Annotated in this window: 53 protein-coding genes and 1 tRNA gene (1 of these 54 cut by a window edge); 32 read left to right on the forward strand and 22 right to left on the reverse strand. The window is 66.6% G+C overall.

Annotated elements, in window-relative coordinates:
* The first annotated feature begins 338 nt into the window (after nt 1–338).
* Together GT355_RS06480 and GT355_RS06485 are read left to right on the forward strand one after the other, a co-directional pair.
* Nucleotides 339–1661, forward strand: a complete 1323-nt coding sequence (locus tag GT355_RS06480) for a right-handed parallel beta-helix repeat-containing protein (RefSeq protein WP_160133847.1) — start codon at nt 339–341, stop codon at nt 1659–1661.
* Nucleotides 1662–1684: 23 nt separating this feature from the next.
* The gene (locus tag GT355_RS06485) at nt 1685–3169 is read left to right on the forward strand and encodes an oligosaccharide flippase family protein (RefSeq protein ID WP_240145739.1); all 1485 of its coding nucleotides are present in this window, start codon (nt 1685–1687) and stop codon (nt 3167–3169) included.
* On the opposite strand, the gene GT355_RS06490 is transcribed toward GT355_RS06485, so the two are convergent.
* Nucleotides 3166–5427: a DUF2206 domain-containing protein gene (locus GT355_RS06490; RefSeq protein ID WP_240145740.1), complete on the reverse strand. Its 2262-nt coding sequence runs from the start codon at nt 5425–5427 to the stop codon at nt 3166–3168. The two genes, GT355_RS06485 and GT355_RS06490, sit on opposite strands and share 4 nt — an antisense overlap.
* Before the next feature lie 406 nt (nt 5428–5833).
* Here GT355_RS06490 and tbsP point away from each other — a divergent pair, with 406 nt between their 5' ends.
* From tbsP to GT355_RS06505, 3 genes are all read left to right on the forward strand, one after another.
* The gene (gene tbsP, locus GT355_RS06495; protein ID WP_160133848.1) at nt 5834–6664 is read left to right on the forward strand and encodes a transcriptional regulator TbsP; all 831 of its coding nucleotides are present in this window, start codon (nt 5834–5836) and stop codon (nt 6662–6664) included.
* Entirely contained in the window at nt 6661–7596 is a 936-nt protein-coding gene (locus tag GT355_RS06500) for an NAD-dependent epimerase/dehydratase family protein (protein ID WP_160133849.1), read from the forward strand. Before tbsP ends, GT355_RS06500 begins: the two co-directional genes overlap by 4 nt.
* Nucleotides 7597–7719: 123 nt before the next feature.
* Nucleotides 7720–8907, forward strand: coding sequence for a low temperature requirement protein A (locus GT355_RS06505; RefSeq protein ID WP_240145741.1), 1188 nt, complete (start codon nt 7720–7722; stop codon nt 8905–8907).
* 91 nt (nt 8908–8998) lie between these two features.
* Here the strand turns inward: GT355_RS06505 and GT355_RS06510 are convergent, their stop codons facing one another.
* Nucleotides 8999–10357: an MFS transporter gene (locus tag GT355_RS06510; RefSeq protein ID WP_240145742.1), complete on the reverse strand. Its 1359-nt coding sequence runs from the start codon at nt 10355–10357 to the stop codon at nt 8999–9001.
* 399 nt (nt 10358–10756) lie between these two features.
* Here GT355_RS06510 and GT355_RS06515 point away from each other — a divergent pair, with 399 nt between their 5' ends.
* The 6 genes from GT355_RS06515 to GT355_RS06540 are packed head-to-tail and all read left to right on the forward strand — an operon-like array spanning nt 10757 to nt 19248.
* On the forward strand, nt 10757–12127 hold the full coding sequence (locus GT355_RS06515) for a diaminobutyrate--2-oxoglutarate transaminase (RefSeq protein ID WP_160134021.1): 1371 nt from the start codon (nt 10757–10759) through the stop codon (nt 12125–12127).
* Nucleotides 12124–13608: a pyridoxal phosphate-dependent decarboxylase family protein gene (locus GT355_RS06520; RefSeq protein WP_160133851.1), complete on the forward strand. Its 1485-nt coding sequence runs from the start codon at nt 12124–12126 to the stop codon at nt 13606–13608. The genes GT355_RS06515 and GT355_RS06520 overlap by 4 nt, the downstream gene beginning before the upstream one ends.
* Complete coding sequence (locus tag GT355_RS06525) at nt 13605–15431, forward strand: IucA/IucC family protein (protein WP_160133852.1); 1827 nt, start codon at nt 13605–13607, stop codon at nt 15429–15431. The genes GT355_RS06520 and GT355_RS06525 overlap by 4 nt, the downstream gene beginning before the upstream one ends.
* Entirely contained in the window at nt 15428–16069 is a 642-nt protein-coding gene (locus GT355_RS06530; RefSeq protein WP_160133853.1) for a GNAT family N-acetyltransferase, read from the forward strand. The genes GT355_RS06525 and GT355_RS06530 overlap by 4 nt, the downstream gene beginning before the upstream one ends.
* Nucleotides 16062–17438 carry a lysine N(6)-hydroxylase/L-ornithine N(5)-oxygenase family protein gene (locus tag GT355_RS06535; RefSeq protein WP_160133854.1) on the forward strand — a complete coding sequence of 459 codons (1377 nt, stop codon included), beginning with the start codon at nt 16062–16064 and terminating at the stop codon, nt 17436–17438. Before GT355_RS06530 ends, GT355_RS06535 begins: the two co-directional genes overlap by 8 nt.
* Before the next feature lies 1 nt (nt 17439).
* A complete protein-coding gene (locus GT355_RS06540) occupies nt 17440–19248 on the forward strand; it encodes an IucA/IucC family protein (RefSeq protein ID WP_160133855.1) in 1809 nt (602 codons plus the stop codon).
* A gap of 185 nt (nt 19249–19433) precedes the next feature.
* Here the strand turns inward: GT355_RS06540 and GT355_RS18455 are convergent, their stop codons facing one another.
* Nucleotides 19434–19559: a hypothetical protein gene (locus GT355_RS18455; RefSeq protein ID WP_275690148.1), complete on the reverse strand. Its 126-nt coding sequence runs from the start codon at nt 19557–19559 to the stop codon at nt 19434–19436.
* Nucleotides 19560–19762: 203 nt separating this feature from the next.
* Between GT355_RS18455 and GT355_RS06545 the strand changes: the two genes are divergently transcribed.
* The gene (locus GT355_RS06545; RefSeq protein WP_160133856.1) at nt 19763–20542 is read left to right on the forward strand and encodes a sulfite exporter TauE/SafE family protein; all 780 of its coding nucleotides are present in this window, start codon (nt 19763–19765) and stop codon (nt 20540–20542) included.
* Nucleotides 20543–20729: 187 nt separating this feature from the next.
* On the opposite strand, the gene GT355_RS06550 is transcribed toward GT355_RS06545, so the two are convergent.
* Entirely contained in the window at nt 20730–20948 is a 219-nt protein-coding gene (locus GT355_RS06550; RefSeq protein ID WP_160133857.1) for a hypothetical protein, read from the reverse strand.
* A gap of 323 nt (nt 20949–21271) precedes the next feature.
* Nucleotides 21272–22528 (reverse strand): cation:proton antiporter, encoded by a 1257-nt coding sequence (locus GT355_RS06555; RefSeq protein ID WP_160133858.1) that lies wholly within the window; start codon nt 22526–22528, stop codon nt 21272–21274.
* Between the two features lie 254 nt (nt 22529–22782).
* Here GT355_RS06555 and GT355_RS06560 point away from each other — a divergent pair, with 254 nt between their 5' ends.
* Together GT355_RS06560 and GT355_RS06565 are read left to right on the forward strand one after the other, a co-directional pair.
* Nucleotides 22783–23067 carry a DUF8113 family protein gene (locus tag GT355_RS06560; RefSeq protein WP_160133859.1) on the forward strand — a complete coding sequence of 95 codons (285 nt, stop codon included), beginning with the start codon at nt 22783–22785 and terminating at the stop codon, nt 23065–23067.
* Nucleotides 23068–23333: 266 nt separating this feature from the next.
* On the forward strand, nt 23334–24152 hold the full coding sequence (locus tag GT355_RS06565; protein WP_160133860.1) for a CPBP family glutamic-type intramembrane protease: 819 nt from the start codon (nt 23334–23336) through the stop codon (nt 24150–24152).
* Between the two features lie 66 nt (nt 24153–24218).
* Here GT355_RS06565 and GT355_RS06570 read toward each other — a convergent pair whose 3' ends face one another.
* Nucleotides 24219–24566, reverse strand: coding sequence for a hypothetical protein (locus GT355_RS06570; protein WP_160133861.1), 348 nt, complete (start codon nt 24564–24566; stop codon nt 24219–24221).
* A 386-nt stretch (nt 24567–24952) separates the two neighbouring features.
* On the opposite strand from GT355_RS06570, the gene GT355_RS06575 reads away from it, so the two are divergent.
* Nucleotides 24953–25105, forward strand: coding sequence for a DUF2080 family transposase-associated protein (locus GT355_RS06575; RefSeq protein ID WP_160133862.1), 153 nt, complete (start codon nt 24953–24955; stop codon nt 25103–25105).
* 3 nt (nt 25106–25108) lie between these two features.
* Nucleotides 25109–26335 (forward strand): RNA-guided endonuclease InsQ/TnpB family protein, encoded by a 1227-nt coding sequence (locus GT355_RS06580; protein ID WP_160133863.1) that lies wholly within the window; start codon nt 25109–25111, stop codon nt 26333–26335.
* Here the strand turns inward: GT355_RS06580 and GT355_RS06585 are convergent.
* Entirely contained in the window at nt 26321–26533 is a 213-nt protein-coding gene (locus GT355_RS06585; protein ID WP_240145743.1) for an ArsR/SmtB family transcription factor, read from the reverse strand. The two genes, GT355_RS06580 and GT355_RS06585, sit on opposite strands and share 15 nt — an antisense overlap.
* 103 nt (nt 26534–26636) lie before the next feature.
* Between GT355_RS06585 and GT355_RS06590 the strand changes: the two genes are divergently transcribed.
* Entirely contained in the window at nt 26637–26789 is a 153-nt protein-coding gene (locus tag GT355_RS06590) for a hypothetical protein (protein WP_158589386.1), read from the forward strand.
* Between the two features lie 128 nt (nt 26790–26917).
* Here GT355_RS06590 and GT355_RS06595 read toward each other — a convergent pair whose 3' ends face one another.
* The 4 genes from GT355_RS06595 to GT355_RS06610 all read right to left on the reverse strand — a co-directional run bounded on the left by GT355_RS06595 (nt 26918) and on the right by GT355_RS06610 (nt 31663).
* Complete coding sequence (locus GT355_RS06595) at nt 26918–27070, reverse strand: hypothetical protein (protein ID WP_160133864.1); 153 nt, start codon at nt 27068–27070, stop codon at nt 26918–26920.
* A 1214-nt stretch (nt 27071–28284) separates the two neighbouring features.
* Nucleotides 28285–28357 (reverse strand) — tRNA-Arg (locus GT355_RS06600).
* Nucleotides 28358–28408: 51 nt separating this feature from the next.
* Nucleotides 28409–28990 carry a 2Fe-2S iron-sulfur cluster-binding protein gene (locus GT355_RS06605; protein WP_160133865.1) on the reverse strand — a complete coding sequence of 194 codons (582 nt, stop codon included), beginning with the start codon at nt 28988–28990 and terminating at the stop codon, nt 28409–28411.
* Nucleotides 28991–29053: 63 nt separating this feature from the next.
* A complete protein-coding gene (locus tag GT355_RS06610; protein WP_160133866.1) occupies nt 29054–31663 on the reverse strand; it encodes a valine--tRNA ligase in 2610 nt (869 codons plus the stop codon).
* A 205-nt stretch (nt 31664–31868) separates the two neighbouring features.
* Here GT355_RS06610 and GT355_RS06615 point away from each other — a divergent pair, with 205 nt between their 5' ends.
* The 7 genes from GT355_RS06615 to GT355_RS06645 all read left to right on the forward strand — a co-directional run bounded on the left by GT355_RS06615 (nt 31869) and on the right by GT355_RS06645 (nt 38790).
* A complete protein-coding gene (locus GT355_RS06615; RefSeq protein WP_160133867.1) occupies nt 31869–32108 on the forward strand; it encodes a hypothetical protein in 240 nt (79 codons plus the stop codon).
* Nucleotides 32109–32190: 82 nt separating this feature from the next.
* Nucleotides 32191–33090, forward strand: a complete 900-nt coding sequence (gene gnd, locus GT355_RS06620) for a phosphogluconate dehydrogenase (NAD(+)-dependent, decarboxylating) (protein WP_160133868.1) — start codon at nt 32191–32193, stop codon at nt 33088–33090.
* Nucleotides 33091–33188: 98 nt separating this feature from the next.
* Complete coding sequence (locus GT355_RS06625) at nt 33189–33932, forward strand: ABC transporter ATP-binding protein (RefSeq protein ID WP_160133869.1); 744 nt, start codon at nt 33189–33191, stop codon at nt 33930–33932.
* Nucleotides 33932–35173: an ABC transporter permease gene (locus tag GT355_RS06630; RefSeq protein WP_160133870.1), complete on the forward strand. Its 1242-nt coding sequence runs from the start codon at nt 33932–33934 to the stop codon at nt 35171–35173. The genes GT355_RS06625 and GT355_RS06630 overlap by 1 nt, the downstream gene beginning before the upstream one ends.
* 61 nt (nt 35174–35234) lie before the next feature.
* Nucleotides 35235–36245 carry a class II fructose-bisphosphate aldolase gene (gene fba, locus GT355_RS06635; protein WP_160133871.1) on the forward strand — a complete coding sequence of 337 codons (1011 nt, stop codon included), beginning with the start codon at nt 35235–35237 and terminating at the stop codon, nt 36243–36245.
* On the forward strand, nt 36242–37762 hold the full coding sequence (locus GT355_RS06640; RefSeq protein ID WP_160133872.1) for an FGGY-family carbohydrate kinase: 1521 nt from the start codon (nt 36242–36244) through the stop codon (nt 37760–37762). The genes fba and GT355_RS06640 overlap by 4 nt, the downstream gene beginning before the upstream one ends.
* Complete coding sequence (locus GT355_RS06645) at nt 37759–38790, forward strand: 2-hydroxyacid dehydrogenase (RefSeq protein WP_160133873.1); 1032 nt, start codon at nt 37759–37761, stop codon at nt 38788–38790. Before GT355_RS06640 ends, GT355_RS06645 begins: the two co-directional genes overlap by 4 nt.
* 33 nt (nt 38791–38823) lie before the next feature.
* Here the strand turns inward: GT355_RS06645 and GT355_RS06650 are convergent, their stop codons facing one another.
* On the reverse strand, nt 38824–39720 hold the full coding sequence (locus GT355_RS06650) for an NAD(P)-dependent oxidoreductase (RefSeq protein ID WP_160133874.1): 897 nt from the start codon (nt 39718–39720) through the stop codon (nt 38824–38826).
* Between the two features lie 237 nt (nt 39721–39957).
* Between GT355_RS06650 and GT355_RS06655 the strand changes: the two genes are divergently transcribed.
* On the forward strand, nt 39958–40374 hold the full coding sequence (locus GT355_RS06655; RefSeq protein ID WP_160133875.1) for a hypothetical protein: 417 nt from the start codon (nt 39958–39960) through the stop codon (nt 40372–40374).
* A gap of 25 nt (nt 40375–40399) precedes the next feature.
* Here the strand turns inward: GT355_RS06655 and GT355_RS06660 are convergent, their stop codons facing one another.
* From GT355_RS06660 to GT355_RS06665, 3 genes are all read right to left on the reverse strand, one after another.
* Nucleotides 40400–40621 carry an antitoxin VapB family protein gene (locus tag GT355_RS06660; protein WP_160133876.1) on the reverse strand — a complete coding sequence of 74 codons (222 nt, stop codon included), beginning with the start codon at nt 40619–40621 and terminating at the stop codon, nt 40400–40402.
* 89 nt (nt 40622–40710) lie between these two features.
* On the reverse strand, nt 40711–41013 hold the full coding sequence (locus tag GT355_RS18540) for a DUF7563 family protein (RefSeq protein WP_420825954.1): 303 nt from the start codon (nt 41011–41013) through the stop codon (nt 40711–40713).
* A 46-nt stretch (nt 41014–41059) separates the two neighbouring features.
* Entirely contained in the window at nt 41060–42187 is a 1128-nt protein-coding gene (locus tag GT355_RS06665) for an NAD(P)/FAD-dependent oxidoreductase (protein WP_160133877.1), read from the reverse strand.
* Between the two features lie 138 nt (nt 42188–42325).
* Here GT355_RS06665 and GT355_RS06670 point away from each other — a divergent pair, with 138 nt between their 5' ends.
* The 7 genes from GT355_RS06670 (at nt 42326) to moaA (ending at nt 50022) form a co-directional block, all read left to right on the forward strand.
* A complete protein-coding gene (locus GT355_RS06670; protein WP_160133878.1) occupies nt 42326–43858 on the forward strand; it encodes an NADH-ubiquinone oxidoreductase-F iron-sulfur binding region domain-containing protein in 1533 nt (510 codons plus the stop codon).
* Between the two features lie 43 nt (nt 43859–43901).
* Nucleotides 43902–44831 carry a 2Fe-2S iron-sulfur cluster-binding protein gene (locus GT355_RS06675; protein ID WP_160133879.1) on the forward strand — a complete coding sequence of 310 codons (930 nt, stop codon included), beginning with the start codon at nt 43902–43904 and terminating at the stop codon, nt 44829–44831.
* A 1-nt stretch (nt 44832) separates the two neighbouring features.
* On the forward strand, nt 44833–47187 hold the full coding sequence (fdhF, locus tag GT355_RS06680; RefSeq protein WP_160133880.1) for a formate dehydrogenase subunit alpha: 2355 nt from the start codon (nt 44833–44835) through the stop codon (nt 47185–47187).
* A gap of 51 nt (nt 47188–47238) precedes the next feature.
* Entirely contained in the window at nt 47239–47568 is a 330-nt protein-coding gene (locus tag GT355_RS06685; RefSeq protein WP_160133881.1) for a hypothetical protein, read from the forward strand.
* A gap of 58 nt (nt 47569–47626) precedes the next feature.
* Complete coding sequence (locus GT355_RS06690) at nt 47627–47905, forward strand: hypothetical protein (RefSeq protein WP_160133882.1); 279 nt, start codon at nt 47627–47629, stop codon at nt 47903–47905.
* Nucleotides 47906–47983: 78 nt separating this feature from the next.
* Entirely contained in the window at nt 47984–48907 is a 924-nt protein-coding gene (locus tag GT355_RS06695; RefSeq protein ID WP_160133883.1) for a WD40/YVTN/BNR-like repeat-containing protein, read from the forward strand.
* Nucleotides 48908–49011: 104 nt separating this feature from the next.
* Nucleotides 49012–50022 carry a GTP 3',8-cyclase MoaA gene (moaA, locus tag GT355_RS06700; protein ID WP_160133884.1) on the forward strand — a complete coding sequence of 337 codons (1011 nt, stop codon included), beginning with the start codon at nt 49012–49014 and terminating at the stop codon, nt 50020–50022.
* Here the strand turns inward: moaA and GT355_RS06705 are convergent.
* From GT355_RS06705 to msrB, 7 genes are all read right to left on the reverse strand, one after another.
* Nucleotides 50012–50653, reverse strand: coding sequence for a molybdenum cofactor guanylyltransferase (locus GT355_RS06705; protein WP_160133885.1), 642 nt, complete (start codon nt 50651–50653; stop codon nt 50012–50014). The genes moaA and GT355_RS06705 overlap by 11 nt on opposite strands.
* Before the next feature lie 46 nt (nt 50654–50699).
* Complete coding sequence (locus GT355_RS06710) at nt 50700–52691, reverse strand: molybdopterin oxidoreductase family protein (RefSeq protein ID WP_160133886.1); 1992 nt, start codon at nt 52689–52691, stop codon at nt 50700–50702.
* A gap of 96 nt (nt 52692–52787) precedes the next feature.
* Complete coding sequence (gene pstB, locus GT355_RS06715) at nt 52788–53669, reverse strand: phosphate ABC transporter ATP-binding protein PstB (protein WP_160133887.1); 882 nt, start codon at nt 53667–53669, stop codon at nt 52788–52790.
* On the reverse strand, nt 53666–55309 hold the full coding sequence (pstA, locus tag GT355_RS06720; RefSeq protein ID WP_160133888.1) for a phosphate ABC transporter permease PstA: 1644 nt from the start codon (nt 55307–55309) through the stop codon (nt 53666–53668). The genes pstB and pstA overlap by 4 nt, the downstream gene beginning before the upstream one ends.
* Complete coding sequence (gene pstC / locus GT355_RS06725; RefSeq protein ID WP_160133889.1) at nt 55306–56358, reverse strand: phosphate ABC transporter permease subunit PstC; 1053 nt, start codon at nt 56356–56358, stop codon at nt 55306–55308. Before pstC ends, pstA begins: the two co-directional genes overlap by 4 nt.
* The gene (locus GT355_RS06730) at nt 56355–57419 is read right to left on the reverse strand and encodes a PstS family phosphate ABC transporter substrate-binding protein (protein ID WP_192927973.1); all 1065 of its coding nucleotides are present in this window, start codon (nt 57417–57419) and stop codon (nt 56355–56357) included. The genes pstC and GT355_RS06730 overlap by 4 nt, the downstream gene beginning before the upstream one ends.
* A gap of 135 nt (nt 57420–57554) precedes the next feature.
* Nucleotides 57555–57671 carry the end of a peptide-methionine (R)-S-oxide reductase MsrB gene (msrB, locus tag GT355_RS06735; protein WP_120072523.1) on the reverse strand. Its footprint extends 303 nt past the window's final position, so only the last 117 of its 420 coding nucleotides appear in the window; its start codon lies beyond the right edge, outside the window; it ends in the stop codon at nt 57555–57557.

Consider the following 57671-nt stretch of genomic DNA (forward strand, 5'->3'; position numbering starts at 1 on the left):
GGCACAACCGATGGAGACATCGAACCAACCGGCAGGACCGTCGTCGTTTGGACCGAAGCACGGGTCTCGCTTTCGTTCCTGAAACACGACTGAGCGGATACACACGCGGAAGGGATGGGCATCGAGCGGCTGGGACGTTCGTCAGCGCCGCTCGGCACACCTCGTTCGACGCGCGATCCTCGTGACGACCGGCGGGTCTCCGTGTTCGCACCGGTCCCACGGACCGGACCAGCCGTCCACATCGTGTCGTCCGAACGGGTTCCGAGAACCGTTCCCGTTCGTTCTATGACCCGTTCAACGGGACAATAGTCAATCAGTCCGGAGAACGATCGTCCGCAATGGCCCAGGAGCGTCTCTCGATCGGACGGCGAACGTTCCTGGCACTCGTCGCCGCGGGCAGCGGTACCGTCGCCGCCTGTTCGTCGCCGAACCAGCCTACCGAACGACTTTCCACGGAGACCCAAATGTCGAACCTCGACCGCGTATACGAGATAACGGAGAACTACCACGTCGGACCGAAACGAGACCGCCCGGAGCCGGGCGATGCCGAGGGAACGATCTGGGAGGCGACCGACCCGGGTCCGGCGGGGGCGACGCGACGGTCGCTCTCCGACGGCGAGCGCTGGATACCGTTGGTCGTCGAACCCGAGTCGCCGAGGGCGACCGGCGAGTATCACCTCACCCCCGACGACGGTTTCGAGGCGATCCAGACCGTGATCGACCGAACGGGCGGGAACGTCGTGATCCGGCTCGCGCCGGGGACGTACGTCGGGCGCGAGCTCACGCTCGAACACGGTGTCATGCTCGTCGGGTCGGGTCGCAACGCGACCACGCTCAAGCTCGAAGACGGGGCGAACACGGACCTCGTGACGACGCCCGACCTCCCCGACCGGAACGTGATGGAGTGTACCCTGCGGGACCTCATGTTCGACGGGAACAGGGGGAACAACGCGACCGGAAACGCGGTGTACGGGGCGTTCTGGAACAGTCGATTCGTCGACTGCAACTTCTACGCCGCACCCGACAACGGCTTCTGGCTCGCCGGGTCGACGGCGAGCACCGACGACAACCAGTTCCGCGGCTGTCAGTTCCTCAACAACGGGGCCGCCGGGCTCCGCGGCGGCGGCAACAAACGGTCCTATCCCTCCGTCGGGGTCGCCCGCGTCGATACCAACTGGTTTGGGTACAACGGGGGACCCGCGATCACCGCTCGAGGGGAGTCCTGGAAGGTCAGCGATTCGAAGTTCTACGCCAACGGGCTGGACGGCGACCCGACGATCGAGTTCGACCGGTGTAGCTACTCGAACGTCACCGGTTGCGACATCCACTCGGACTACCCCGACCACCCGCTCATCCTGGTCTCGGCGTCGAAGGGGGTCGAGAGCATCGGCAACCAGATCAAGAGCAACGACCTCCGGGGGACCTATCGGTCGGCGGTACGGTGTCTCGTCGACGGGAACGACATCGTGGCGCTCCAGATCCACGACAACACGATACAGAGCAACGGTCGCTCGCGGTCGGGGGTCGTCGCACGCAAGGCCGGGCCGGGCTCGTTCGTCGACTGTTCGTTCAGGAACAACACGTTCGTCGGCACCATGACCGGCCAGGCGGTCGGACTCCCGGACAGCTGGCGCACGAACGCGAACGGCGACGCCGGCTGAACCGATTGAATCGGCGCATAGTAATGGCTGAGTGGGGGGAACCCGAAGCCAACAATGGTACCGGAACGCCGGAGGGGCGGATGAGTCAGTCGACGATCGTTCGGTCCTCGTTCGGAACGTTTCTCGCCCGGGTCGCGACCTCCGTCTCCGTGTTCCTCGCGGTCTTCTACCTCGCGACCACCGGCGCGTCGGTGCTCGGGGTGTACTCGCTGTTCATCGCCGTCGTGGAGGTCGTCGGGCTGGTGACCGACGCCGGCCTCTCCGCGGCCGCGAAGAAGCGGATCAGCGAGGGGGTCGAGCGCGACGAGTTCTTCACCGCCGCCCTCCTCACCCGGCTCGGCATCTTCGTCGCCGTCACGGCCGTTCTGGTCGGCTTCAGGGGCGAGATCACCGCCTACATCGGCCACGAGTTCGCGGTGCCGTTCTTGCTGCTGTGTTCGCTCACCTATCTCGTCCAGTCGACGCTCTACGAATCCCTGAGCGGCGAGAAACGGGTCGCCAGAGCCGGGCTGCTGGGGTTCGTCTCCAACGGCGGCCGCCTGGTCGCGTGGATCCCCCTCCTGGCACTGGATTACGGCGTGTTCGGGATCTTCGTTGGGGTCTGGCTCGGACAGGTGTTGGCCGTCGTCGTCGGCGTGGCCATGCTCTCGTTGCGGCTGCGACGACCGGCACGGCGACACTTCGAGAGCCTGTTCCGGTTCGCGAAGTACAGCTGGATGGGGGCGCTCCAGGAGACCTCCTGGATCTGGACGGACACGCTCATCCTCGGTGTCTTCGTCGCCCCCGCGCTCGTCGGGGTCTACGAGCTGAGCTGGCAGATCACCGGCGTCCTGTTCTTCGTCGCGTCGGCGATCAGTTCGGCGCTGTTCCCGAGCATCAGCGAGCTCGCGGCCCGGAACGACTACGACCGGGTCACCGACCTCCTCGAACGATCGCTGGTCTACGTCGGGATCATGTCGATCCCCGGCTTCGTCGGCGGGATCATCTTCGCCGAACCGATACTGGCGATGTTCGGCGACGAGTACCGGGTCGGTGCCACCGTCGTCGTCGTGTTGCTCCTCGCACGCGCGTTCCACAGCTACGAGGTGGTGTTCGGTGAGGCGCTCAACGCGCTCGACCGTCCGGACCTGATGTTCAGAACGAACCTCGTCTTCCTCGTCCTCCTCATCTCGCTCAACGTCGTCGGTATTACCCTGTTCGGGTGGGTCGGCGCGGCGTTCGCCACGACGGCGGCGATGGTGGTCCGGACGGCGCTCTCGTTCTACTTCATCCGGTCGATACTCGCGTTCACGGTTCCGACGCGGGAGATCGGCTTCGAAGTCCTCGCCGCGCTCTTCATGGGGGCGTGTCTCTGGGTGCTCACGCCGGACGCCACGCTCGGGATCCCGACGACCATCCTGTTGGTCGGGACGGGCGCAGCGATCTACGCGCTCACCGTCCTCGCGCTGATAGAACGGGTCCGCGTCGAGGCGTCGGGGCTCGTTTCGAACGTCCGGACGCTTCTCTAGGCGTTCGTCCCGTTCGTTCGGACGTAGTAGACCGACGCATGCTCGTTCTCGTAGACCGGCTCCCGATCGGCGAGGACGTTCCTGTAGAAGGGCGTTCGCTCGACGGAGATGTACGTCGAGTCGCTTCCCGGTTTCATCATGGGTCTGTGACTCACGTAGACGTAGGCGGTCTCGTCGAGCCCCGTCCTGCTCAGCCAGATCGAATCGATCCGTTCGGACGGGACGACCTCACTGACGAGCAGCCCGTCCCGACTCTTGAGGCGGTCGTAGTTGTTGTAGACGGCGACGTCCGTCCCGGTGTCCGCCGTACGTGTCGCGAGCCACCGCGTGGCGTTGACTTCGTCCTGGGTGTAGACCGGCCACCCGGCGCTCTCGTTGTAGTTGATGTTGTAGGACGGTTCCGGTTGATCGGCGACCGCGAAGACGGTGCCCGAACTGAACAGGAAGAGGAGCGCGAGGAACACCGCGAAGAGCCCCTCGACCGGGACAGCGCTCACACGCGCGCGCAGGCCATCGCGTGGAAGCTGTTCGGCGAACCGTGCGAGTCCGGCAACGGCGGTTCTCGCGCCCGTGACGGCGAAGGGTGCGAGAACGAACAGCGCGATCTGGAACGTCCGGTCGAAGCCCATCCCGAACGTGATCAGCGCCGACGCGAAGAGAAAGCCGAACACACCCAGCGAGAACAGCGTGTATTCGGAGGTCCGGGCGGCTTCGCGGTCGGTGGCGAGTGCATAGAGTGCTCCGAGGACGCCGAGGCCGATGAGTGCCACGAGGACGATGTAGAGGAGCCTGTACGTGAGCCAGTAGCCCGACTCGACCCCCATCGTCGCGTAGCCAACGCCGCTGCGGCCGGACTCCGAGACCGGGAACGCGTTGAACGCCTCGCCGGCAGCGGTGACGACGCTCTCGAGGTTCTCGCCGGAACCCGTAGACGAGTACCATATCAGCCAGACGACCCCGAGGAACGTGGTGAGCACTGGTCGGGTGATTCGAGTGACGACCCTGACACCGCTCGTGAGCCGGACGAGATATCGAGCGACCAGACCCAGCCCCAAAAATCCGACGAGCAACAGGCTGACACCGTAGTGGGCGAAGACCACCGATAGAGCGAGCGGGAGCCCGAGCGTCCACCGCTGGAGCGGCGATAGCTGGTCGTCGAGGAAGACGGTGAGCAAGAGGACGACGAAGAGCCCCGCGACGAGCTGTTTGTCGGGCATATCCTTGAAGAACCCGTAGTAGAACACGAGCGCGAACGGCGCGAGCACGGCGACCGAGCGGCCCCGAAACTCGGTTCTCGTAATGTACCAGATACCCACCGGGAGCAGTGAGACCAGGAGAGGATAGACGAGTTTGTAAACCCAGACGAGTTCCATCCCGGTCACCATCGAGTAAACGGCTCCCAGCAGTGTGATCGCCACCAAGGAGCTGTTCGAGTTGCCACCCGCCGTAGTCCAGTAGCCGTCTTGGCGGATCTCCAGAGCCGTGGCGTACTCGAAGTGGATGTCGAAGCCCCAGATATGTCCCGAGACCAGCGTCATCTGCAACAGTACCGTCGCAGTCACCGCCCAGATGGCGTAGGGATAGACCACCGGTGACCCCCGCCACTGGAGGAGTACCAGTGGAACGACCGCGACCGCACACGAGAGGACGACGAGCGACCAGTCGAGGCCCGCCGGGTCGCTGGCGAGGGTCACGAGAACCGCTCCGACCGGAAGGAGCGTCAGCGAGCCGAGCGCGAGCCAATCTCGGAACGACAGCCGGCGTACTACCGACCGGGCCGAACGCTCGCTCTGCTCGGGTCCCCAGTCCAGTATCCGGGAGTGCAGTTGGTCCGAGGCCCCGATGACCGAGAACGTGATCCACTCGAAGACCGCCAACGGCCGCAACGACCACGAGGCACCGCCCCCCACGAGACGAACCGTGACCAGAAAGACCACGAGCGCCGAGACAGCGACGGTCACGCTCGATGCGGAGAGCGGTCGGTCGACGGCGAACGTCGACAGAACGGCGCTGACCAGGATCGAGAGACAGACGACGATGGGGAGGCTCAATCCGACGGCGTAGAGCACGACGCGGCCCGGCGAGCGGTCACTCAGGCCGAGCATCGAGACGAGCAGATAGCCCGGCAGGACCCCGAGCAGAGCACAGCCGAGGACCGGTCGAAACACGGTACTTCCCGGGATGTCGATGCCGAGGACCACGTCCAGGAAGAGATACGAGGTCACAACGACGAACAACGCCAGCTCCGTTCTGTTCACGCGGGTGTCCAACATTTTACATCGGAGATCCGAACTACTCAGCCATAATCAATGAGTGCATAAATCAGTCAATTGCGCCGTTGAAACGTGACCTCGATGTCGAGCCGAACCACGAGCTCAATGAAACGGCCGAAAGAACGCGCGCGAGATCGCCCTCCGTGGACATCACAGGGGACGACGGGCCAGGCTCGTGCCGTGGTCGTCGCTTCGTGGATCGGGGCAGCGCCGGTGACGTCGGGATGGCGACCGTGGGGTTAGATCCGGTCACTCGAACTGGAAGAACGAGCGAATCAACGGACCCGGACCGGAGGGAAGGGGAGTCGCGGCTCGAATCCCGGCGCTAACCACTGATTTCGTTCGACTCAAGCACCGAATAGCTATGATCCGATACGCTATCGGTAGGACCATGGCACTACGCCCGTCAACCGTCGAAACGGCTACCGCCGAGGTCTTCCAGGACGTGCTCGCGGGGTCGTCGGACGGCGTCCTCGCGATCGGGTTGAACGAAACGGCCACGGCCGACCTCCTTCACAGTCTGGACGGGATGACGGATCCTCCGTCGGTTCGGTTGCTCACCTACGAGTCGGTGCTCAAGTGGGTCCGGGAGGACTTCGCGATGGCGAGCATCGCGGCGGAGCTCGTCGCCACGAACACCCTCTCCACACAGATGGCGGAGGGCCCATTCGAGAACGTTCTGCTCGTCACCGACGAGTCCGTCACCGCCATCATCTCGACGAAAGACGACGTCGTCGGGCTCAGCACCGAGAACCTCGACCTCGTCGAGGGCACACGTGCCTACTGGCAGGGACTCTACAAGGAGTCCGGGAGTTTCCCGCTGCGCACGCCGGCGTACTCGGCAGTCGGGGACTCGCTCGCCACCGAGTTCGGTCCCGAACTCGTCGACGATTTCCAGTCGATGCTCGATGCGCTCGGGAGCACCCGCGGTCAGACCCTCGACGAGGTCGTGATCGCCCTCCTCGTCGCGGCCAAGCACGAGGAGCTCCTCTACGACATCTCGAGGTGGGGTGAGAACATCGGCATCGCGAGCAAGGCGACCTTCTCCCGGGAGAAGATGCGGCTCGAAGCGGCCGGACTCATCGCGACCGAAAAAGTGCCCGTGGACGTCGGTCGGCCACGGCTGCGCCTGCTCCTGGGCGACGACCGCCTCCGAACGGAGGACGCCGACGAGTTCGTGACCGTCGTTCGGGACGAACTCCCGGCCAGCGTCGACTCATGAGACCGGCCATCGAGGACCGGACCGTCGTCGTCACCGGCGGGAGCGGGTTCATCGGGAGCCATCTCGTCGAGGCGGTCGCGCCGACCAACGACGTCCGCGTCGTCGACACCGCCGACGGGGAGTCACGTCGTTTTCCGACGAACGTCGACGTCGTCACGGGCGACGTTCGCGATGCAGCCACGCGGGAGGCGGCGCTCGACGGTGCCGACGTCGTCTTTCACGAGGCGGCCATCGCGAGCGTCGAGCGCTCCATCCAGGAACCCGAGGAGAGCCACGCCGTGAACGTCGATGCCACGCTGTCGCTCCTCGAAACGGCTCGCCGAACCGGGACCCGAGTCGTCTTCGCGTCGAGTGCGGCCATCTACGGGGACCCCGACCGGGTGCCGGTCTCGGAGAACGAGTCGAAGACCCCGAACTCGCCGTACGGGCTCGAGAAGCTGGCCGGCGACCACTACTGCCGGCTCTACAACCACCTGTACGACGTCGAGACGGTCGCGCTTCGGTACTTCAACGTCTACGGCCCCCGGCAGTCGGCGGGGTCGTACAGCGGGGTGATCTCGACGTTCGTCTCCCAGACTCGGTCGGGCGGACCGATCACCGTTCAGGGCGACGGCGAACAGACGCGGGACTTCGTCCACGTTCGTGACGTCGTCCGTGCGAACCTGCTGGCCGCGACGACCGACGCCGTCGGGGAGGCGTTCAACGTCGGCACCGGGACAGAGGTGCGTATCGCCACCCTCGCCGAGCACGTCCGGAACGCCATCGACCCCGACATCGAGATCGTCCACACCGACGGGCGTTCCGGCGACGTTCGGGCGAGCTGTGCGGACATCTCGAAGGCCGAAGCCGAACTCGGCTACGAACCGACGCGGGACATCGAAACCGGGATCGGGTCGCTCGTCGAGTGGAACCGACGTCTCACCGTCAACTGAGGGTGAGGGTCGAACACCACAGCGCGAGAACCCCGGACGAACGCCGTTGGGACCGTTCGTTCGTGGTCGGGACCGAACCCGAGGCCACGACAGCGCTATGTGAACACTTGTCCAAGTAGAGGTGTGTTCAGCGAGTGGCTAGAACGGCCCCGGATGCGTGCGAGCGGCGACGTCGAGGAGCGGAGCGCGACGTGGCTCGAACTGTTCTACGACCTCGTGTTCGTGGTGACGGTCGCCGAACTCGTCGGGCTTCTCGGTGCCGGTCGCTCCCCGGCGAACGTGTTCGCGTACGTCGCGTTGTTCATTCCTGTGTGGTGGGGGTGGATCGGTTCGACGTTCTACGCGACCCGTTTCGACACCGACGACCTCGTTCACCGGCTCATGACCGCGATCGAACTCTTCGCGGTGGTCGCGCTCGCGGTCAACGTCCACGGGGCGTTCGGCGAGACCTCCCGTGGATTCGCGCTCGCCTATGCGGCGCTCCGGGGCGTCCTCGTCGTCAAATATCTCGGTGCCAGCCGGGCCATCCCCGAGGCAAGGCCGCTCACGACACGCTACGCGCGTGGCTTCGGTCTCGACGCCGGCCTGTGGTTCGCCTCGGTATTCGTCCCGCCCCCCTACCGCTTCGGTCTGTGGGCGCTCGGGCTCCTGGTCTCGTTCGCCACGCCGATCACCGCGGGGAGCCTCCACGGCGACCTCCCACCCCACGCCTCACACCTGCCCGAACGGTTCGGGCTGTTCACCATCATCGTCCTCGGCGAGTCGGTCGTCGGGCTCGTTCACGGGGCGAGCGAACAGGCCTTCTCGCTCCCTGCGTTCCTCGTCGGCGCGTTCTGCGTTGCGGTGGTGTTCAGTCTCTGGTGGGTCTACTTCGACAATCTCGATGGGGCGGCCATCCGGGCGGCAGTCGCGGCGGGGCGCACGGCTGACTACCAGCGGTGGCTCTACGCCCACTTCCCGCTCGTGGTCGGTCTCGCCGCCGTCGGGGTCGGGATCGACCATCTCCTTGTCGCCGAGCCGACGCTCCAGCTCCCGGCGGCCGACCGCTGGTTGCTCTGTGGCGCACTCGTCGTCGTGCTCTCGGCCATCGGGGTCATCCACCGGACGACCGACGCCTGCGCGAACCGCCCCGCGCGAACCCAGTCGTTGCATCGCTTCGGCGGCGCGGGTGCGGTGCTCGTCGTCGCCGTCCTGGGTGGGCCGCTGACGCCGTTCGCGGTCGCCGGAGTGCTGGTGGTCATCTGTGTCGCACAGGTCGCCCTCGACCTGCGCGAACGGGGGCGGACGGCCGATCTCTCGGTCGGTGGCTAAGCCACGCCCGCAATAACGGCGCTCCCGATGAGTGTCGCAGACTCGTCCAGGCCATCGGGAGAACGACAGAGTGCCTTGTTCGTTCTCCCAGCTACGGGTTTTCGTCGTGACCGGTGGCCATGTGTCCAGCCTCCTGGTGCGGGCCACACAGCGCGTCGGAGGACTGACGGCAGGCGATCTCCGTGAACGAGCGTGAAGGGGCGGCGGCCGAGCGCCGTTCGTTCGTGACACCCGCTCTCCCAGTGGGTTCGACGACCGTCTCGGGGAGATAGCGCCACGCGACCACCCCCAGAACGAGACAGCCCGCGGCCGCGAGCGCCGCGTTGGCGAGATAGCCCGGTCCGAAGGCGGTGAAGACCACGCCCGCGAGCGCCCCGCCGATGGCGAAGCCGATCTGCCCGGTGGCGGCCGTGAGGCTCATCAACGACCCACGGCGGTCGCCGGGAACGAGCTCGGTCAGGAGCGCCTGGAACGAACTCCCGCGCGAGGCGAACAACGCCATCGCGACGAAGAAGACGAGGTAGACCGGCCACAGGCCGGCGGCCACGAACGGGGTGGCGAGGATCACCAACGCGACCGCGAGCGAGGCACCGACGATGACCGGCTTGCGACCGACGCTATCGGACAGCCGTCCGGCCTCCGGTCCCGCGAGGACGTTCCCGACCCCGCCGACGAAGAAGAGGAGCGCGATCGAACCACCCGTGACCCCCAACGTGGTTTCGAGCCAGAGCGGGAGGTACGCGATGTAGAGCGGAAAACTCAGAAACACCAGCGCGAACATGAGCGAGGCCGCCCCGACGCCGGGGCGGCGAAGCAGGTCGGTGTAGGCTTCGATCGCGGTTCGGAGGCCGAGCGGCGCGTCGGTGCGTCGTGTCTCCGGTTGCGGGACGAACCGCCAAACGAGCACCGTGGCGACACCCATCACGACCGCAAACGCGACGAACGGGGCGCGAAACCCGAACGCATCGGCGAGCACGACCCCGAGCGGGATGCCGGCGATCTGACCGGCCGCGAGACCGCTCATGACCCAGCCGCTCGCCCAGCCACGGCGTTCCCGGGGGAAGTAATCGCCGACGTACGCGATCGCCGCCCCGTTGAGGATCCCACCGGCCGCCCCGGCGAACGCCCGCACGCCGAACAGCATCGCGAAGCTCTCGACGAACCCGTGCGCGGCGAGCGCGACCGTCATCAGACCGCTCCCGGCCAACAGGATACGTCGTCGGCCGACGCGGTCCGAGATCGGACCGGCCACGAGCGCGAATATCCCGACGACGAACGCGTAGGCCGTGATGAGCGTCCCGAGGAGACCCGTCGTCACGCTGAGCTGTTCGGCGATCCGGGTGAGGATCGGCGCGACGATCATCACCTGACTGGCGAACGAGAACACGACCAACCAGAGCACGAACAGTATCAGGGAGTCACTGGCATCGTCGTGGGTCGGCGCAGTCACGCCGTCCGACAGGCCACCGCCGGGCATAACCCTGCCGTCGGATCCCCTCGAACGTCCTCGTCGGAGTCACGACGAACGTTCGAGAGCGAGTTTTGTTTCGGCCGTTCGTCCCCGTGGGTCACACGGACGTGTCGGATATCGTACCGACCAGGGTTCGACTCCCGGAGCGGGGACGAGAGCGGCTCCCCGTTCGTGCACCGAAACCCGATAACCTCCGTTCTGACCGGTCCTCTGCGGGTTCCGTCTCCCAGCCCCGAGAACCCGCCGGCCAGCAGATTTAGGGTAGCCAAAAATTCGAAGTTCTTATTGCTTTTAGGGCTGCCTAAAGAACTGCATGTATCCGACGACCCACCGAACGGGACGTGGCGGCGGAACCATCGGTCGAGGGAGTGGTCCGCCCTGAGCTACCTCGACGAGGGCAACAGCGCCATCCTCACGCGGCAATCCGAACGCGAATCGAACGCACGAACGTACCCGCGCCACCTGCCCTTCGCCATCCGCGAGGCGACGGGCGTGACCGTCACCGACATGGACGGGAACGAGTACTACGACTGCCTCGCGGGGGCCGGGACGCTCGCCCTGGGACACAACCATCCCCGGGTCGTCGAGGCGATGGAGCGAGTCATCGACGAGGACCGACCGATCCACACCCTCGACATCTCTACGCCGACGAAGGAACGGTTCGTCGACGCGCTGTTCGAGAGCCTCCCCGACGCGTTCGCCGACCGGGCGAAGGTACAGTTCTGTAGCCCCGCCGGAACCGACGCCGTCGAAGCCGCGCTGAAGCTCGTCAAGACCGCCACCGGGAACCGAAGCGTGCTGGGGTTTCAGGGTGCCTATCACGGCATGACCAGCGGGGCGCTCAGTCTGATGGGCGATACCGACGCGAAGGAGGCACTCTCCGGCTCGATGGGCGAGGTTCATCACCTCCCGTATCCCTCGAACTACCGTCCGCCGTTCGGCGTCGCGGGCGAGGAGGGCCACCGGCTCGCCAGCCGGTACGTGCAGCACCTCCTCAACGACCCCAAAAGCGGGATCACCGACCCCGCCGGGATGATCCTCGAACCGATCCAGGTCGAGGGTGGGTCGGTTCCCGCCCCCGACGGGTGGCTCCGGGAGATGCGGCGGATGACACGCGAACGCGATATCCCGCTGATCCTCGACGAGATCCAGACGGGTCTCGGCCGCACGGGCGAGACCTACGCCTTCGAGCACGCCGACATCGTCCCCGACGTCGTCACGCTCTCGAAGGCCATCGGCGGCGGGCTCCCGCTCGCAGTCGTCGTCTACGACGAGTCGCTCGACGTCTGGGAACCGGGTGCCCACGCGGGCACTTTCCGTGGCAACCAGCTCGCGATGGCGGCGGGCGAGGCGACCATCGACTACGTCCTAGAGAACGACCTCGCGGAACACGCCGCGGACGTCGGTGCCCGACTGCGCGGGGCGCTCGAAGCGACGGCCGACCGCTTCGAGGCCGTCGGCGACGTTCGCGGACGCGGACTCATGCTCGGGGTCGAGTTCGTCGACCACGGGACCGAGTGGCAGGGACCCGGACCGCACACCCCGGACGGCGACTTCGCGGAGGCCGTCCAGACGGCGTGTTTCGAGCGCGGCCTCGTCGTCGAACGCGGTGGCCGGGGGGACGCCACTGCGCGATTCCTCCCGCCGCTGGTCGTGACGAGGGCGCAGGTCGACGAGATCGCCGCGGTCTTCGAGGAGGCGGTGGCGGCCGTCACGGACGAACGGTCGCGGCGGGAGGTGACGGCGTGACGCCCGACGAGCTGTTCCTCGGGAGCGACGCGGGCAACGCCGCCTACCGCGAGGCGATGGAAGCGGCGACCGAGACCGTCCTCGAAAGCGTCGTCGACGGGGAGAACCCCTATTCGGGCCACTCACCGGACGTCCTCGCCGAACGGTTCGACGACGCCGTCATCCCGGAGACCGGCGTGGGCCTCGATGCGACCCTCGAGGAGGTCGGCGAGCGCGTGCTCGCACACTCCGTCGACCCGTCGAACGGCCGCTGTGTGGCCCACCTCCAGTGCCCGCCGATGATACCCGGACTCGCCGCCGAGGCGCTGTTGACCGCGGCGAACCAGTCGCTCGACTCGTTCGACCAGGCACCCGCCGCGACGGTGCTCGAAGAACGCGTCGTCGACGCCCTCTGTGACCTGTTCGACCTCCCGGCCGACGGGGACGGCGTCTTCACCAGCGGCGGCACGGAGTCGAACTTCCAGGCGCTGTTGCTCGCTCGCGACCGGTGTTGTAGCCGCCGGTTCGACCACGACGTGCAGGCCGACGGACTCCCCGCGAACGCCGATTCGCTCCGGGTGCTCTGTTCGGACGCCGCACACTTCACCGCGAAGCAGGCCGCACACCACCTCGGGCTCGGCGAGAACGCCGTCGTCACCGTGGCGACCGACGACGAGGGACGGATCGACGTTTCGGCGCTCGACGCGACGCTCGCGGACCTCCGCGCCCACGACCACGAGCCGTTTGCGCTGGTCGGCACCGCGGGGACGACCGACTTCGGGAGCATCGACCCGCTCTCGGCGCTCGCCGCCCGGGCCGCGGAGCACGACCTCTGGTTCCACGTGGATGCCGCCTACGGCGGCGCGCTCGCAGTGACCGACCACCGCGCCCTGCTCGACGGTATCGAACGGGCGGACTCGGTGGCCGTCGACTTCCACAAGCTGTTCTTCCAACCCATCAGCTGTGGAGCCCTCCTACTCCGCGACGGCGACGAGTTCGACTGGATGGCTCGCAACGCCGCGTACCTCAACCCCGCGGGCCACGACGACGCCGGCATCCCGAACCTCGTTGCGAAGTCGGTCCGGACGACGCGTCGCTTCGACGCGCTGAAACCCTACGTCGCGTTCCGCAGCCTCGGCCGGGAGGGGATCGCGGCGCTCGTGGAATCGACGCTCGAACTGGCCGACGGAGCAGCGGCGCTCGTCGACGACGCCGACGACCTCGAACGCCTGCACGAACCGACGCTGAACGCGTTGGTGTTCCGCTATCGGCCCGCCGACGGGATGGACGACCGCGCGGTGGGTCGGTTGAACGCCACTATCCGACGGGAACTGCTCCACGACGGCCGGGCCGTCGTCGCCCGAACCCAGGTCGACGGCGTGACCAGCCTCAAGGTCACACTTCTGGATCCGACGGCGACGCTCGACGACGTGGCCGCGACCCTTGACGTCCTCCGGGACTGTGGTGAGTCCCTCGTCGCCGAACGGGGGGCAGTCGCATGAGCCTCGAAACCGGACGGGACGAACACGGCGAGGAGCGCGCGCCGGCGGTCGACCCCGAGGCCCGCGCCGACGACGCCACCGTCCACGCGTTCCTCAACTGTTACCTCCGGGAGACGGGCGACTACGAGGTGGTCGACGAACCTGTCGCCGGGGTCGACCCCGGTGGGGATGGCTTACTGCGTGTGACACTCGCCGGGCAGGGGGTCGACCTGCTGGCTCCGCTCGCCTACCGTTCCCCGACCGAGCGCCACCTCTTCGAGATCCCCGTTCGCTACCGAATGGGCGGTCAAAGGGCTCTCCCCCTCGACTCGGCCACGCTCGCCGCGCTGGTGATCAAGGACCTCTCGCTCACGCAGGAGGGGGCGGCCGTCCCCGACGAGCTCCTCGAACGGGTGCTCCGGAGCAAGCGCGCGACCGAGACGTTCGTCAGGGCGCGTGCCGACGACGAGGAACGGCTCTACGCCGAACGGCTGTCGTTTCGCGACGCGGAGCAGGCGCTCGTCTTCGGCCACCACTGCCACCCGACACCGAAGAGCCGGCAGGGGATCGCGGCACGGAACCGCGCGACCTACGCGCCGGAACTCCGTGGAAGCTTTCCGCTACACTACTTCCGTGCGGACCCGGCCCTGGTATCGGCCGACTCGGCGCTCGACCGGAGCGCCACGCGGTGGGTGAAGGACGCCCTCCGCGACGATCCCGAGGTTCCCGAGTCGTTCGTCGCCAACCACGTCGCGAGCGACGACGCCCTCCTCCCGGTGCATCCCTGGCAGGCCCAGTATCTCCTCGACCAGTCGGCCGTCCAGGCGCGGCTCGGCGACGGCCTCGACCACCTTGGGGCGGTCGGTCGGGCGTTCTTCCCGACGACGTCCGTCCGGACGCTGTACAGCTCGGCGTCGCCGTTCATGGTGAAGTCCTCGCTGCACGTGCGGATAACCAACTCCCTCCGGACCAACAAGCTGCCGGAGCTGAAGCGGGGCGTCGCCATCGCCGAACTGCTCGACACCGCGTTCGGCGACGAGCTCGCCGCGACGTTCCCGGCGTTCGACGTGATCCGGGATCCGGCGTATCTCGCGCTCGACCTCGGCGACGGCGAGTCGGGGCTGGAGACGGTGTTGCGTGCGAACCCGTTTTCGGGTGCCGACGGGCCGAACGCCACACCCGTCGTCTCGCTCTGTCAGGACGCCATCGCCGGCCGGTCGCGGCTCGGTCGTCTCGTCGCTTCCATCGCCGACCGGGAGGACCGCTCGACGGGGGCGGTGAGTGCAGACTGGTTTCAGGACTACCTCCGCCTCTCGGTACGGCCCGTGCTCTGGCTCTACCTCGCCCAGGGCGTCGGTGTCGAGGCGCACCAGCAGAACACGGTGCTCGAACTCGACGCCGACGGCTACCCCGACAGATGTTACTACCGCGACAATCAGGGGTTCTACCTCCCCGAATCGAAACACGCCGACGTCGAGGCGTCCCTCCCGGGAATCGGCGAACGTGCGGGCACCGTCTGTGCCGACGCGATCGCCGACGAACGGCTCCGCTACTACGTCGTCCTCAACAACGCGCTCGGGGTGGTGAACGCCTTCGGAAGCGCCGGGCTCGTCGACGAACGTCGACTGTTGGGGCTGCTTCGGGACGAACTCGAACGCGCTCGTGAGCGGTACGACCGACCTTCTTCCGACCTCCTCGGGCCGTTGCTCGAATCGCCGACCGTTCCCTGCAAGGCGAACCTGCTCACGCGCTTTCGGGGACTGGACGAACTGGAGAACGACCTCGAGAACCAGTCCGTCTACACGGCCGTCACGAACCCCCTCGTCACCGAACTCGACAGATGACAGGACCCCACACTACGCACCCGACCGACGACGAGTATCGGACCTACGACCCGGATATCGACCGCACGATATCGCTCCGCCGAGCGACCATCGAGCGCGACCTCGAACGGCTTCACTCCTGGCTGGGGAGCGACCACGTGAAGCCGTACTGGGACCTCGACCGCCCGTTGCCGGTGTTCCGCGAGCGCCTCCAGACGAAGCTCGCGGACGACCACCTCACGCCGTACGTCGGCTGTCTCGACCACGTCCCGATGAGCTACTGGGAGTCCTACTGGGCCGCCGAAGACGACGTCGGCAACCACTACGACGCCGACCCCGCCGACCAAGGCGTGCACCTGCTGATCGGTCCCGAGGAGTATCTGGGGCACGGATACGCGTCCGCACTGCTGCGGGCGGTCGTCGCCATGCAGTTTGCCCACGCCGAGACCGACCGAGTGGTCGCCGAACCCGACGTCCGGAACGAGCACGTCATCCACGTCTTCGAGCAGTGTGGCTTCGAGCCACGGACGGAGTTCGCCTTCGAAGAGGCCGGGAAGGACGCGCTGTTGCTGGTCTGTGAACGCGAGCACTTCGAGCGCGAGGTGATGGCCGACACGACTGCCGAAGCGGCTGAAACGACGGGTGGTGCCGATGGCTGAGCGGTCGAGTGGTGGTGAAGTCCACGACGTCGTCGGCATCGGGATCGGTCCGTTCAACCTCGGTCTCGCGGCGATGGTGGACGGCGTCGAGGAGGACCTCGAAACCGTCTTCCTCGAACGCGAACCCGCGTTCAACTGGCACGAGGGGATGTTGCTTGAGAGAACGACGCTCGAAGTCCCCTTCCTCGCCGACCTCGTGACGCTCGCGGACCCGACGAACCCCCACAGCTACCTCAACTACCTGCGGGAGACGGGTCGGCTCTACGAGTTCTACTTCTACGAGACGTTTCAGATCCCCAGACGGGAGTTCAACGACTACCTCCGGTGGGTCGCCGACTCCCTCGGGGGATTGGAGTTCAGCCGTGAAGTGATCGAGATCGGCTGGGACGACGACCACGAGCACTACGTCGTCATCGCTCACCACCCAGGGACGGGCGAGCGCTTCGAGTACCGCGGCGAGAACCTCGCGCTGGGGATCGGCTCGCGGCCACAGGTACCCGACCACCTGCAGGGTCATCCCGAGGAGGACGTCTTCCACACCGCCCGGTACCGTCACAACCGCGAACGGGTCTCAAGAGCTGATTCGGTCACCGTCGTCGGATCCGGTCAGAGCGCTGCGGAGGTGTTCGAGGACCTGCTGGAGCGCCAGCCCGGGGCGGGCTATCGGCTCGACTGGCTCACCCGTTCTGACGGGTTCTTCCCGATGGAGTACTCGAAGCTCGGGCTGCAGCACTTCACGCCTGAGTACGAGCGGTACGTCTACGACCTGCCCCAGAAGGTCAAGGACGACCTCGTCCCGAACCAGGACCGCCTCTACAAGGGTGTCGACCCGGGGACGAGCGCCGACATCTACGACCTGCTGTATCGGCGCTCCATCGGCGACCGGGAGCCGGACGTGGGACTGTTCGCGATGACGGAGGTGCGGGACATCGAGGCCGTCGGGGAGGGCTACGCGCTCGACTGTCACCAGTGGCAGGCCGAGGAGTCGTTCGTCCACGAGAGCGAGGTCGTGATTCTCGGGACCGGCTACGAACGCCCGATCCCGGGCTTCCTCGAACCGCTCGAAAACGCGATCGGCTGGGACGACCGGGGCCGATTTGAAGTGACCGAAGACCACCGTCTCGTTATCGACCACCCCGGCGACGTGTTCCTCCAGAACGCGGAGCTCCACACCCACGGCGTCGGCGTACCGGACCTCGGGCTCGGTGCCTACCGCAACACGAGGTTCGTCAATCGGCTCGTCGGTCGCGAAGCCTACCCCGAGGACACGGACACCGTCTACCAGGACTTCGCCGTCGAACAGTTCGTCGAACGCTCGCCGGGCGCTTCCGTCCACGAGGGCGACCCGGCACCAACCCGCAACGACTGACATGAACCCGAACGACACCACCCGACAGGACGCGCTGACACCCGAGATATGGACGACGAGCGAGCGCCGCCTCCTGACGAAGATGCTCGAATCCTTCGCCTACGAGGAGATACTCGCACCGCGGAAGGTCCGGGACGGCGACGACCGTGCCGATTTCAGGTTCGACCTCGGTCCGGCGAGCTATCGCTTCGAGGCCAGCGAGCGGCTCATGGATAGCCTCCACGTCCACGGTGACACCGTCGAGCGACGAACGGACGGGGACTGGACGGGGCTCGACGACCCGTTTCGCCTGCTGCGCGACCTCGGCGAAACCACCGGTCTGGATGGACTCACCGAGGGGAACCTCGTCCGCGAGTACAAGCGAACGCTGCTCGCGGACGCCCACATCGAAGCCAGAAAGCGCGACCGCGAGGGGTTCGACCCGCTGGCCCTCGGCTACGCACAGCTCGAAGGCGAGATGGAGGGCCATCCCTGGATCACCTACAACAAGGGTCGGCTCGGCTGGGGATACGACGACTACCGACGGTACGCCCCGGAGATGAAAGAGCCCGTGAAGCTCTCGTGGGTCGCCGTCCGGAAGACGACGTCGACGTTCGTCGCGACCGACGGGGTCGACCATGACGCGCTCGTCCGGGGCGAACTCGGGGATCGCTACGAGGTCTTTCGGGACCGCCTCGCCTCGAAGGGCCTCGACCCGGAGAGCTACTACCTCCTGCCGGTCCACGACTGGCAGTGGGAACACAGCGTCGTCCCGCTGTTTCCCGACCACATCGCCGACGACCGCATCGTCCCGCTCGGCGAGGGGCCCGACGAGTACCTGCCACAGCAGTCCGTCCGCACGTTCGTCAACGTCGACCACGACGGGAAACACCACGTGAAGGTGCCGATGCGGATCCTCAACACGCTCGTCTGGCGTGGACTGCCGGGCGAACGGACGGAACTCGCGCCGACCGTCACCGAGTACATCGAGGGGATCTACGAGAACGATAGCTTCCTCCAGGACCAGGGGCTCGTTCTCCCGGGCGAGATCGCGGGCATCAACTACGACCACGGGGATTTCACGGCCATCGACGGCTCGCCCTATCAGTACCACGAGTTGCTAGGGGTGGTGTGGCGCGAGTCGATCCACACGTTCCTCGACGGCGACGAGCGCGCGGTCACGCTGTCGGCGCTGATGCACGTCGACGGCGAGGGCGTCCCGTACGTCTCGCGGCTCGTCGAGCGATCCGGGCTGACGCTCGACGAGTGGCTGGAGTCGTTCTTCGACACCGTGTTGCCGCCGCTGTTGCACTTCCTCTACCGGTACGGGACGGTGTTCTCGCCGCACGGCCAGAACACCATCCTCGTCGTCGAGGACGGTGTTCCGACGCGGCTCGCGGTGAAGGACTTCGTCGACGACGTGAACGTGAGCGACCAGCCGCTCCCCGAGCTGGCGGCCCTCCCCGACGAAATGCACGACGTGCTCCGGAAGGAACCCCCGGAGGGGCTCTGTCAGTTCGTCTTCTGTGGGCTGTTCGTCTGCGTGCTCCGGTACGTCGCGGACGTGCTCGTCGAACACGAGAACTACACCGAGGAGCGGTTCTGGCGGCACGCCCGGACGGCCGTTCTCGACTATCAGGCGCGGTTCCCGGAACTGGCGGAGCGCTTCGAGCTGTTCGACCTGCTCCAGCCGGAGTTCACGAAGCTCACCCTGAACCGGAATCGACTGTTCAACTACGGCTACGACGACGCCCCCGCCCGTCCGCACGCCGTCGAACACGGGACGGTGACGAACCCGCTCTACGAGGTCGCGAACGAGCGCTCCGGCTGAATCGGTTGTAGCCGGGTCGGTGGCCGAGCGGCTCCGGCTACCGTTCGCCGCCACGGTCTCCGTGGCCGCCCTGCTGGCGGATCGATTCCCCGTGCTCGGGCCTCGGCGGGGCAAAGGCGTGAAACGACCCATCGGAGCGGGCACGGGCGGGATCCGAAAAGCGGGGCAAGCGTCTCGGAGTGGGATCAGTTGTTACTGATACCGACGTGGAGCGGTTCACCGGTTTCGAGGTTCTCGATCACGATGACTACCTCGCCGTCCAGGGCGGTCGTGGAGACTTGGGGATTCCGGCGCTCGCGACCCGGTCGCACGTTATCTCCAATCTACCACTCTCGTCGGCTCTGGCTTCGTAATACTCCATCCGCGATGCTTTCCCCTGTAACGGTATCACTCCGCTGCAGGCGAGAGCAGCCCTGGGACTCACGAGCGTCGAGCGGACTACGTCGACCATCACCAACTCTCGCGATCATATCGAACAAGTTTCATTTACTCCCTCCAGCGAGGAGAGTGGCTAGTGGAACTCGCCCTGCTCGTGGTTCTCGTGGCGGTCTCGTTCGCCGGCGGCGCTGTGGTCACGTCCGTCGGTCCCGGCGGGATATTCGTCGTCGCGGCACTGTACGGGCTCACGGCGCTTCCAGCGGCGGTCGTCGCCGGTACCTCGAGCGTGACCTTCATCGGTGGATCGGTCCTCGGAGCGGCGGGATACGTCTACTCAGACGACATGGATTGGGGAATGGCGCTCCTCATCGGAATCGGTGGTGCCGTCGGAACACAACTCGGGGTACTCCTCAACGGTGTCGTGTCCCGGCGATCGTTCGGCGTCCTCCTCGGCGTCCTGTTGGGTACGGTCGGCGCGACGATCCTCCTCCGCGAGCGAGGGAGTCTCGACCGACTCCCGACGGAAGCACTCGACGTCACACCGACCAGCAGTGCTGGAGTCGTGGTCTTCGGGACGGTCGGTCTCCTGGTTGGAGCCGCCGGCGGGCTGTTCGGCATCGGTGGTGCGGCACTCGTCCCGCCGGCGTTGGTACTGGTCGGCGTCTCCATGATCACCGCGCTGGCGGTCACCCAGGTCGCAGTCGTATTCATCGCGTCGGCGTCGGCGGTCTCTTACACCCTTCAGGGGTCGGTCGCCGTGCCACTGGTGTTCGCCATCACCGCCGGCTATCTCCTCGGCGCGCTCGGTGGGTGGCGAGTCGCGAAGCGTGTCGATCCGAATCGACTCACCACCGTCCTGGGTGTGCTCTTGATCGGATTGATGCCGGTTCTCGTGTATCGGTCCCTCGTCCTCTGATACGCTGTGTCGACTGCTTTCGTTCCCAAGCAAAACGTTTGGTCCGGAAGTAGAGACGATCGCTCTCGGCCCGTGTCCACGGTGCGCCAGTCCACCCTCACGGTCCTCCTCAGACTCCGTTGCTCTCCGAGGGAAGTAAAGCACGGTGCGAGCAGAGTTGTAATTGCGGCGGAGGAGAACGGAGGCTTTAGGCGTCGAGTTCGCTCTGCGCCTTCTCGGTGAGGTTCGTCTCTTCGACGTAGCTCGCGATCGTGAGGATCGTCGGTGCCCAGAGCCCGACGAATATCCCCTTGCTTCGCTCGCCTCGAACGTAGAACAGATAGAGCGAATAGAGTATCGATAGCCCCGCCGCGCTGAGTGCAGCGGTCGATGCCTTCTCGTCCGTGTCCATGTCTTGGTCTGCCATTGCGAGCATGTTTTCATCGCGCACTGCTTCACCGTCCGGCTTGCAAGTAACGGCTCGCCGAACCGGTTTCGGATGGAGGGATTTTTGAGCCGGATCGACCGTTGTTCGCCGTCGGGAACGGCCCCACATCCCGATGTTCCTTCGCGGTGATGGATGCCCGAAGGTCCTAATGGACAAGCCGCTGAGCAACACGCTCGTCCGTGCTCTTGAACCCCCTGACACCGAAACCGGAGCGAGCACCTCGATGATGACAGTCACGATCGCGACTGCGGGTTCGGTCTTGCCCCTTGGATGGCCCCCGAACCAGGGTGGCCGTCCAACACCTAGGTTTCTGCCATCTCAAGTCCAGTGAACGCCCAGCGTAGTATCGGGACTGCAACCACGGTTGTGAGGATGGCCACGAGTACGATGACACCGTACATAGCTTCCGTAAGGACTCCCAACGACAGACCGACGCTAGCTACGACGAGCTCGAGCGCTCCGCGCGCGTTGAGACCCGCGCCCATACCGATCACCTCTCGACCCCGTCGACCGACGAGCGATGCCCCTGCTGCGGTTCCGATGAATTTCCCACCTACCGCGACGAGAACCGTGACAACTGCGAGGGCTGTGACCAACGGATCGGCGAGCGTCGTCAGATCGGCTTTGAGCCCGGCAGTCGCGAAAAAGACCGGTGCCAGCACTGCGAGGGTTAGGCTCTCGAAGTTTTGCCGTACCTCCCGCGCCAGTAGATCCGTTCGACGGACGAGCACCCCCACCACAAACGCGCCGAGAAATGCCTCAATTCCGAGCTCTTCCGCCAGCGCTGCGACACCGAGTGAAAGGAGGATGAGCGTCGAGAGGTGGCCGATAGGGGGACCTCGCTGTGTGTGTTGATAGACCGCGTCGATAGCTCGCTGGCCAACCGTGAACATGACGACGAAAAACCCAACGAGGACCCCGACGGTAACGGCTGTAGCGGGAAGATCCACCGAGCCACGTTGAGCGATCCCCGCAACCACCGACAGAAGCACCCACCCAATGACGTCATTGATGAGAGCTGCGGCGAGCAGGACCTGCGTGGGGTCGCGGTGAACGATGTCTAGGTCGATGAGAACACGGGCGATAACTGGAACCGCCGATATCGAGAGGGCTGTTGCGAGAAAAAGAGCGAAGAGGAGCCGCTGTCCGGGGTCGACGAGATATGCGGCGGGAATCAGCCATCCGAGTGCAAATCCGGAAGCGAACGGAACCAGAATACTCCCTGCGGCAATGGCTATCGCCACCGATGCTCGCTGCCGGATCAGGTCAATATCCGTCTCCAGACCGGCGAGAACGAGCAGGAACAAGAGACCGAGTTGACCGACAGCATCGAGCGCGAGCGCTCCACCGACACCGTCCGGAAAGAGCGTCGCAAAGACGTTTGGAGCAGCCCAGCTGAGAAACGAGGGCCCGAGAAGGATTCCCGTGAGTAATTCCCCGACAACCGGTGCGAAGCCGAGCCGTTTCGCGATCTCCCCCAGGAGTCGAGCAGTTAGAAGGATCACGAAGAGCTGAAGCGTGAACCGTGTGAGCGTCGGGGCTTCGATGGCGAGCAGCATATAGCTACTAGAACTCGTAGCCGCGGCTGTCTGTTAAGTGATCGTGGTCTCCGTCCCTTGGAGGGCCCAACGTCCCTCAACCCCCGTTTAGTGACCGAGAAGAGGTCTCGAAACTCCGATCGCTGCACTCCTAACTGGATAACGAAGGACCAGCACCCTCCACATTACAGTGGGGACCGAGGCGCTCACGAACCGCGTGGACCGGACGTGTCCCATTCCGTTTAGTAGCTCGGATACGTATCGCCATCCGAGACATGTCGGACGACTTCGCCCTCAACGACTTCGACCGAATCCGTGACCAGGCGCTCGACGCGATCGACCAAGAGGACGTCGTCTCGATGTACGTGGGATTGATCCCGGAGAACGGAACGAACGAGTATTATTTCGGCAACACGGTCGAGGACGCGGAGCTCAGGGAGATGGCCGGCAAGCAGCTCGGGATGATGGCCCGCGTACTCGCGGACCAATCGGAGTGGTCCGTCGAGGAGGTAGCACAGCACGCCGTCGAGCAGGCCGAGTCGATGCGTCTTCAGCCCTAACGGGCACCGACGCTGTGGTCTCAGGGACGCCGGAGTCCCCGCCTATCTGGGCCACAGTTCTCTCCTATCCGTCTGTTCGACCACTACAGGACCCGTCCGCTGGCACCCAGCGGTGATGCTGTACGGTCATTCCAGCCGCAACCCGTCCGAAGACCTCGGTGACGAATCCCTCCTCGAAGAGGTCACCGGATCTCCACATCGCACCGGTCGCTTTCGGGTGACTTGGCCCGTACTTTTATGCAGAGCGGTAGTGAAACCGACGACCGATGGCGGCCCAACACCGAGCGGTGCGAGAACATCCGGTGCTCGGCTTCGTTCTCCTGAGTATCGTCTTCTCGTGGGCGATGTGGGGGGTACAGTATCTCTGGCCGCGGAACCCGGTCGCTCTGATCGCGCCCCTCCCATCGGCCGGCCCGGCCGTCGCCGCAGTGGTCGTCGCCCACCTCTCGGGCTTCGATCTGCGCGCATGGAGGGACCACCTCGGGGGACGAGACGTGGAACCGTACTGGTACGGCGTCGGTCTCGCCCTGCCACTGGCCTGCGTGATCGCCACCACGATCGCCGCGGCACTGCTGTTCAACGGACCGTGGGCCGTCCCGTTCTTCACTCCTCAAAGGGCCGCCGGATACGCCGTCTCGCTGTTGTTCAGTGTGATTCCCGCACTCGGTGTGGAGGCGGGCTTTCGCGGGTTCGCCCTGCCTCGCCTCCAGCACCGCTACGACGCGCTGGTCGCCAGCGCCTTCGTCGCCGTCGCGTGGGCGGTCTGGAGCCTCCCCCTGTTCGTGTTCCCCGGTACGTACCTCGCCGGGTTCTCGCTCCCGGTCGCTGTGTTGTTGCTGGTGGTCGTCTCGGTGTTCCTCACCTACGTCTACAACAGCACGGGCGGGAGCGTCCCCGTCACCGCCCTGCTCAACGGTGGCCTCGTCACATCGCTCACGTACGGCGCGGTGGGTGCCTCCGGGGTCGAGATCCAGGTGACGACGCTTGCGGCGTGGGCGATCCCCGCGCTCGTCGTCGCCAACCTCTACGGCCGTGAACGCCTCGCGGATGAGGTATCGGCACCGCGGTTCCTCGCCGAATCATAACCGCTCTTCCCTCGTGTTCGTGACCGAACGAGGTCAGTGATCTGCCATCATCACCTCGAAAGCACCTCAGTCCCGGCTGAGCGGCATCCGGAGTCCATAGAGGATGAACACTAAACCGATGATCTCGCTCACCTTGCCCGCGATACCGAAGGCGGCGTTCACCGTGACTCGTATGCCGGGACCAAACTGCGAGAGTTCTCCAGCAAGCACGAAACCAGCGAGGAGCACCACGGGTGTCCAGAAGGTGAAGAAGAATCCGGTGGCGACGAACAGCATCGGCAGGCTCCGATTCCGCCAGTACCCACGGAACGCGATGTAACCGACGGCAATACCCAATATCGAGGCCGTGAGTGTGAGCGCGATCGATATCGGTTCGCCGTTTTGCGTGCCGATCTGGACGAGAAGGTTTGTCATCTCATGTCTCCGATGAACTGGGTAAATCGGTCGGCCATGCGGTCGCGGCGGGTGAGTCGTAGATGGAAGCCATCCTCGGTGAGATCGACTTCGATCCGGTCGAGGGTTGCCGTATAGACGTTGTAGTGATGGCCGTCCGCGTCGGGGTGGGTTCGTTTACCTAAATTCAGGCGCTAAGGCCCCTCCCTCAAGAAGTGAGCGCGGTGCGGAGCGAGCGAGTAGGGAGGGGATACAGCGTCCCCAGAACGCTTCGCGTTCTGGTGTGCGAACGAGACGCGAAGCGTCTCGTCAACGCCGTCATCATCTGAACTTCCGAGGTTTCGGCGTGTCGGCTGGCCGGACCACGAGCGATAGGCTCATGCGTATCTACCAAGTAGATACTACCGATGGACCGGCACGAGATAGAGGGTCACGAAGTCGTGGAGAAAACTGTGAAGCCCACCGGCAACGGCGCTCACGTCTACCTCCCGAAGTCGTGGGTAGGAGCAACCATCAAGGTCGTTCGTGCCTCCGAACTCGACGCCGATTCAGACGAGTAGACCATGCTCAACTACAGGTTCCGGCTCAACCCCACGCCCGCTCAACGCGAGCAGTTAGCGTGGACGCTGGATACCTGCCGACAGGTCTACAACCACTTTCTCCACCGACTCAACCGCGTCGATAACACGTCGTCGTACAAGGAGCAGGAACGGCTACCGAAGCTCAAGGAGTGGTGGACCGACCTACGCGGAGTCCACTCCAAAGTGCTTCAAAAGGTCGTTCAACGCCTGTACGACAACCTCTCAACGCTGAAAGGGTTGAAGGAGAACGGCCACCGCGTCGGCCACCTTCGGTGGAAGGGTTCGGGATACTACTATTCGTTCACGTACAGTCAGTCCGGTTTCAAGCTCGACCAAAAGAGCGACCGCGACGAGCTGTGGTTGTCGAAGATTGGTTCGGTCCCGATAGTCGCACACCGCGACCTCCCCACCGACGCGACCGTGAAGGGCATGACGGTGAAGCGAGAACCCACAGGGCACTGGTACGCTGTGTTGTCGGTTGAAACGCCCGATGACCCACCGGAGAAACCGGCGAGCCCCGAGAATGTTGTCGGCATCGACGTGGGAATACTCAAATTCGCCCACGACACCGATGGAACGGCGGTCGGGTCGCTCGACCTCTCGCACGAACGCGATCGACTGGAACACGAACAGCGTGTCCTCTCGCGCCGCGAACACGGTTCGGCGAACTGGGAGAAACAGCGAAGAAAGGTCGCCCGTCGCCACGCCGACCTGAAACGGAAACGGCGGGACTTCCTGCACAAGCTGTCGAACTACTACGCTCGGGAATACGACCTCGTGGCGGTCGAAGACCTCGACGCGAAGGGACTGATGGAACTCGACGGCAACAGTCGCAACCGCGCGTCAGCCGCGTGGGGAACCCTCCGCCGGATGCTCGCGTACAAGTGCGAACGCGAAGGGACGCACTTCGCGGAGGTTCGACCCCACGGAACCACGAAGGAGTGCGCCCGCTGTGGTGCGGAAACGGACAAGCCGCTCTGGGTACGCGAACACTCGTGTCCGGCGTGTGGCTTCACCGCCGACCGAGACGAAAACGCCGCGTGGAACGTCCTCCAACGCGGTATCGAGGAAATAGGCACGGGCAGTGCCGAATCAACGCCTGTGGAGACCGTGGTCCCTACGGCGACCGCTTTTCAGCCGGTCGCTGCAAACCACGTCGCCGAAGCAGGAAGCCCCACCCTCAAGCGCGAGCCGTCAGGCGAGCGGTAGGGTGGGGAGGAAGTCACTGACGAGGTCATGTGCTTCGAGGGCTTCGAGTCGTCGATAGACCGTCGGTGGTGACACTCCACAGCGGTCGCTGAGTTCCTCGGCCGAGAGGGCTTCCTCGACGGTCTCCGTGAGGATGGTTCGCGCACACTCGTCGGCGAGCAGCGAACCGATGGCGTCCACATCGGAGTCATCACCCACACCTATCACCCGTCATACGTGGATATGAAACCGCGAACACGGTTTCAATCACTGAAGTCGATGGTTTCGATTTATACTCCCACCTCCTTTCTATTGAATCGTCATGGTGGCAATCAACGAAACGACCATCGCGATGGCCTGTGCCGTCCTCGGAGTCGTGTTCTCGGTCGTGTGGTTGGCGCTCGGCCTCTACGGGATCAACTCCCTGCGGGACATCAGGGACAAACTCAACGAACGAGAATCAGCCGACGGATAACGAGGCCCGATCCAGTCACGAGAACGCGAAGAAGAGGACTCGATCGAGGATGAGACGACGAGCTGGTGGAGATGGCGACCGGATGGACGAGAGTACGAATCAGTAGCGGGCTCCGAAACCCAATCGGATCAGAACTCGGACATCGCTGCCTGCCGGTCGTAGGCCCGCTCGAAGAGTACACAGCAGGCCTCCCGGAGGTTTCCGCGACGGATCTCGTCCACTGTTTCCCCGATCTGTGAGGAGTGTCCGTCCACGACCGGGAACGAGGACTGAATGTCCATATCTCATCGAGGTACGGGTATCAGAAAAAGATTAGGTCAGCGAACCGAAACTCGGGTCCGCAAAGTCGCAGCTGGGTTCGGTGCCACTGCGACCCAGCGTATTGGTGATAGCGGTGGAGGAAGCGTTACTCGAACGAACGCGCCGACGGGCAACAGCGCCACCGGCGGATAGTAGTATGTCGTCCGTCGCGAGTGATGAGGCCAACCCCGCGCGGTTCGCTCTTCGTGTCCGGTGTCGCTCGTACAGAGCAGCGGGTGCGACGGGCGTTCGACGAACGACGTTCCTTGTCGACGATGCTTCGGACGCTCAGAAGCCCCGTAGAGGGTGGATGTCTACTTAGATGACTACCTGTGAGAACTCATGACTTCCGCAACGGTGACAGGTTTTTCCAGGTTTGTGACTGGCGGGTATGACCCCTTTCAGAGTTTCCTTTCTTGGATGGAGCATCCCACAGTCGTTACACATGAGCAACTGACTCTCGGGTTTGTCGGGTTCTTCTACCTCGGGGGTCACCGCTACCTCGTTCATTCATAGGAAATTTTCCACGGATCCAGCATGGATTATGACCATTGCCTCCCAGGGTGGTTTTAAGGCTCGAACCGAGGTACATCGGTAGGACGAAACAGGGTATCCCAGCATCAATGCCAAGGCTATCCAACCCCCCTAAAGACTGTTTCCTACGTTACTGAAAGACTTACTCTCGATTATGACTTCCAACATCATGGAGTTGGGAGGGGCCGTTGCGTGACATCACCGGCAGTTTCCCTCCTAACTCCACACTCGTCCACTCAGAACGACTACTGGCAGACGAATAGCCGTATGAGGAACTTTCCGACTACAGAGAATATAGCTACTCTGCTCTACCAGAACTTGCTCTCACGCAGAGGGTGGAGAGGAGCGTGAATGACTTCACCAGCTTGCCACGCGGGATGGTTGACCATCCTCTTCAGCCTGTTTCTGTCCATCAGATAACCCCAGCGAAAGTCTGCCCTATCTAACAGGCGCTTCTCGGAGATCGACCCGAGTGGGTAAATAAGGGATAGACTACGCTACCATCCCTATGTGATCCCCTGAAGCTCCTCACGCTCGCAGGTGCGAACTTCCTCGGACTGTACTCCGTGTAGCCATAGGTTCAAATCAACGGTCGTGATACTGGTACGATTTATAAGTACCCCTACACCGTTCGGTGAATCCCAAGCGAGATGTGAGAGAACGGGCGCGACGGGATTTGAACCCGCGGCATCTTGGTCCGGAACCAAGGACTCTGTCCACTGAGCTACGCGCCCTCATCGAACCATACGGGGTCGTCGGTTTAGGCGTTGTGAAAGCCGCGCGCCTCAGGGCGTTTCGCGGGTTTCGAGCGTGAAGTCGGATTTCGGGTAGCTGACGCAGGTCAGCGCGTAGCCGTCCTCCAACTCCTCGGCTTCGAGCATCTGCTGGTTGTCGTGGATCAGGTAGTCCTCGGAGGGGCCGTCGGCGACGTGGCCGCCACACGAGAGACACTGGCCCTGTCGGCAGGCGTAGGGCATATCCCAACCCTGGTCCTCGCCGGCTTCGAGGAGGGTCTGGTTCTCGGGCACGTCGACGGTTTCGCCCTCCTTCGCGTACTCGACCGAGAACACCTCGGCCTCGTCGTCCGGGATCTCGCCGGGGCTCGACGGGGTTTCGCTCGTTTCACCCTCGGCGAGTTCGCCCTCGGCCTCGCCACCGCCGACCGCGCCGGCCGGAGCCGCCCCGCCGCCGATCGAGCGGTTCATCGGTTCGGGGAAGTCGGTCTCGGGGACGCTCGCCGCCCGCCGTTCGAGCACCGACTGGGAGATGTCGTCGGGGATCGGCCGGTCGGTGCCCGAGGAGAAGTGCAAGACAACCATCACGCCAACCAGCAGGAGTCCGATCGCGACACCGAGTACCTCGACCATGGCCGCGCTACGAAAGCACGGTATAATTAGCTGTTGTTTGTCCCGGTCGATCGTCGTGGTGGCCTACGGAAAGACCAGCACCGTCGCGCCCTCGACGTCGAGCACCTCGACGGTCTCGCCCGCCGCCCGGCGCTCCTCGATCACCTCGACCATCTCGGGGTCGAGCACCACCACTTCGCCGCCCGCGTCAAGTTCGATCTCGCCGTGCTCGCGCTTCTGACGGGCGATCTCGTCGGGGTCGGCGGCTTCGAGCGCGCCCACGACCGCGCCCGCTTGGTCGCGAAACTCGGGACCGATCTCGCTGTGGTCGGGGTCGACGGCCACGGGAGTCAACTCGACGTCGGGGTCGCCCGCGAGCACCTCAACCGGCGCGTTCACCGTCGCGGCGAGGTCGCCGGTCTCGAAGTCGGCCTCGTCGTCGGGGTAGACCTCGACGCGTTCGAGGTCGGTGTTGAGCGCCATCCCGGAGTCGGACTTCCAGGCCCGCACCGCGCTCGCGACCGCCGCGATCCGCTCGCCGCGCTTCTCCGCGGCTTCGTCGCCGTCGTCGAGGTCGGGCCACGCCGCGGCGTGAACGCTTCCCGTGGTGTTCGGGAGGTGACGGTAGGTCTCCTCGGCGAGGAACGGCGAGAACGGCGCGAGCATCCGGATCGAGGCCGACAGGGTGGTCGCGAGCGTCTCGCGGGCGGCCGCCCCTTCCTCGGGAGTGCCCTCGTAGAGCCGGCCCTTGATCAGCTCGACGTAGTCGTCGGCGAGGTCGTGCCAAACGAACTCCCGGAGGGTGCGGAGCGCCCGGTCGAAGCGGTAGTCGTCCATGTCGGCCGCGACGTCGTCGGCGACCCGCGCGCACTTCGAGCGGATCCAGCGGTCGGCGTCGGTGTAGGCCGGCTCCACCTCGTCGGACTCATCGAGGTGCTGGCTCGCGAACCGGGTGATGTTCCAGAGCTTCGTGAGGAAGCGCGACGCGCTCGTGACTTCCTTGGGCTGGAACTGAATGTCCGACCCGGGCTGGCCGCCGAGCGCGAGCGCCTGGCGGAAGGCGTCGGCCGAGTGCTCCTCGACGACCGCGTCCGGACTGACGGAGTTGTCCCGGGATTTGCTCATCTTGTTGCCGTCGGCTCCCAGCACCATCCCGTTGACCAGTGCCTCCTCCCACGGTTTCTCGCCTTCGAGCGCCGCGGTCCGGAGGATGGTGTAGAAGGCCCACGTCCGGATGATGTCGTGGCCCTGCTCGCGGAGCTGCACCGGCGTGAAGTCGGCCTCGGGCCACCCGGTGATGTAGAGCGGCGAGATGGACGAGTCCATCCAGGTGTCCATCACGTCGGTCTCGCCGGTCCACGCTTCCGCACCGCAGTCCGGACACGGCTCGTCCGGCGTCTCGCTCGTGGGTTCGACCGGCAGCTCGTCGGAGTCGGCGACGTGCCAGTGGCCACACCCCTCGCACGACCAGGCCGGGATCGGCGTCGCGAAGACGCGCTGGCGACTGATCACCCAGTCCCAGTCCATCCCCTCGGTCCACTCCTCAAGCCGGCCGTACATGTGTTCGGGGATCCACGACACCTCCTGGGCCTTCTCGATGATCTCCTCTTGGTCGACTCGGACGAACCACTGCTCCTTCGAGAGGATCTCGATCGGGGTGTCACACCGCCAGCACGCCCCCACCGACTGCTCGACCGGCTCCTCGTTCACCAGATAGCCCTCCTTCTGGAGCGCGGTGACGATCCGCTCCTTCGCCGCGTCGAGTTCGAGCCCGCCGAACTCCTCGACGCGCTCGTCGAGGCGGCCGTCCTCCGTCACGACGGGTCGAAGGTCGAGGTCGTAGGTCGCCCACCAGTCGACGTCCTGCTTGTCGCCGAAGGTCGAGATCATCACCGCGCCGGTCCCGAAGTCGCCGTCGACCTCCTCGTCGGCCACGAGTTCGACCTCCTGGCCGAAGATCGGGATCTCGAACGTCTCGCCAACGCGGTCGGCGTAGCGCTCGTCGTCCGGGCTGACCGCCACCCCGACGACGGCCGGGAGGAGTTCGGGTCGGGTGGTCGCGATCTCGATCCCGTCGCCCTCGACGCCGGGGAAGCGCACCGTCGAGAGGGTCCCCTCCGAGTCGATCGCCTCGACCTCGGCGTCGGCGATCGCGGTCTCGCAGCGCGGACACCAGTTCACCGGGTGTTCGTCGCGGTGGACGTAGCCATCGTCGTGCATCTCCACGAACGAGCGCTGAGTCGTCCCCCAGTACTCCGGGTCCATCGTCCGGAACTCCTGGTCCCAGTCCTGGGAGAAGCCGAGCTCCCCCATCATCTCCTTCATGCCCGCGATCTGGTCCTCCGTGTGCTCGATACACAGCTCGCGGAACTCCTCGCGCGGGACCTCCGTCCGATGGATGTCGTTGTTCTCCTCGACCTTCACCTCGGTCGGCAGTCCGTGGCAGTCCCAGCCCTGCGGGAACGAGACGTTCTCGCCGAGCATCCGGTGATACCGGGCGGCGAAATCCATGTAGCTCCACCCGAGCGCGTGGCCGATGTGGAGGTCGCCCGTCGGGTAGGGCGGCGGCGTGTCGATGACGTACTCGGTGTCGGAGCTCTCCTCCTCGTACTGATACAGGTCGGAATCGGTCCACGCCTCGCGCCACTTGGCTTCGAGGGCGGCCGGGTCGTAGGTCTCAGATAGCTCTGTCATTGGTGGATTTGGATGGTCGCGGCCCGATAATCGTACCGAAAACTCGCGCGGCGGTCAGCGACGTACTACCGACGGGGTCACGCTCATACCGATAGGTGGGTTCGTTCGGCGTATAAGCGTTCGCGTTCAGCGGACCGGACTTCGGATGTCGGCACTGTGTGTACGTGATCATCAACCATTACCGTCTGCGGCCCCAGTCGATCCCATGAGTACCCTGTTTCGCCTCCTCGTTGCGGCGTTCGTCTGCATCGCGCCGACCGCGCTGTTCCTCGGGCTCTGGCACGGCCTCCAGCGGATGCAGAACGGCGAACTCGTCGAACGCGTCGCCGCCAATCAGGGTGTGACCGTCGAGGACCTCGTTCCCGGGGCCAACCCCTACGCGACACGCGAGGTCGACCCGACCGACCAGTACGTGGTTCCGCCGGACCACGACCGACGGCCGTAGCGGCCGATCCGGGAACGGTTCGAGGACGGAGCCCCGCCGCGGGGATCACAATTCCTACCTTCACCCCCGGTGAGAGGCGACTATGCAACTCGGGGTTATCGGACTCGGGCGGATGGGACGGATCGTCGCCGACCGCGCGCTCGATGCGGGTCACGAGGTCGTCGCCTTCGACGTGGACGCGGAGGCCGTGGCGGCCGTCGCCGACGCGGGGGCCGACCCCGCCGACTCGCTCGCGGATCTCGTCGAGCAGTTGGGCGAGGAGAAGCGGATCTGGTTGATGGTGCCCGCGGGCGACGCCATCGACGCCGCGCTCGCGGACCTCGAACCCCACCTCGACGACGAGGACGTCGTGGTCGACGGCGGCAACTCCCACTTCGAGGACTCGACGCGCCGCGCGGAATCGACACCCGCGGCCTATCTCGACTGTGGAACCTCGGGCGGACCCGCGAGCGCGGAGGCCGGCTTCTCGCTCATGGTCGGCGGGCCGGCGTGGGCCTACGACGAACTCACGCCCGTCTTCGACGCGGTGGCGACCGGACCCGCGGGCCACGCGCGGATGGGGCCCGCCGGCTCGGGTCACTACGTCAAGATGGTCCACAACGGCGTCGAGTACGCGCTGATGGAAGCCTACGGCGAGGGGTTCGAACTCCTCGCGGACGGTCGCTACGACCTCGACCTCGAATCGGTCGCACGGACCTGGAACAACGGCGCGGTCATCCGGTCGTGGCTCCTCGAACTCTGCGAGGAGGCGTTCGCGGAGGAGGGCTCGGATCTGGGAACCGTCGCCGACCGTGTCGAGGGCGGCTCGACTGGGACCTGGACCGTCCAGGAGGCCCTGAGTCAAGAAATCCCGGTGCCGTTGATCTACACCGCGCTCGCCGAACGGTTCGGCTCGCGCGCCGCGAACGGCCGGTTCGCGCGCCGCCTCGCGAACCGACTCCGGTACGGGTTCGGTCGTCACGAGGTCGCTCGAAGCGAGTAAGCGAGCGAGAGCGACGGGAGCCGAACGGCTCGTCGCACCCACCGGCCGCCGAGGTGGGTGATACCAACGTTCATGCCCTCTCCGGCCCCAATTCCGGTGTGAGCAGGACTGCCGCCACGACCCCATCGAACGGGCCGGTCGTGCGCCTCACGGACGTCCGGAAGACCTACGACCTCGGCGGGACCGTCGAGGCGCTCGCCGGCGTCTCGCTCTCGCTGGCCGACGGGTCGTACACCGCGGTGATGGGGCCGAGCGGGTCGGGCAAGAGCACGTTGTTGAACCTCGTGGGGGCGCTCGACACGCCGACCGAGGGCACCGTGGAGGTCGCCGGCAACGACCTCGGTGCCGCCACCGACGACGAGCGCGCCGCGATCCGCGGCACCGAGATCGGCTTCGTCTTCCAGACCTTCAACCTCCTCCCCCGTTCCGACGCCGTCGAGAACGTCGCCCTCCCGCTGGTGTTCGCCGGCTGGTCGCGCGAGCGCCGCCACGAGCGTGCGACCGACCTCCTCGACCGAGTCGGCCTCGGCGACCGCCTCCACCACCGCCCGACGCAGCTCTCGGGTGGCCAGCGCCAGCGGGTCGCGATCGCCCGTGCGCTCGCGCCCGACCCCGCCGTCGTGCTCGCCGACGAACCGACCGGCAACGTCGACACCGAGACCGGCGCGGGGGTCATGAACCTCCTCGCGGCGGCGAACGACCGCGGGACGACGGTCCTGCTCGTGACGCACGCGCGGGAGATCGCCGAGCACGCCGACCGGATCGTCACCGTTCGCGACGGCCGCCGAGAGTCGACCGAGGAGCTCGGGGACCACACTACGACCCGGGCGCGGGACGCCTGATGGAGGTCGGCGAGACGCTCCGGATGGCGTCGCGGTCGGTGCGGTCGCACAAGCTCCGGTCGGCGCTCACGGTCGTCGGCGTCGTGATCGGGATCGCGTCGGTGGTGACGTTCGCGACGTTCGGCGCGAGCGTGAAGGCCGACATCGTGAGCGACGTGGGTTCGTCGAGCGCCAGCGATATCTACGCCCTTCCGACGGCAACGGACGACGACGGCGGCTTCGGTGGCGGTGTCGGCCAGCCGGTCTTCACCGCCCACGACGTCGCGCAGCTGCGGGCGATCGAGGGGGCTCGTGCGGCGGTCCCGCGCGGCAACGTTCCGGTCTCCGAACTCCGATTCGGGAACGACTCGGTCTCACAGAGACAGATCCTCGCCACCACGCCGCGGGCGTTCCCGGCGGATTCGGTGGTCGCGGGACGGGCGTTCCGCTCGGGGGCACGGGAGGTCGTGGTGAACCGCGCCGCGACCGGGACGTTCGATCGGAACGTCTCGGTTGGCGATAGCCTCACGATAACGCTGGCGAACGGGACGCGGAGCCGGGTCGCGGTCGTCGGGGTCGTCAACCGCACCGTCGGGGAGCTGCCGTTCACCTCGTTCGCGGGCGGCGCGCAGTTCTACGTGCCGGTCGAGCCCTTCTACCAGCAGACCGTCGAGAGCCCCGTTACGGGCGCGACTCAGCGTGCGTACCCGCAGGTCACGGTGGTCGCGGACCCCGCACGGATCGATGGGGTTCGGGAACGGGTTCGGACCTACCTCCGCGGCCCCTCCGACGCCGCCGAACTCGTCCCCGAGTCGGTCGAGCCGAGCGCCCAGACCAGCGGTGACTTCGTCGACCGGGTGGCGTCGATCATCGACCGCGTCACGCGGTTCGTCACCGGGATCGGGGTGATCGCGCTGGTGGTCGCCGCCGTCGGGATCGCCAACATCATGCTGGTGAGCGTGGCCGAACGGACCCGCGAGATCGGGATCATGAAGGCCGTCGGCGCGCGCAACCGCGACGTGATGGCGCTGTTTCTCACCGAAGCCACGCTGCTCGGCGTCGTCGGGGCCATCGTGGGGCTCCCGCTCGGTGTGGCCGTGGCCTATGGCGCGACGCTCTACGCCGAGGTGGCGTTCACTCCGGCCTACGGCTGGTTCGCCATCGCGGTCGCCGTCGGGATCCTGGTTGGGGTCCTCGCCGGGCTCTACCCCGCGTGGCGCGCCGCCCGGATCGACCCCATCGACGCGCTCAGGTACGAGTGAGGGGCGTTCGATCGCTCGCTGAAACGAGCCCCCTATGTGCGACGGGTGACGATCCCTCCGCATGTCTCCGTCATCCGACTCGACCGTCGACCTCCGGGAACTCTACGAACGGGCGCGGGCGGGTCGATACGGCTTCTTCGCGAGCAACGTCACCCACTTCGACGTCCTCGTCGGGCTGCTCGACGGAAGCGCCACCGCCGACGCCGATCTAGTCGTACAAGCGAGCCGCGAGGAGGCGGCCTTCTTCGGTGGCGGTGACCCCGCGGTCGGGCTGGAGGTCCTCGGTGCAGCCCTCGACTCGCTCGCCGAGCAGTACGGTATCGAGGCGTTCTGCAACGTCGACCACGTCCACCTCCCCGAGGAGGCGGAGTTCCTCGAAACCTGCCTCGACTCGGACGTCCCCGATTCGGTGATGGTCGACGCCTCCGACCGGCCGTTCGAGGAGAACGTCGAGTACACCGCCGGGACCGTCGAGCGGGCCGACGACGACCTGCTCGTCGAGGCCGAACTCGGTCGCATCGCGGGCGTCGAGGGCAGCACCGAGACGGCCGCCGACGAGGCGTTCTACACCGACCCCGAGACGGCCGTCGAGTTCGTCGAGCGCACGGGCTGTGACCTGCTCGCGGTCTCGATCGGCACACAACACGGCGTCGCGTCCGACCGGGACCTCGACGTGCGACCGGACCTCGCCGTGGCGATCGACGAGGCGCTCGTCGAGGCAGGGGAAGAGACCTTCCTCGTCGTGCACGGGGCCTCCGGCCTCGCGGACGAGCGGATCGAGGCGCTGCTCGACGCCGGGGTCTGCAAGTTCAACAAGAACACCCGCTACCAGTACGAGTTCGCCCGGACCGCCGCGGACTTCTACCACGACCACGCGGACGCCATCCGCCCGCCCGAGGGCGTCGCCGACGACCGCTCGAACTTCTTCGCCGAGAGCGACTGGTCACCGGAGAAGACGTTCTTCCACCCGCACGTCGTCTCGAACGCCGCCCGCGACCGCGTCGCGACGGTCATGAGCGACCTCTGTGAGGTGACGGGCACCGCCGGCGAGACGATGGCCGCGGGACGATGACCGAGGACGATCCCGTCCTGATCGGGATCGACGCCGGGCTGACCAACGTCACGGTGACGGCGTTCGACGGGACGGGCGACGACCTCGCGACCGCCTCCGAACCGACGCCGACGGTCGAGACGCCGACCGACCGGGACGAGCAGGACCACGACCGGCTCTGGGAGACCGTCGGCGAGACGGTCACAGCGGTGCTCGACGCGCCCGCGGTCACGCCGGCGGCGGTCGCCGGGGTCGGCGTCGCCGGTCACGGTCACGGTCTCTACGGGCTCGATAGCGACGGGGAACCCGTCTGTGGGATCAAATCGACCGACAGCCGGGCTATCGGTATCATCGACGAACAGCGCTCGGACGTGGCCGACGCGGTCGCCGACCGCCTCGGCTGGCAGCCGTTCGGTGCCGACCCGCTGAGCCTGCTCGTCTGGCTCGCCGAGCACGACCCGGCGACGTACGACCGGCTCGATACGGTACTCTTCGCGAAGGACGTGCTCACCCATCGCCTCACCGGCGAGCGGTCGACTGACCCCACTGAGGGGAGCGTCTTCTACGGTCCCGAGGGGGAGTACGATAGGGAAATTTTCGAACTGCTCGACGTCCCGGCAGCCTTCGAGACGCTGCCACCGGTGAAACCGAGCACCGGTTCCTGCGGGACGGTGACGAGCGAGGCCGCGGCCCGAACCGGGCTTCCCGAGGGGACACCGGTCGCCACGGGGTTCCACGACGTCGCGGCGTGTGCGCTCGGGGCCGGTCTCACCACACCCGGCGACGGCCTCGCGATCCTCGGCACGTGGGGCCAGAGCGTCGCGGTGCTCGACTCGCCGGCGGACGGGACCGGCGGCCTCCCGCGGCGCTACCTCGACGGCTGGATCCGGTACAAGGGGCTCAGGGCCGGCGCGGCCTGCGTCGAGTGGTTCACCGAGACCTACGGGGCCGACTGGCACCGGGAGGCGCGCGAACGGAACATCGATCCGCACACGGTCTACGAGGAGACGATCGCCGATGTCGACCCCGGTTCGAACGGCGTCGTCTTCCACCCGTTCCTCAACGGCTCGACGGACGACCCGACCGGCACGGGCGGGTTCTTCGGGCTCCGGATGGACCACACCGACGCGCAGATGCTCCGGTCGATCTACGAGGGCGTCGCGGTCGCACAGACGAATGCGCTCTCCGAGTTCGCACCGGAACTCGAATCGATCCGTCTCACGGGCGGCGGCGCACGAAGCGACGAGTGGGCGCGGATGTTCGCCGACATCGCCGGCCGGCCGGTGACGGTGCCCGCGGAGCGCGAGACCGGGGCACTCGGGGCGGCACTGTGCGGTGGCGTCGCCGCCGGCGTCTACCCCGACGTCGAGTGGGCGGTCGAGCGAACCGTCGAGCCGGCCCGCCGGTACGAACCGAACCCGGACGTCGAGGCGACCTATCGGACGCTGGCGACGGCGTTCTCACAGGCGGTCGACGGGATGCGCGCGCCGTGGGAAACGCTCAAGTCGCTTAGGGAGATGTCCCAACACGAAGAATGAACGTGTTGCTCTGCGGTGACCCACAACAGCCGAGCGAGTACATGTACGAAGCGCTCGGCCATCTCGAGGACCGAGGTCTGACGTTCGAGCGGATGGACTGGATGGGCGAGGCCTCCCCCGGCGAGTTCCGGAACGTGACGATGGACATGGAGTCGCTCGGCCCCGGGAGCTACGACACCGACGCCATCGCCGAGCGGCTCGACGGCATCGACGCCCTCGTCGTCCACAAGGCACCGGTCTCCCGCGACCTCATCGAGAGCGGCGACTCGCTCTCGATCGTCGGGGCCGCCCGCGGCGGGACGGAGAACGTCGATATCGACGCGGCCCACGAGCACGATATCACGGTCCTGCACGCGCCCGGCCGGAATCGCGACGCCGTCGCCGACTACGCGGTCTCGATGCTGCTCTCGCGGGTGCGCGAGATCCCGTTCAACCACGCCGACCTCTCGACCGGCGAGTGGAGCCAGGTGTTCGACCCCGACCAGTTACCTCCAGATATGCGAACCGCGACGGTCGGGATCGTCGGTTTCGGCCACATCGGCCGCGGCGTCGCCCGACGACTGGCGGGCTTCGAGACCGAGTGTCTGGTCTACGACCCGTTCGTCGCCGACGACGAGATCCGAGACGCGGGTTCCGAACCGGCCGACCTGCCCGACCTACTCGCCGCGGCCGACGCCGTGACCCTCCACGTCCGGCTCTCCGAGGACACCGCCGAGATGATCGGCGAGGAACAGTTCGCGCAGATGAACGACGAGGCGTACCTGGTCAACACCGCGCGGGGCGGGTTGGTCGACGAGGACGCGCTCGTCGACGCGCTCGTGGCGGACGAGATCGGCGGCGCGGCGCTCGACGTCTTCCAGGACGAGCCGTTGCCGGACGACCACCCGCTGCTCGACTTCGAGAACGTCGTCCTGACGCCGCACGTCGCCGGCTCGACCCGCGATGCCGTGCTCGGCGGCCCGCGGATCATCGCGACACAGCTCGAAGCACACCTCGACGACGAGACGCCCGAGCACGTCGTGCAGTGAACTGACCGGTTCGCGGCGACACAACGACGTTTCTCAGTCGACCCTGGCCTCGTCGCCCGCGAGGTCCTCGATTATCTGCATGACTCCGGAATTGTCGTCGCGGCCGCGGCCGGTGGTCTCCATCGCCTTGTAGAGTTCGTGGGCCACCGAGGTCTGGGGCATCGGCGAACCGAACGCCTCGCCGGCGTCGGTGGCGATCCGGAGGTCCTTGTATTGGTACGAGGCGAAGAAGCCGGGGTCGAATTTGCCTTGAATCATGTTGGGCGCACGGTTGTCGAGCGTCCAGCAGCCCGCCGCGCCCCCTGAGATGGCCTCGACGACGGCTTCGAGGTCCGCGCCCGCCTGGTGGGCGAACACCAGCGCCTCGCTCACCCCGACCATCTGGGCGGCGACCACGATCTGGTTGCAGGCCTTCGTCGTCTGACCCGCGCCGTTCGGCCCGCAGTGAGTCACGGTACTGCCCATCACCTCGAAGAGCTCCCGACAGTCCTCGAAGACCGACTCGTCGCCGCCGACCATGATCGAGAGCGTGCCCTCGATCGCGCCCTCCTCGCCACCCGAGATCGGCGCGTCGAGCATCGCCGCACCCTCCGCTCGGATCTCCTCGGCGAGCTCCTCGGTCACCGTCGGCGAGATGGTCGACATGTCCACGACGACCATCCCGTCTTCCAGCCCGTCGAGCACGCCCCCCTCCCCACGAACGATCTCCTCGACGACTGGCGAGTCGGGGAGACAGGTGATCACGACGTCCGCGCGCTCGGCGACCTCCTCGGGTGAGTCCGCGCCCTCGCCGCCGTAGGCTTCGAGATCCTCGACGGGTTCATCGGAGCGGTTGTGCCCCACGACGTCGTAGCCCGCGTCGACGAGGTTCTTCGCCATCGGTCCGCCCATGATGCCGAGGCCGACGAAGCCGACCGTTTCGGTTGACATAGCTCGGGAGTCTCGGGCAGGGGTCAAAACGATGCCGGCGAAACGGCTCAGAACCTATCGACGCCGAACGGTTCGAGCGCATCGGGAACGTCGGGGGCCGTAACGCAAGCATCTTCAACAGATACAGGAACTGAAGCTGAGATAGTGGTCGATGATCTATCTCTTGAGTCGACTATACAGATAGATGGCGATCAGCTCTGCGGTATGTTTAATCTCATCCGACTCGTAATAAATGCCATGAGCCGGTCCGTGAGAGGCCAGTACACCATGAGCAGAGCCTTACTAATCGGGGTTGGTGTTGGCGTCAGCGTGCTGTTCCTCTATTCGCTTGGCGGAGTAGTCGTTGCACGCTGGGATGTGGCAAATGTACTCATACCCCCAACACTTGATGCCGTCAGTACATATCTACTTCTGTCGGCGTATGCGATCGCCGTATTCGCCATCCCGATTACCTCCTATCTTCGGTTCGACGTTGTCAGCCCCGTTGTCGCTCTTGCAGTCGTTCTCATTGGTTGGTCAGGCTTCGGTCTGGCAGTAAATATTCTGCTCACAACAGGTGTATTCAGTTTGGGATACTACGCCATCGGTCTAACGCCACTCTATCTTGCTGTCTATGTGATCTTAGGCGGACTAGAATACTACGTGCAATCATGATTGCCCTTATTTACTGAGAGGAGGGTCATACCCGATTATCTTCATCTCTCTTTCCCCGGTCGTGCACCTCCTGAACACTCTCCCCTCGGTCCGTCCCTTCGAAGGTTCCAAACCCCGCAAAGAGGTCTCGGTTCTCGGTCAGTAGTCGCTCAAGTACGTCGTTGAACGATTCTTCCTCACGACGTCGGTTCTCTAATTCGGTTTTCACGACCGAACTGACCCTGGTCTGTTCGTCAGCAGTGCTCATATTGCGTTGCCATTCGTGTCGACGCGACTTGTGCCATCGGCTGAGATGAACGCTCCCATCCGGACCGACTTCGTGCGGACTACAACAGGTCAGTGATACTCTCCGTGTGAGCGCCCAGAGCCGCTGGCTACGACGAACGACGAGGGCTGATTCCGGTGTTTCGATTTCGCCTCGCGAATGCCGCCATCGTCCCGGAGCATATCAGGACAACCAGGGCGGATCCGAACGGTAACCATCCCAGTCGGTGCGAACACACGAACGTACTGCTGTGTGACGAGCGCACCGCAGTTATCACAGTTCGGCGTACTCAGCGCTGGCTTGTTCGACTTGCCTGACGGTATCGGGTTCGAGGAGGATAGCGACTCTCGTTCGGGTATCACGTCGTGTGTCACGGCGTGCTGAGTGGGGTGTACGGGTGGAAGATCTGGATCGGACCGATCAGAACCTATCGACGGTGAACGGTTCGAGCGCGTCGGGCTCGTTACCGCACACCGCCTCCGCGACGAGTTTGCCCGAGTACGGCCCGAGCTGGAGGCCCGAAGGGCCGTGGCCCGTCGCGACGAACGCGCCTTCGATCCCCGGTACCGGGCCGAGCGCCGGGAGGCCATCGGCCGAAACCGGGCGGAGACCGACCCGCACCTCCCGAAAGGACGCCTCGGCGAGTCCCGGCGCGACCCGCGTCGCCTCGTCGAGTACCTCCCGAAGCCCCGCGACGGTGGTGTGGGGCGCGAACCCGGTGCCGGTCTCGCGGGTCGCGCCGACCGCGACCCGGCCGTCGTCCCACGAGACGAGGTAGTGGCCGCGAAACGGGCTGACGATCGGCCAGTCGGTCGTGTTCGCGTCGACAGTGAGGTGGACGATCTGACCGCGCTGGGGTTCGATCGGGATCGAGATTCCGAGTTGGTCGCCGAACGCCGCCGACCACGCGCCGCCGGCGACGACGACCCGCCCCGTCTCGATCCGGTCGCCGTCCACGACGACCGCCTCGATCGAATCGTTCTCGACTACGAGCCGCTCCGCGCTCGCATCCCTCGTTTCGAGCCCGTGCGTCTCGCCCGCCCGCCGGAGCGCGCCCTCGAACGTCCGTCCGTCGACCCGCGCGGCGTCGTCGTACCGAAACGCCCGCCGGACGTCGGCCAGCGGGGGAAACGCCGCGCGGGCTTCCTCGGTCGAGAGCTCGGCGATCGAACCCTCCGCTGGGGGACCCGCCGCCGCCTCGCGCCGACGGACCTCGGTGAGGGTCTCGTCGAATTCATCGATCTCCTCGTCGTCGACCGCGACCCGGAGGAGGTCGCGTTTCGCGTAGCCGTGCGGGCCGTTCTGGTCGGTTTCGAGCGCCGCCACGAGGTCGTCGTAGTAGGCTACCGCCTCGGCGGCGAACCCGAACCACGGTTCGCCGCGCGAACTCGTCGCCGCCGAGAGGATGCCTGCGCCGGCGTCGGTCGCCCGACCCTCGTCCCGACGGTCGACGAGCAACGTTTCGACCCCGTTCCGGACGAGGTGGTACGCCGTCGTGGAGCCGACGATGCCGCCGCCGACCACCATCGCTTCGTAGCGCTCGTGCATATCCCCGGAGCGCGTGGTCGCCGACTCAACGTGTCGATCCCGGCGGCTGCTGCCGGTTTTCGGCCGGCCGACCGGTCCCGATTTCGGGCCCCGAGGTTCGCAGGCGATACATCTATACGCGGCGAGGGACTCCATACCATGATGGTTGATGATGGTGTCCGCGGGCGGGACCCCGCCGTTCGCGTCGCCGGGGCGGGGAACGACTCGCGGAGCGACGAACTCCTCGCCGCCGGGCGCGACCCCGAGACGACCGTCGCAGTAGCGGCGGTCGGGTCGACCGGGATCGCCGGTCTCGAACCGCTCGTGTTGGCGACGCTCGATGGCGAGACTGCCTTCTTCTCCGGAATGGATACCGACGGCGTTCGAGCGCTCGTCGAGTCGCTCGACGAGGGAACGCTGCCGACCGACGACGCGATGGCGGTCGTCGAACACGACCCCGAAACGGCGTCACTCCCGCTCCCCGACGACGGACCGCTCGCGGTCGGACGACGGGCCGCGCTCTCCGGGGTCGGATGGACGAACCCGACGAGCACCGACGACTACCGCGCCGGAGAGTTCCTCGCGTCCGAGACGACCGACGACGCGATGGAGCGGCTCCGCGAGACGGGGCTTCGCGGGCGTGGCCGCGGCGATGTCGCCACTGATACGCCGGTGGTCGAGGAGTGGGCGACCGTCGCCGAAACCGACGGCGACGCGGTGGTGGTCGTGAACGCCAACGAGGCCGACCCCGATGCCGAGGCCGATCGTCTGTTACTCGAAAGCGCGCCCTTCTCGGTGCTCGACCCGGCGTTCGCCGCCGCCCGCGCGGTGGACGCCACCGACCTCGTGGTCTACGTCAACGAACGCGAGCACCTGGCCCGCGAGCGGGCGAAGACGGCGGCGGAAGCCCTCGACGGGACCGTCGACGGGCTCTCGACCCGGATCGTCGCCGGCCCGGACGAGTACAAGGCCGGCGAACCCACGGTGGTCCTCGAAGCCATCGAGGGCAACCACCGGCTCGAAGCCCGGCGCACCCCGCCCGGCCCCAGCGAGTACGGTGTCGACGGCCGCCCCACGCTGGTCCACACGCCGCGGACGTTCGCCCAGGTCGGGCGCGCCCTCGCCGGCGAGGACCTCGGCGGCGTGGCTTCCGACCCCGGAACCCGACTGGTCACCGTCACGGGCGACGTCGCGTCCCCGGCGACGGTCGAGCTCTCGACGGACGACGGCCTCGATTCGGCGCTGTCGGCGGTCGAGGCGGGTGGCCGAAGTATGGCCTGCGTCGGCGGCGTCTTCGGCGGGTTGACGCGCACGCTCGACGTGCCCGCGAACGCGTCCGGGCTGACCGGCGCACAGCTCGGCACCAACGGCGTTGTCGAACTCCTCGACGAGTCGACCTGTCCGGTGGCGTTCGCGGGCGAGCGCGCGACGTTCGCGAAGGAGGAGAACTGCGGGCGGTGCGTCCCCGGTCGCGAGGGCTCGAAACAGCTGGTGAACCTCCTCCGGGACGTCTACGACGGCGAGTACAAGGAGGGGATGCTCCGCGAGCTCGCGCGGGTGATGCGCGAGACCAGCACCTGTGAGCTCGGGCGCGACGCACCCCGCCCCGTGACGACCGCGATGGACGGCTTCGGTGCGGAGTTCGCCGCCCACGCCCAGGGCCGCTGTCCGACCGGGGCCTGTGACCGATGACGACCGACGACCCGTTCGACACGACCGACGACGAGGACCTATCATGAGTACGGACCCGATCTGGGAGAACTCCCACACGACCGGCCCCGACGTACCGTTCACCGAGGACATCGCCCCGGGAACCGCCAACGACCCCGCGGCGGGCGCGACCGAGGCGGCGACGGTGACCGTCGACGGCGAACCAGTCGACGTCGAGGAGGGAGAGACTCTGCTCGACGCCTGCGAACGCGTCGAGACCGAGGGCGAGGTGCTCGCGCTCTGTTCGTACGACCTCGAAGAGGAGATCGGCCCGCGGAGCGAGTGCCGGACCTGTATGGTCGAGACCGAGGAGCACGGCGTCGTGCCCTCGTGTAGCTTCCCGCCGGAGGAGGGGATGAGCGTCACCACCGACACCGCCGCGGCGAGCGAGGCGCGCGACGTCAACCTCGACCTCCTGCTCTCGAACCACAACCTGCTCTGTACGACCTGCGGCCAGAACGGCCGGTGCGACCTCCAGGACGTCTCGATCCAGAACGAGGTCGAGGAGCCCAGATACGGCGTGATGCACGACCGGAGCCAACTCGAACCGCTCGACGATTCGTCCCCCTTCATCCAGATCGACCGCAACAAGTGTATCCTCTGTAACCGCTGTGTCGAGGCCTGTAACGACGTCCAGGTCGAGGGCGTCCTCCGGATGGAGGGCTCGGGCGAGGACACCAGGATAGGATTCCAGAACGGTGCGGAGACGATGATGGAGTCGACCTGTGTCTCCTGCGGGCACTGCGCGACGGTCTGCCCGACGGGCGCGCTGGTCGAACAGGGGCTCGTGGACTCCACGACGCTCCCGGTCCCCGGCTTCACGCACAAGAACTCCGCCGAGGAGATAGTCGGCGAGGAGTACGAGCACCAGCCGGGCCAGATGACCCCGATGAAGCGCCAAGAGGAGACCGAGAACGAGCCGGCGGCTACCTTCGAATCCGTGGGGGACGACTGAGATGAGCCAGGACACACCCGACACCGAGAACGAGGGCGTCGCGGGCTTCATGGCCCGCGCGAAGGCACAGGCGGGCGAACAGGCCAAGGAGACCGCGAACGACAAGGTCGTGCGACCGTTCGAGCACGCGGTCTCGGGCTTCATGGGGAACGCGGTCTCCGAGGGGCGGCTGTTCTCGATCGCAGACGCGGTCGCCGACTACCAGGAGAACGACATCGACGTCACCGACACGACCTGTGAGTACTGCGCGGTCGGCTGCCGGTTCGACGTCCTCACGAAGGACGGCGAGTTCCTCGGGACCAGACCCCGCCCGGAGAAAGCGCCGATCAACGGGATCTCGACCTGTGTCAAGGGGAAATTCGCCCACGGCTACACCCACAGCGACGACCGGCTGACCCAGCCGCTCGTGAAGGAAGACGGCGAGTTCCGGGAGGCCTCGTGGGACGAAGCGCTGACGCGGGTTGCCGAGGGACTCGGCGGCATCAAGGAGGAGTACGGCCCCGACGCGCTGGGGTTCGTGGCCTCCTCGAAGGCCACCAACGAGGACAACTACGCGATGCAGCGGTTCGCACGCGAGGTCATCGGCACCAACAACATCGACAACTGCAACCGGCTCTGTCACTCCTCGACCGTCTCCGGCCTCTCCTCGACGTTCGGCTTCGGCGCGGCCTCCGTCGGGATGGAGGCGCTCGAAGAGACCGACTGCTACCTTCTCACTGGGTCGAACACCACCGAGGCCCACCCGGTGCTCGCGACGCGGATCAAGCAAAACGTCATGCACAACGACGCGGACCTCTTGGTGTTCGACCCGCGGAAGACCCAGATCGCGGAGTACGCCGACCAGTATTCCCAGATCAAGGCGGGCTACGACAACACCTGGCTCAACGGGCTCGTCAGGTACATCCTGAAGAACGACCTCGAAGACCGAGAGTTCATCGAGGAGCGGACCTCGGGGATCGAACAGGTCGAGGAGAGCGTCGAGAAGTTCACGCCGGAGTTCGTCGAGGAGCACGCCGGCGTCCCGCCCGAGGAGATCGCGAGCGCGGCCGAGACCATCACGGAGGCCGACTCCTGTGTGTTCGGCTGGACGCTCGGGATGACCGAGCACGCCAAGGGCACCGAGAACATCTACGCCATCGCGAACCTCGCGCTGGTGACGGGCCACATCGGGAACCCGAAATCCGGTGTCTCGCCGTTCCGCGGTCAGAACAACGTTCAAGGTGGTGGCGGTGACATGGGGCCGCTCCCCAACAACTTCCCGGGCTACCAGCCGGTGACGAACGAGGAGAACCGGGAGAAGTTCGCCGAGGCCTACGGGATGAGTGTGGATGAAATGCCCGACAAGGAGGGCTACCGCCTCACGGATATGTTCCTCGCGGCCGCCGACGGCGACATCCGGGGGATGTTCATCCAGGGCGAGAACTCGCTGGTCTCGGAGCCGAACATCGCCCACGCCCGCGAGGTCCTCACCGAGGACATCGACTTCCTCGCGGTCCAGGACATCTTCCTGACCGAGACCGCCGAGCTCGCCGACGTGGTCCTGCCGGCGACCGCCTCGCTCGAGTCCAACGGCACGTACACCGCCTCGACACGTCACGTCCAGTTGGTGAAACGGGCGGTCGACCCCATCGGCAACGCCAAACCCGACTGGCGGATCACGAAGGCGCTCGCGGCGAAGTTCGGCTACGAGTGGGAGTACGAGCACCCGAGCGACATCATGGACGAGATCAGTGAGGTGGTTCCGATCTACGGGGGGATCAGCCACGAGCGGCTCGAAGCCCTCGAAGACGGCGACGGACTCCAGTGGCCGGTCTGGGACATGGACCATCCCGGCACCCCCTACACCTACGAGGAGGAGTTCCAGACCAACGACGGCCTGGCGCACATGCATCCCGCCGATACCGTCGATCCGTCGGAGACGCCCGACGACGACTACCCGCTGGTGATGACCTCGGGACGGGTCCTCTATCAGTACCACACCGGGACGATGACGTTCCGCGACGAGGGGATCATGTCCTACTCCGACAAGAGCTTCGTCGAGGTTCACCCCGAGACCGCCGAGGAGTACGGGATCGCGGACGAGGAGGTCGTCGAACTCACCTCCCGGCACGGCAAGACGGAGATGCTGGTGCAGATCACGACCCGTCCGAACCCCGGCGAGGTGTTCGTCCCGATGCACTACCTCGAAGGCGGCGCGAACAACCTCACGAAGGAGGACCCGCTCGACGGTGCGGCACGCACACCCGAGTACAAGATCACCGACGTCCAGATCACGGTGACCGGGAAGGAGGTCGACGACCTCCAGGGGAGCGTGCCGCGTGGCGAGGCGGGACGACCCGCGAGCTCGGACGACTGACGGCGCGGGCGGTGCCAACAGTTATTCTTCGCCGTCCCGAACGAAACGACCATGGGAACGGTCACCGAGGACGACATCGGCAAGCCAATCCTCACGGCGAAAGGGCGGAACATCGGCACGCTCGGCGGGGTCGACGGCCCCACGATGTACATCGACGTCGACGACGACATCGACCCCGGACTTCTGAGCGACATGAAGATCGCCGAGATCACGGGTATCAAGGTCGAGGGCGAGACCCTCGCTGGCGCGCCGCTGGCGTCGGTCGCCGACGTCACCGACGAGGAGATCCGGTTCTGGCCGTCCTACGCCGCCGAGTCCGAACACGAGTCGGTCTCCTACGAGGACATCCCCGAGGAAGAGAGCCACACCGAGGACTTCTGAACGCACGGACCCGCCGGCGCGGTCAACACCTAAGTGCTCGCGCACGAAACGTGACCCAATGAGTTGGACCGTGAAAGCGAAGCGGCTGGTCGGCCTCGACCCGACGCCGACCGGCATCGGCAGCCACCAGCGAACCGTCCACGAGTGTACGGTCTGTGGGACCGAGTTCGACGTCGAGGGAACGACCTGTCCGAACTGCGAGAGTCACCTCCTGCGCGAGAAAACGACGACCCCCCGAGCGGGATTCAACCTCGCGTTCGCGGTCGTCACGGCCGGCCTCGCGGTGGCGTACAACGTCCTGACGGGCAACTACCCGAAGGAAGGGCCGGGAGCCTAGCCAGCCCGTCGGGGTTCGGGAACGACAACGGAACGACCCCGCGGAGGGGTTTTGTCGTCTCACGACTTACCGGAGGCCATGTCGCTTTTGCTCGGCACGCGGGACGGCGTCTTCCGGTCGGGCGAGTCGCTCGACGACGCGGAGCGCGTGGTCGATGCGGGGAACACGCTTCGGGTGCGGACGTTCGAGGCGAGCGCGTACGCCGCGACCACGAGCGGGCTCTACCGCTCGACCGACGGTGGGGCGGAGTGGGAGCGGCTCGACGTCCCGCGCGAGGAGGTCTACTCGGCCGTCACGAGCCCCGACGGCGAGCGCCTCTACGCGGGGACGCATCCCGCCCACCTCTACGTCTCGATGGATAGTGGCGAAACCTGGAACGAGTACGAGGGCTTCCAGGAGCTTCCGTCGCGCGACGAGTGGCACACCCCGCGCCACCGAAACGAGGCCCACGTCCGGAGTCTCGGAACCCATCCCGACGCGCCCGAGAGAGTGATCGCGGGTGTCGAGGTCGGCGGGGTCCACGTCAGCGACGACCGCGGCGAGACGTGGACCGAACGGCGCGAGGGGGTCCACGACGACGTCCACCACGTCCTCGTGCTCGGCGACGAGGAGTACGTCGCCTCGACCGGCGGTGGGCTCTACCGGACCCGCGACACCGGGCGGTCGTGGACCAGAATCGACGAAGCCGTCGACCACAGCTACTTCCGGGAAGCGTTCGCGTTCGAGGGGACCCTCTACGTCGCCGCGGCGCGCGACCCGCCACCGACGTGGGGCGGGGAGAGCGGGGCCGACGCAGCGCTGTTCGAATCGCGGGACGGCGGCGACACGCTCGATTCGGTGTCGTATCCCGGCGATCCCGAGGAGTTCGTGCTCGCGTGGACGGCGTGGGACGGTCGGGTGGTCGCCGGAACCACCGAAGGCCGGGTGCTGGCTCGCGAGCCCGACGGCTGGACGACGGTCGGACACGTCCCGTCCGGGGTCCGCTCGCTCGCGGTCGTCTGAGGGACCACGGGAGTGAGAGCTTCGGGGCGGTCGGCGTTCGGGGGACGGGTCGAACACGCGTGGTCAGCGCGCAGGTTTAACCGTCCGCGGGCCGAAGCCAACCCATGCTCGTCGATGGGTTCGGACGGGAGGTCTCGGGGGTCCGGATCTCGCTGACCGACCGCTGCAACTTCGACTGCGTCTACTGCCACAACGAGGGGCTCGGCGACACCCGCGGCCCGATGGATCCCGCCGAGAGCGAGATGGGGACGGACGACGTAGTGCGGTTTCTGGAGGTCGCCCGCGAGTTCGGTGTCGAGAAGGCGAAGTTCACCGGGGGCGAGCCGATGCTCCGCGACGACCTAGAGGAGATCGTTCGGCGCACGCCCGAGGGGATGGAGACCTCGCTCACCACCAACGGGACCTTCCTCCCGGGCCGGGCCGAGGCGCTCCGAGAGGCCGGACTGGACCGGGTCAACGTCTCCCAGGACGCCCTCGATAGAGACGACTTCGCCGCGATCACCGAATCGGGTGCCTACGACCAAGTCATCGAAGGGGTCGAGGCCGCGCTCGATGCGGGACTCGACCCGGTGAAGCTCAACATGGTGGTCTTCGAGGGCACCGTCGAGTACGTTCCCGAGATGGTCGACCACGTCGCGACGAACCCCGGACTTCGGCTCCAGCTCATCGAGTACATGCCCGAGATCGCGGGCCATCCCGAGTGGGCGATCGACATCCAACGGATCCACGACTGGCTCGCCGAGCGAGCGAGTCGGATCGAACACCGCGAGATGCACGACCGACGGCGCTACTGGATGACCGGTGAGGACGACGCCCACGGTGCCCCCGACGACACCTCGGGGGGGATGATCGAGATCGTCGACCCCGTCGGCAACGAGACGTTCTGTGCGAACTGCCACCGGGTACGGGTCACCCACGAGGGCTACCTCAAGGGCTGTCTGAACCGCAACGACGACCTCAAGTCGATGGGCGAGATGAACCGGGACGAGATCCGCGAGGCCTTCCGCGAGGTCGTCGACAGTCGAGTTCCCTACTACGGCGAGTACATGGTCCGGGACGGCAACGGCGGCTGGACGGTCAACGAGAAGTACCTCGAAGAACCGGTCAGCGCGTAGCGCCGTCGCCCGATTCGGCCCCGGATCCGTTCTCGAACATGCCCGTGACGCGCCGCAACTCCTCCCGCGTGTTGACGTTGGTGAACGTCCCCCCAGCACCGCGTTCGCGGGCGGTCGCTTCTCCGACGACGACGTGATCCAGTGTCGAGAACGCCGATACCAGCCGCCGGTCGCCGTTCGCGAGCGCCCACGTGGCGGCCTCGACCATCGCGGCCCGCCGGTAGACCGCGTGCGTGGGTTGCAGCCGTCCCTCCCACCGAGGGACCGCGGCGTCGTGGCCCCGTGCGCGCTCGAACAGGAACGAGACGAATCCGGGGTCGACCAGCGGCATGTCCGCGGCGACGACCGCGGCGTACGTCGCGTCGGTCGCGGTCAGTCCCGTCCGGATCCCGGCGAGCGGTCCCTCGTCAGGGGTCGGATCCACCGCGAACTCGACGGTCGTCCCCGAGAGCGCGCGCTCGATCCCGTCGACCTGCGCGGCCCGACAGTTCACCACGAGCTCGTCGACGACGCCGTCGAGCCGCGTCGCGACCCGTCGGACCATCGGCACGCCGGCGACGTCGGCCAGGACCTTGTCGGTCTCGCCGAAGCGCGTCGAGAAGCCGCCGGCGAGGATGACTCCGGCACGCATCGTGGGTGGGTAGGTGGCCGTGAGGATGAGGGTTCCGCCCTCCGGCTCAGTCGTTCAGCGGCCGGTCGGCGGCGGTCGTGGCGGGGCGGAGTTCGACGTGCGTCTGCCCCTCCCCGACCAGCGGGTCGGCGGCGCGGGCGTGGAGGTAGACACACCCCTCGCGGACGCTCTCGGTACGTCGAACGGTCGTCTCGATGGCACCGTTCGCGTTCTCGACGACCGCCCGGTCGCCGTCCGCGAGCCCGTTCTCGTCCGCGTCCGCGGGATGGATCGCGAGCGTATCGTCGTGGCCGTCGCCGTCGCGTCCCATCGTGGTGTTGGTGGTGTCGCCGCTCCGGCCGCCGGTGAGGAGGACGAGTCCGTCGTCGCTCGCCTCGTCCGCGGTCGCGGCGGTCGGGACGAACGGCGCGCGCTGCTCGCCGGTCAGGAAGCGCTCGCGGTGGAGCACTGCCGTCCCCTCGTCCGCGCCCTCGGCGAACGGCCAGCGCTGGCCCCCGGTCCCGACCCCTTCGTAGCTCATGCCGGCGTAGCGCGGGTTCACGGTGGTCATCTCCTCGAACACGCGTTCGGGGTCGTCGTCGAATGCGACGTCGGTGAGGCGCTTGCCGAGCGCGCAGAGGACGGCGAGGTCGTCTCGCGCCTCGCCCGGCGGGGATTCGAGGGTCCGCATACGCTGGACCTGTCGGTCGAGGTTGGTGACGGTGCCCGACTTCTCCGACCACGCGCTCGCCGGCAGCACCACGTCGGCGTGGGCGGTGGTCTCGGTGTGGGTCACGTCCTGAACCAACAGAAAATCGAGCGATTCGAGGCCGCGCGCGACGCGTTCGGTCCCGAGCTTCGTCACCGCCGGGTTCTCGCCGAGCACGAACGCCCCGCGGATCCCGTCGCCGAAGCCGCGCACGAGGTCCTGTTCGTTCAATCCGGGTTCGGTCGGGGGCTCGACGCCCCACGCTTCCGCGACCCGTTCCCGGACGTCGGGGTCGGTGACGGGCTGGCCGCCCGGCAGTCGGTGGGGGAGCGCGCCGACGTCGGAGGCACCCTGCTCGTTGTTGAGCCCGCGGAAGACGTTCATCCCGGTCCCGCGCTCGCCGAGGTTCCCCGTGAGCAGGAGGAGGTTCAACAGCGCCTCGGCGGTGTCGGGGCCGTCCTCGATACCGGTGCCGGTGACGACCGTCGCGCGGTCGGCGCGTCCGAACCCACGGGCGACGTCCCGAACCGTCCCGAGGTCGACGCCGGCCCGGTCGGCGGTCGCCGCCGGGTCCTCGTCCGCGACCGACGCCGCGAACGCCTCGAATCCAGTCGTACGGTCGGCGACGAACCCCTCGTCGACCAGCCCCTCGTCGAGGATCGTCCTCGCGAGCAGCGAGATCACCTGTGCGTCGGTTCCGGGGCGCGGCGCGAGGTGGTGGTCGGCGAGCCGTGTGGTGGCGTTCGCACGTGGGTCGACGTGGACGAGGGTCGCGCCGTCGTTGACCGCCGGCCGGACGAACGAGTCGAACGCCACCGGCTGCTGGTCGGCGGGGTTCGAACCCACGACCAGAAACACGTCGGCCTCCCTGATGTCCGCGAGCGAGTTGGTCATTCCGCCCGCGCCGAGGCGGGCCTCCATCGCCGAGACGCTCGCGTCGTGGCACAGCCGTGCCCGGTTGTCGACGTTGTTGGTTCCGAGGACGCGTGCGAGCTTCTGGAAGGTGTAGTTCTCCTCGTTGGTGCAGTGTGGTGCCCCGAGGAAGGCGAGCGCGTCGGGATCGTGGTCGTCGACGATCCGCTCGAAGGCCGTTTCGATCCGGTCGAGGGCGTCCGGCCACGTCGCAGGTTCGAGGTCGCCATCGCGCCGGACCAGGGGTTCGGTCAGCCGGTCGTCGGGGTCGAACACGTCGAACGCGCCGATGCCCTTCGGACAGAGTTCGCCCCGCCGGTTGACCGGCGCGCCGCTGACGCCGCGCGCGCGTCCGGCGTTCGCGTCGTATCGGAGTGAACAGCCGACCGAACACCGTGGACAGACGCTCTGAACGCCGTCCGCTGGTTCCTGACTCATGATGAAACGAACCCGACCGTGGGGTCGACTCGGTACCGCCTTCGGTCGAGAAACACAAAAACCTGTTCGCGCCGGGCGGGCCGTGACGAGCGCGGTCTACCCGAACTTCCCGGTGATGTAGTCCTCGACGCGCTGACTCTCGGGGTTCTCGAAGATCGCGTCGGTGTCGCCGTACTCGACGAGCTCCCCACCGGTGAGGAAGACCGCCGTCTGGTCCGAGATCCGGGCCGCTTGCTGCATGTTGTGGGTGACGACGACGACGGTGTAGTCCTTCGCGAGGTCCTCGATCAGGTCCTCGATCTTCGCGGTTGCGATCGGGTCGAGCGCCGATGCCGGCTCGTCCATCAGGATCACTTCGGGGCCGACGGCGAGACACCGGGCGATGCAGAGGCGCTGTTGCTGGCCGCCCGAGAGCCCGAGTGCGTTGTCGTCGAGTCGGTCCTTCACCTCCCCCCAGATCGCCGCCTGCCGAAGCGAGCGCTCGACCAGTTCGTCCTCCTTCTCCCCCGAACCCCGGTCGAAGAGTTTGGCGAGCAGGCCAGTCTTGATGTCACCGTGTTTCCGGGGGCCGTAGGCCACGTTGTCCCGGATCGACTTCGGGAACGGGTTCGGCTGCTGGAACACCATCCCAACTCGTTTTCGGAGCTCGACGAGGTTCGTCCCGTCGGCGTAGATGTCCTCGCCGTCGAGTTCGACCCGCCCGTCGACTCTCGCACTGCCGATCCGGTCGTTCATCCTGTTGAGACACCGCAGGAACGTGGACTTCCCACAGCCCGACGGCCCGATCAGCGCCGTCACGCTCTCCTCGGGGATGTCGAGGCTGATGTCGGTGAGCGCGTGGTCGTCGCCGTAGTGGACGTTCACGTCCTCGGCCCGGAGCTTCGTCGGGCCGTCGAAGTCGTACTCGGTCCAGGCGGGGTCGAGTCGTTCGTCCGTTTCGCCGGTCGTCCGTTCGGTGGTTGGTGGTGTCGTGGTCATGAGTCGAGTTTCCGCTGGAAGTAGGACCGCGAGGCGATGCCGACGGCGTAGAAGGCGAAGACCACCAGCAGGAGCACCAACGCGGTGGCCCACTGGAAGCCGCCGGAGACGTTCTCGGCCCCCGCGGTTATCGTCGCGAACAGCTGATACGGGAGGGCGGTCGAGGGCTGGAGCAGTGCGTCGGGGCTGACCACGCCGAGGCTCACGAACGGGAACGAGGAGGTGAACCCGAAGGAGACGTCGACGACGTCGGGACCGACCGCGGGGAACGGTTCGCCGGTCAGCACGAGGAGGATCGGTGCGGTCTCACCCGCGATCCGCCCCACCCCGAGGATCGTCCCGGTGATGACGCCCGGCATCGCGGCCGGCAACACCACCGTTTTGATCGTCTCCCACCGGCTCACCCCGAGCGCGACGCTGGCGTCGCGGTACTCGTCGGGCACGTTGAGCAACGCCTCCCGGCTCGTGATGATCACCAACGGGAGGAGCATGAAGCCCAACACGATCATCCCTGAGAGGAGGCTGCTCTGGTTCGCGATCCGTGGGACGAGGAAGGCGAGCCCGAACAGGCCGTAGACGATGCTCGGGGTGCTCCAGAGACCGTTGGTGGCGACCTCGACGAGCGCGGTGAGCCGACCCTGCTCGGCGTACTCGGTGAGGAAGATGGCGGTCCCGACGCCGAGGGGGACCGCCAGCAGGACCGCGCCGATCACCAGCCAGGCGGTGCCGACGATGGCGGGCGCGACGCCGTTCACGGGGTTGGTCATCGAGAAACCGACCATCGTGAACGGCCAGTGGAACCAGACCACCGGCCCCTCGACGACCACGTACTGCCCCCAGAACGGCACCTGGAACCAGGTGAGCGGCTCCCAGAACAGCCCGTACTGGATCCCGCGGAGCATCGGACCGACCCCGCGAACCGCGATGAACGAGACCAGCCCGACGAGCAGCGCGATCATCCCAGCGGCGTTCGCGCCGACGAGCAACGACGCGCCGCGGGCCTTCCCCTGCGGGCCGAACCCCGCGCTGGCCTGGGCGGCGGTCCAGGCGAGCACGAGACCCGCGAGGGAACACACCAGCGGGACCGTCGTCGCCGACCGGAAGACCCCCGACAACCCCGCAGGTTGCCAGGTCCACCCCGGACCGAGGACGCCCGCGAGGACCAGCCCGGCGACGACCAGGCCGAACCCGCCGCCGGTCGCCGCGAGCGCGACGTCCTCGCGCGGGCCCAGCGCCACCCCGACTCCGACGGCCGCACCGACGAGCGCGCCGACCGGCCAGAGGGTCGACAGACCGAGCATCTGGGCCGCGACGAGTCCCCCGGCGGCCAGACCGACGAGCCCGAAGACCACGCCGAGCAGGAGACCGGCGGTGCGGTCGGGCGTGGTCTCGAACGCGCCCGCCCGGGATCCGAGCCCGACCGCGACCATCCCGAGCGACCCGAGCCCGAGGGCGGTCGCGAGCCAATCGACCAGCGCGACGCCGGCGACGGCCCCCGGGAGCACGTTCGCGAACCCGAGGAGCCCCGCGAGCACGACGGCGACGGCGAGAACCGCGATCCCGCTCCCGACGTACCGGAGGGTTTCGGCCGCGGTCCCGACGAGCGTGTTCGACCGCTCTGTCAACGAGTCCGTGCTCATCGGTTCCCCCCGAACGTCCGTTCCATCCGGCGTTCGACGTATTGCGAACCGAGACTGAGACCCAGCACGGTGACGAAGAGGATCACGCCGGCGGCGAACAGCGCGCTCATCTGGGTCCCGCTCGCGATACCGTACTGGCTCGCGATCAGGCTCGTCAGGGTGATGGTGTTGCCGAAGACGTCGTAGAGCGGGTCGGGAAGGGTCGTGACGTTCGCGAGGATCACCGTCGCCGCCATCGTCTCACCGACCGCCCGCCCGACGCCCAACAGGACGGCGGCCGAGACACCCGAGAAGGCCGCCGGGAGCGTGACGTCGGTCGTGGTCTGCCAGTCGGTCGCGCCGAGCGCGAGCGAGCCGTCCTTCATCGCGCCCGGGACGCTGTCGATCGCGTCCTCGGCGACCGAAACAACGGTGGGAAGCGCCATCGCGCCGATCACCGCCCCGACCACGAGCAGGCTCCCGAGCGTCGGCAGCCCGAAGTTCGTCGACATGAACGGGCTGAGAAGCGTGAGCCCGATGAAGCCGTAGACGATCGAGGGCACGCCCGCGAGCCCTTCGACGGCGGGTTTGAGCAGGCCGCGTGCCCAGTCGGGGGCCATCTCCGCGATGAACACCGCGCCGGCGACCCCGAGGGGTGCGGCGACCAGGGTGGCGATCAGGGTCGTGACGACCGTGCCCCAGATCATCGGGACCAGCGAGAACAACCCCGAGTCCGGGTTCCAGAACGGTGCGCGCTTGAGGACGATCCCGGGACCCATCGTCCGGAACGCGGGGAGCGACTGGACGACGAGGTAGACCGTGATGAGCCCCAGAACGAGGACTGTGACGACCGTCGCCGCGAGCGCGAGCGCACGGACGGTCGTCGCCTGGTCGGCGAAGAGGCCATATCCCACGACCAGCACCGCCGCGACGAGGGGATAGCCGACCAGTCCGGGCGCGAGGAGGAAGGTCCCGGCCGCGACGAGCAGGACCGCGCCGACGAGCGCGCCGACGCGGCTGGGCGGGTCGAACCGGGCCAATCGACCACCGAAGCCGGCTCGCCCGCTCATCGCGTCGGGGCCGGGAGTTTCCGGGTCTGGTTTCGACGGCGGTCGGTCGGGAGCACCGAGTAGCCCGCCGCCGCCACGAACGTCTCCTGGCCGTACTCGCTCAACAGCATCCGGAGGAGCGCCGCCTCCTTCTTCGAGGTGCCGTCGTAGGTGTAACAGTGGAGGTCGCGCGCGAGCGGGTAGCCCGCCTCCGCGAGGTTCTCGCCGGGCGTGTAGGTCGTTCCGCCCGCTTTGAGCGCGATCGACGGGACCGAGTCGTCGACGAACGCCAGCGCCATGTAGGCGATCGCGTTGTCCGAGCCGTTGACGATCTGTTTGACCTGCTGGTTCTCGCCCTTCCGGATGTCGACACCGGGGATGGGCGCGTTCGAGTTCCCGAAGAGGTTGCTCCGGAACGCGGTGTCGGTGCCCGAGCCCTCGGCGCGGCCGACCGCCTGGATCTCCTTTGGCGGTCCCGAGTAGCCGGGGACGTCGCGCCAGTTCTCTATCTCACCCTGGTAGATCGCCTTCAGGGTCTTCGCCGATATCTCCGTGACCCCGGCGTCGTAGATGGCCTGACTCACCACGATCGGCTGGGCGTCGACACCCACGACGTGGTCGGTGTACTTCTCGAGTTCCGACTGGCTGAGGTCGGGGAACTCGGCCTTCACCGGGGCGCTCGCGTTGCCCATATCGAGTCGGCCGCTCCGGAGCTTTTCGAGCCCGGTTCCGGAGTGACTCAGGCTCACGCGTATCGAGAAGGGCGGTGCGCCGCCGTCGGCGGGACCGAAACCGTACAGCCCCGCCCAGTAGTCCGCGAGATGCTGTTGGGTCTCGATTCCGTAGACGTCGGGGTGCCAGTAGGGTTCGTTGGTACTCCAGTAGCCGGCGGCGGTGCTCACGATCGGATAGACCGTCGAGGAGCCGCCGGAACGGAGCACCGGTCCGGATGCTCCCTCGTCGGACCCCTCACTGGAGACGTTCGGTGGCGTCGCGCTCGTGCTGATACAACCGGCGAGCGCCGCACCGACCCCCACCCCGCTCGCGAGGACGGCACGTCGACTCACGGGCCTTCGCGTCATCGGCTATTGATATCTCCGGAGCCGGTAAATACGCTACTATGAAATCTATATAGTCAACCGTTCACCAACCGACGGTCGCGACGGGAACGGCAGAAAAGCGAGCGGATCCGGGAGGATCGGGTCGAAAAACGGGTCTCAGGCGTCCTCGTCGTCGAAGTCGAGCGCGGCGGAGTTGATGCAGTAGCGTTTGCCCGTGGGGTCGGGGCCGTCGTCGAAGACGTGGCCGAGGTGACCCCCGCAGGTCGCACAGAC

It is taken from the genome of Halococcus salsus, from assembly GCF_009900715.1.
Taxonomy (GTDB): Archaea; Halobacteriota; Halobacteria; order Halobacteriales; family Halococcaceae; genus Halococcus; species Halococcus salsus.

Excerpts from the sequence above, each read along its gene's own strand:
- GT355_RS06640 (WP_160133872.1), top strand. The coding sequence starts at position 36,242 with ATGACCGAGGACGATCCCGTCCTGATCGGGATCGACGCCGGGCTGACC.
- GT355_RS06660 (WP_160133876.1), bottom strand. The coding sequence starts at position 40,621 with ATGAGCACTGCTGACGAACAGACCAGGGTCAGTTCGGTCGTGAAAACC.
- GT355_RS06570 (WP_160133861.1), bottom strand. The coding sequence starts at position 24,566 with ATGACAAACCTTCTCGTCCAGATCGGCACGCAAAACGGCGAACCGATA.
- pstC (WP_160133889.1), bottom strand. The coding sequence starts at position 56,358 with ATGAGCGGGCGAGCCGGCTTCGGTGGTCGATTGGCCCGGTTCGACCCG.
- GT355_RS06550 (WP_160133857.1), bottom strand. The coding sequence starts at position 20,948 with ATGGCAGACCAAGACATGGACACGGACGAGAAGGCATCGACCGCTGCA.
- GT355_RS06590 (WP_158589386.1), top strand. The coding sequence starts at position 26,637 with ATGGTGGCAATCAACGAAACGACCATCGCGATGGCCTGTGCCGTCCTC.
- GT355_RS06610 (WP_160133866.1), bottom strand. The coding sequence starts at position 31,663 with ATGACAGAGCTATCTGAGACCTACGACCCGGCCGCCCTCGAAGCCAAG.
- GT355_RS06480 (WP_160133847.1), top strand. The coding sequence starts at position 339 with ATGGCCCAGGAGCGTCTCTCGATCGGACGGCGAACGTTCCTGGCACTC.
- GT355_RS06695 (WP_160133883.1), top strand. The coding sequence starts at position 47,984 with ATGTCGCTTTTGCTCGGCACGCGGGACGGCGTCTTCCGGTCGGGCGAG.
- GT355_RS06525 (WP_160133852.1), top strand. The coding sequence starts at position 13,605 with ATGAGCCTCGAAACCGGACGGGACGAACACGGCGAGGAGCGCGCGCCG.
- GT355_RS06500 (WP_160133849.1), top strand. The coding sequence starts at position 6,661 with ATGAGACCGGCCATCGAGGACCGGACCGTCGTCGTCACCGGCGGGAGC.
- GT355_RS06560 (WP_160133859.1), top strand. The coding sequence starts at position 22,783 with ATGTCGGACGACTTCGCCCTCAACGACTTCGACCGAATCCGTGACCAG.
- GT355_RS06705 (WP_160133885.1), bottom strand. The coding sequence starts at position 50,653 with ATGCGTGCCGGAGTCATCCTCGCCGGCGGCTTCTCGACGCGCTTCGGC.
- GT355_RS06650 (WP_160133874.1), bottom strand. The coding sequence starts at position 39,720 with ATGTCAACCGAAACGGTCGGCTTCGTCGGCCTCGGCATCATGGGCGGA.
- GT355_RS06565 (WP_160133860.1), top strand. The coding sequence starts at position 23,334 with ATGGCGGCCCAACACCGAGCGGTGCGAGAACATCCGGTGCTCGGCTTC.
- GT355_RS06530 (WP_160133853.1), top strand. The coding sequence starts at position 15,428 with ATGACAGGACCCCACACTACGCACCCGACCGACGACGAGTATCGGACC.
- pstA (WP_160133888.1), bottom strand. The coding sequence starts at position 55,309 with ATGAGCACGGACTCGTTGACAGAGCGGTCGAACACGCTCGTCGGGACC.
- tbsP (WP_160133848.1), top strand. The coding sequence starts at position 5,834 with ATGGCACTACGCCCGTCAACCGTCGAAACGGCTACCGCCGAGGTCTTC.
- GT355_RS06665 (WP_160133877.1), bottom strand. The coding sequence starts at position 42,187 with ATGCACGAGCGCTACGAAGCGATGGTGGTCGGCGGCGGCATCGTCGGC.
- GT355_RS06730 (WP_192927973.1), bottom strand. The coding sequence starts at position 57,419 with ATGACGCGAAGGCCCGTGAGTCGACGTGCCGTCCTCGCGAGCGGGGTG.
- GT355_RS06575 (WP_160133862.1), top strand. The coding sequence starts at position 24,953 with ATGGACCGGCACGAGATAGAGGGTCACGAAGTCGTGGAGAAAACTGTG.
- GT355_RS06580 (WP_160133863.1), top strand. The coding sequence starts at position 25,109 with ATGCTCAACTACAGGTTCCGGCTCAACCCCACGCCCGCTCAACGCGAG.
- GT355_RS06710 (WP_160133886.1), bottom strand. The coding sequence starts at position 52,691 with ATGAGTCAGGAACCAGCGGACGGCGTTCAGAGCGTCTGTCCACGGTGT.
- GT355_RS06605 (WP_160133865.1), bottom strand. The coding sequence starts at position 28,990 with ATGGTCGAGGTACTCGGTGTCGCGATCGGACTCCTGCTGGTTGGCGTG.
- moaA (WP_160133884.1), top strand. The coding sequence starts at position 49,012 with ATGCTCGTCGATGGGTTCGGACGGGAGGTCTCGGGGGTCCGGATCTCG.
- GT355_RS06555 (WP_160133858.1), bottom strand. The coding sequence starts at position 22,528 with ATGCTGCTCGCCATCGAAGCCCCGACGCTCACACGGTTCACGCTTCAG.
- GT355_RS06630 (WP_160133870.1), top strand. The coding sequence starts at position 33,932 with ATGGAGGTCGGCGAGACGCTCCGGATGGCGTCGCGGTCGGTGCGGTCG.
- GT355_RS06685 (WP_160133881.1), top strand. The coding sequence starts at position 47,239 with ATGGGAACGGTCACCGAGGACGACATCGGCAAGCCAATCCTCACGGCG.
- fdhF (WP_160133880.1), top strand. The coding sequence starts at position 44,833 with ATGAGCCAGGACACACCCGACACCGAGAACGAGGGCGTCGCGGGCTTC.
- pstB (WP_160133887.1), bottom strand. The coding sequence starts at position 53,669 with ATGACCACGACACCACCAACCACCGAACGGACGACCGGCGAAACGGAC.
- GT355_RS06655 (WP_160133875.1), top strand. The coding sequence starts at position 39,958 with ATGAGCCGGTCCGTGAGAGGCCAGTACACCATGAGCAGAGCCTTACTA.
- GT355_RS06690 (WP_160133882.1), top strand. The coding sequence starts at position 47,627 with ATGAGTTGGACCGTGAAAGCGAAGCGGCTGGTCGGCCTCGACCCGACG.
- GT355_RS06615 (WP_160133867.1), top strand. The coding sequence starts at position 31,869 with ATGAGTACCCTGTTTCGCCTCCTCGTTGCGGCGTTCGTCTGCATCGCG.
- GT355_RS06595 (WP_160133864.1), bottom strand. The coding sequence starts at position 27,070 with ATGGACATTCAGTCCTCGTTCCCGGTCGTGGACGGACACTCCTCACAG.
- GT355_RS06535 (WP_160133854.1), top strand. The coding sequence starts at position 16,062 with ATGGCTGAGCGGTCGAGTGGTGGTGAAGTCCACGACGTCGTCGGCATC.
- GT355_RS06670 (WP_160133878.1), top strand. The coding sequence starts at position 42,326 with ATGATGGTTGATGATGGTGTCCGCGGGCGGGACCCCGCCGTTCGCGTC.
- gnd (WP_160133868.1), top strand. The coding sequence starts at position 32,191 with ATGCAACTCGGGGTTATCGGACTCGGGCGGATGGGACGGATCGTCGCC.
- GT355_RS06645 (WP_160133873.1), top strand. The coding sequence starts at position 37,759 with ATGAACGTGTTGCTCTGCGGTGACCCACAACAGCCGAGCGAGTACATG.
- fba (WP_160133871.1), top strand. The coding sequence starts at position 35,235 with ATGTCTCCGTCATCCGACTCGACCGTCGACCTCCGGGAACTCTACGAA.
- GT355_RS06485 (WP_240145739.1), top strand. The coding sequence starts at position 1,685 with ATGGCTGAGTGGGGGGAACCCGAAGCCAACAATGGTACCGGAACGCCG.
- GT355_RS06540 (WP_160133855.1), top strand. The coding sequence starts at position 17,440 with ATGAACCCGAACGACACCACCCGACAGGACGCGCTGACACCCGAGATA.
- GT355_RS06675 (WP_160133879.1), top strand. The coding sequence starts at position 43,902 with ATGAGTACGGACCCGATCTGGGAGAACTCCCACACGACCGGCCCCGAC.